General features: G+C 73.8%; 49 protein-coding genes, 1 tRNA gene and 2 pseudogenes (2 of these 52 only partly in view). 29 read left to right on the top strand and 23 right to left on the bottom strand.

Annotated elements, in window-relative coordinates:
• The 10 genes from ACVW07_RS17080 to rpmE form a co-directional block, all read right to left on the bottom strand.
• Nucleotides 1–71 carry the 5' end (the start) of a F0F1 ATP synthase subunit delta gene (locus tag ACVW07_RS17080; protein ID WP_456820407.1) on the bottom strand. 742 nt of this gene lie to the left of the window's left edge, so the window shows 71 of its 813 coding nt (coding positions 1–71); its start codon is at nt 69–71; its stop codon lies beyond the left edge, outside the window.
• Nucleotides 71–661, bottom strand: coding sequence for a F0F1 ATP synthase subunit B (locus ACVW07_RS17075; RefSeq protein ID WP_456820406.1), 591 nt, complete (start codon nt 659–661; stop codon nt 71–73). Before ACVW07_RS17075 ends, ACVW07_RS17080 begins: the two co-directional genes overlap by 1 nt.
• Complete coding sequence (gene atpE / locus ACVW07_RS17070) at nt 658–864, bottom strand: ATP synthase F0 subunit C (RefSeq protein ID WP_203756789.1); 207 nt, start codon at nt 862–864, stop codon at nt 658–660. The genes ACVW07_RS17075 and atpE overlap by 4 nt, the downstream gene beginning before the upstream one ends.
• Before the next feature lie 92 nt (nt 865–956).
• A complete protein-coding gene (gene atpB, locus ACVW07_RS17065; protein WP_456821110.1) occupies nt 957–1,703 on the bottom strand; it encodes a F0F1 ATP synthase subunit A in 747 nt (248 codons plus the stop codon).
• A gap of 160 nt (nt 1,704–1,863) precedes the next feature.
• On the bottom strand, nt 1,864–2,400 hold the full coding sequence (locus ACVW07_RS17060; RefSeq protein ID WP_456820405.1) for a hypothetical protein: 537 nt from the start codon (nt 2,398–2,400) through the stop codon (nt 1,864–1,866).
• Nucleotides 2,397–3,572, bottom strand: a complete 1,176-nt coding sequence (locus tag ACVW07_RS17055) for a glycosyltransferase family 4 protein (protein ID WP_456820404.1) — start codon at nt 3,570–3,572, stop codon at nt 2,397–2,399. The genes ACVW07_RS17060 and ACVW07_RS17055 overlap by 4 nt, the downstream gene beginning before the upstream one ends.
• Nucleotides 3,569–4,306 (bottom strand): L-threonylcarbamoyladenylate synthase, encoded by a 738-nt coding sequence (locus ACVW07_RS17050; RefSeq protein ID WP_456820403.1) that lies wholly within the window; start codon nt 4,304–4,306, stop codon nt 3,569–3,571. Before ACVW07_RS17050 ends, ACVW07_RS17055 begins: the two co-directional genes overlap by 4 nt.
• On the bottom strand, nt 4,303–5,274 hold the full coding sequence (gene prmC / locus ACVW07_RS17045) for a peptide chain release factor N(5)-glutamine methyltransferase (protein WP_456821109.1): 972 nt from the start codon (nt 5,272–5,274) through the stop codon (nt 4,303–4,305). The genes ACVW07_RS17050 and prmC overlap by 4 nt, the downstream gene beginning before the upstream one ends.
• A gap of 20 nt (nt 5,275–5,294) precedes the next feature.
• Nucleotides 5,295–6,383: a peptide chain release factor 1 gene (prfA, locus tag ACVW07_RS17040; protein WP_456820402.1), complete on the bottom strand. Its 1,089-nt coding sequence runs from the start codon at nt 6,381–6,383 to the stop codon at nt 5,295–5,297.
• A gap of 167 nt (nt 6,384–6,550) precedes the next feature.
• Nucleotides 6,551–6,766 (bottom strand): 50S ribosomal protein L31, encoded by a 216-nt coding sequence (gene rpmE, locus ACVW07_RS17035; protein ID WP_456820401.1) that lies wholly within the window; start codon nt 6,764–6,766, stop codon nt 6,551–6,553.
• Nucleotides 6,767–6,947: 181 nt separating this feature from the next.
• Between rpmE and ACVW07_RS17030 the strand changes: the two genes are divergently transcribed.
• Nucleotides 6,948–8,099, top strand: a complete 1,152-nt coding sequence (locus ACVW07_RS17030) for a glycosyltransferase family 4 protein (protein ID WP_456820400.1) — start codon at nt 6,948–6,950, stop codon at nt 8,097–8,099.
• 418 nt (nt 8,100–8,517) lie between these two features.
• On the opposite strand, the gene rho is transcribed toward ACVW07_RS17030, so the two are convergent.
• The 6 genes from rho to argS form a co-directional block, all read right to left on the bottom strand.
• Nucleotides 8,518–10,542 carry a transcription termination factor Rho gene (gene rho / locus ACVW07_RS17025; RefSeq protein WP_456820399.1) on the bottom strand — a complete coding sequence of 675 codons (2,025 nt, stop codon included), beginning with the start codon at nt 10,540–10,542 and terminating at the stop codon, nt 8,518–8,520.
• A 276-nt stretch (nt 10,543–10,818) separates the two neighbouring features.
• Nucleotides 10,819–11,802 (bottom strand): homoserine kinase, encoded by a 984-nt coding sequence (gene thrB, locus ACVW07_RS17020; RefSeq protein WP_456820398.1) that lies wholly within the window; start codon nt 11,800–11,802, stop codon nt 10,819–10,821.
• A 5-nt stretch (nt 11,803–11,807) separates the two neighbouring features.
• On the bottom strand, nt 11,808–12,899 hold the full coding sequence (gene thrC, locus ACVW07_RS17015) for a threonine synthase (protein WP_456820397.1): 1,092 nt from the start codon (nt 12,897–12,899) through the stop codon (nt 11,808–11,810).
• A complete protein-coding gene (locus tag ACVW07_RS17010; RefSeq protein WP_456820396.1) occupies nt 12,899–14,248 on the bottom strand; it encodes a homoserine dehydrogenase in 1,350 nt (449 codons plus the stop codon). Before ACVW07_RS17010 ends, thrC begins: the two co-directional genes overlap by 1 nt.
• 149 nt (nt 14,249–14,397) lie before the next feature.
• Nucleotides 14,398–15,759 (bottom strand): diaminopimelate decarboxylase, encoded by a 1,362-nt coding sequence (lysA, locus tag ACVW07_RS17005; protein ID WP_456820395.1) that lies wholly within the window; start codon nt 15,757–15,759, stop codon nt 14,398–14,400.
• On the bottom strand, nt 15,756–17,435 hold the full coding sequence (gene argS / locus ACVW07_RS17000) for an arginine--tRNA ligase (protein WP_456820394.1): 1,680 nt from the start codon (nt 17,433–17,435) through the stop codon (nt 15,756–15,758). Before argS ends, lysA begins: the two co-directional genes overlap by 4 nt.
• A gap of 287 nt (nt 17,436–17,722) precedes the next feature.
• Here argS and ACVW07_RS16995 point away from each other — a divergent pair, with 287 nt between their 5' ends.
• The 14 genes from ACVW07_RS16995 to ACVW07_RS16930 all read left to right on the top strand — a co-directional run bounded on the left by ACVW07_RS16995 (nt 17,723) and on the right by ACVW07_RS16930 (nt 33,187).
• Nucleotides 17,723–18,376 (top strand): FadR/GntR family transcriptional regulator, encoded by a 654-nt coding sequence (locus tag ACVW07_RS16995; RefSeq protein WP_456820393.1) that lies wholly within the window; start codon nt 17,723–17,725, stop codon nt 18,374–18,376.
• A gap of 57 nt (nt 18,377–18,433) precedes the next feature.
• A tRNA-Arg gene (locus tag ACVW07_RS16990) sits at nt 18,434–18,506 on the top strand.
• Between the two features lie 295 nt (nt 18,507–18,801).
• Nucleotides 18,802–19,899, top strand: a complete 1,098-nt coding sequence (locus ACVW07_RS16985; protein ID WP_456820392.1) for a hypothetical protein — start codon at nt 18,802–18,804, stop codon at nt 19,897–19,899.
• A 226-nt stretch (nt 19,900–20,125) separates the two neighbouring features.
• The gene (locus ACVW07_RS16980; RefSeq protein WP_456820391.1) at nt 20,126–20,575 is read left to right on the top strand and encodes an SRPBCC family protein; all 450 of its coding nucleotides are present in this window, start codon (nt 20,126–20,128) and stop codon (nt 20,573–20,575) included.
• Between the two features lie 214 nt (nt 20,576–20,789).
• Nucleotides 20,790–21,431, top strand: coding sequence for a fasciclin domain-containing protein (locus tag ACVW07_RS16975; protein WP_456820390.1), 642 nt, complete (start codon nt 20,790–20,792; stop codon nt 21,429–21,431).
• 213 nt (nt 21,432–21,644) lie between these two features.
• Nucleotides 21,645–22,469 carry a DUF4397 domain-containing protein gene (locus ACVW07_RS16970; protein ID WP_456820389.1) on the top strand — a complete coding sequence of 275 codons (825 nt, stop codon included), beginning with the start codon at nt 21,645–21,647 and terminating at the stop codon, nt 22,467–22,469.
• The gene (locus ACVW07_RS16965) at nt 22,469–23,191 is read left to right on the top strand and encodes a class F sortase (protein WP_456820388.1); all 723 of its coding nucleotides are present in this window, start codon (nt 22,469–22,471) and stop codon (nt 23,189–23,191) included. The genes ACVW07_RS16970 and ACVW07_RS16965 overlap by 1 nt, the downstream gene beginning before the upstream one ends.
• Before the next feature lie 59 nt (nt 23,192–23,250).
• Nucleotides 23,251–23,868, top strand: a complete 618-nt coding sequence (locus ACVW07_RS16960; RefSeq protein ID WP_456820387.1) for an RNA polymerase sigma factor — start codon at nt 23,251–23,253, stop codon at nt 23,866–23,868.
• Nucleotides 23,852–24,667 (top strand): anti-sigma factor, encoded by an 816-nt coding sequence (locus ACVW07_RS16955; protein WP_456820386.1) that lies wholly within the window; start codon nt 23,852–23,854, stop codon nt 24,665–24,667. The genes ACVW07_RS16960 and ACVW07_RS16955 overlap by 17 nt, the downstream gene beginning before the upstream one ends.
• Nucleotides 24,668–24,823: 156 nt before the next feature.
• Nucleotides 24,824–27,916, top strand: a complete 3,093-nt coding sequence (locus ACVW07_RS16950; RefSeq protein ID WP_456820385.1) for a hypothetical protein — start codon at nt 24,824–24,826, stop codon at nt 27,914–27,916.
• A 159-nt stretch (nt 27,917–28,075) separates the two neighbouring features.
• Nucleotides 28,076–30,844 (top strand): bifunctional acetaldehyde-CoA/alcohol dehydrogenase, encoded by a 2,769-nt coding sequence (gene adhE, locus ACVW07_RS16945; RefSeq protein ID WP_456820384.1) that lies wholly within the window; start codon nt 28,076–28,078, stop codon nt 30,842–30,844.
• A 191-nt stretch (nt 30,845–31,035) separates the two neighbouring features.
• Entirely contained in the window at nt 31,036–31,578 is a 543-nt protein-coding gene (locus ACVW07_RS16940; protein WP_456820383.1) for a hypothetical protein, read from the top strand.
• Between the two features lie 178 nt (nt 31,579–31,756).
• Nucleotides 31,757–31,882: a molybdopterin oxidoreductase gene (locus ACVW07_RS16935; protein ID WP_456820382.1), complete on the top strand. Its 126-nt coding sequence runs from the start codon at nt 31,757–31,759 to the stop codon at nt 31,880–31,882.
• A gap of 60 nt (nt 31,883–31,942) precedes the next feature.
• Complete coding sequence (locus tag ACVW07_RS16930) at nt 31,943–33,187, top strand: pyridoxal phosphate-dependent aminotransferase (protein WP_456820381.1); 1,245 nt, start codon at nt 31,943–31,945, stop codon at nt 33,185–33,187.
• A 33-nt stretch (nt 33,188–33,220) separates the two neighbouring features.
• Here the strand turns inward: ACVW07_RS16930 and ACVW07_RS16925 are convergent, their stop codons facing one another.
• Entirely contained in the window at nt 33,221–34,564 is a 1,344-nt protein-coding gene (locus ACVW07_RS16925) for a multidrug effflux MFS transporter (protein WP_456820380.1), read from the bottom strand.
• A 227-nt stretch (nt 34,565–34,791) separates the two neighbouring features.
• Nucleotides 34,792–36,294, bottom strand: a complete 1,503-nt coding sequence (gene pdxR, locus ACVW07_RS16920) for a MocR-like pyridoxine biosynthesis transcription factor PdxR (RefSeq protein WP_456820379.1) — start codon at nt 36,292–36,294, stop codon at nt 34,792–34,794.
• A gap of 89 nt (nt 36,295–36,383) precedes the next feature.
• On the opposite strand from pdxR, the gene ACVW07_RS16915 reads away from it, so the two are divergent.
• Both ACVW07_RS16915 and ACVW07_RS16910 read left to right on the top strand, forming a co-directional pair.
• Nucleotides 36,384–37,370, top strand: coding sequence for an aldo/keto reductase (locus tag ACVW07_RS16915; protein ID WP_456820378.1), 987 nt, complete (start codon nt 36,384–36,386; stop codon nt 37,368–37,370).
• Nucleotides 37,371–37,498: 128 nt separating this feature from the next.
• Nucleotides 37,499–38,200 (top strand): annotated as a pseudogene (locus tag ACVW07_RS16910) (SOS response-associated peptidase); the annotation flags it as partial.
• Nucleotides 38,201–38,321: 121 nt separating this feature from the next.
• Here the strand turns inward: ACVW07_RS16910 and ACVW07_RS16905 are convergent.
• Together ACVW07_RS16905 and ACVW07_RS16900 are read right to left on the bottom strand one after the other, a co-directional pair.
• A complete protein-coding gene (locus ACVW07_RS16905) occupies nt 38,322–39,461 on the bottom strand; it encodes an adenylate/guanylate cyclase domain-containing protein (protein ID WP_456820377.1) in 1,140 nt (379 codons plus the stop codon).
• A gap of 14 nt (nt 39,462–39,475) precedes the next feature.
• Entirely contained in the window at nt 39,476–40,345 is an 870-nt protein-coding gene (locus ACVW07_RS16900; protein ID WP_456820376.1) for a biotin--[acetyl-CoA-carboxylase] ligase, read from the bottom strand.
• A 141-nt stretch (nt 40,346–40,486) separates the two neighbouring features.
• On the opposite strand from ACVW07_RS16900, the gene ACVW07_RS16895 reads away from it, so the two are divergent.
• The 4 genes from ACVW07_RS16895 (at nt 40,487) to ACVW07_RS16880 (ending at nt 44,658) form a co-directional block, all read left to right on the top strand.
• The gene (locus ACVW07_RS16895; protein WP_456821108.1) at nt 40,487–42,106 is read left to right on the top strand and encodes an acyl-CoA carboxylase subunit beta; all 1,620 of its coding nucleotides are present in this window, start codon (nt 40,487–40,489) and stop codon (nt 42,104–42,106) included.
• 11 nt (nt 42,107–42,117) lie between these two features.
• Nucleotides 42,118–42,669: a hypothetical protein gene (locus ACVW07_RS16890; protein ID WP_456820375.1), complete on the top strand. Its 552-nt coding sequence runs from the start codon at nt 42,118–42,120 to the stop codon at nt 42,667–42,669.
• Nucleotides 42,666–42,884: an acyl-CoA carboxylase subunit epsilon gene (locus ACVW07_RS16885; RefSeq protein ID WP_456820374.1), complete on the top strand. Its 219-nt coding sequence runs from the start codon at nt 42,666–42,668 to the stop codon at nt 42,882–42,884. The genes ACVW07_RS16890 and ACVW07_RS16885 overlap by 4 nt, the downstream gene beginning before the upstream one ends.
• 61 nt (nt 42,885–42,945) lie before the next feature.
• Nucleotides 42,946–44,658: a DUF885 domain-containing protein gene (locus ACVW07_RS16880; RefSeq protein WP_456820373.1), complete on the top strand. Its 1,713-nt coding sequence runs from the start codon at nt 42,946–42,948 to the stop codon at nt 44,656–44,658.
• Between the two features lie 76 nt (nt 44,659–44,734).
• Here ACVW07_RS16880 and ACVW07_RS16875 read toward each other — a convergent pair whose 3' ends face one another.
• Nucleotides 44,735–45,454, bottom strand: a complete 720-nt coding sequence (locus ACVW07_RS16875) for a vitamin K epoxide reductase family protein (protein ID WP_456820372.1) — start codon at nt 45,452–45,454, stop codon at nt 44,735–44,737.
• Nucleotides 45,455–45,656: 202 nt separating this feature from the next.
• Here ACVW07_RS16875 and ACVW07_RS16870 point away from each other — a divergent pair, with 202 nt between their 5' ends.
• The 7 genes from ACVW07_RS16870 (at nt 45,657) to ACVW07_RS16840 (ending at nt 55,027) form a co-directional block, all read left to right on the top strand.
• Nucleotides 45,657–46,352 (top strand): Maf family protein, encoded by a 696-nt coding sequence (locus tag ACVW07_RS16870; RefSeq protein ID WP_456820371.1) that lies wholly within the window; start codon nt 45,657–45,659, stop codon nt 46,350–46,352.
• Between the two features lie 233 nt (nt 46,353–46,585).
• Nucleotides 46,586–48,403, top strand: coding sequence for an ATP-binding protein (locus tag ACVW07_RS16865; RefSeq protein WP_456820370.1), 1,818 nt, complete (start codon nt 46,586–46,588; stop codon nt 48,401–48,403).
• Nucleotides 48,404–48,535: 132 nt separating this feature from the next.
• The gene (locus tag ACVW07_RS16860; RefSeq protein ID WP_456820369.1) at nt 48,536–49,090 is read left to right on the top strand and encodes an NUDIX hydrolase; all 555 of its coding nucleotides are present in this window, start codon (nt 48,536–48,538) and stop codon (nt 49,088–49,090) included.
• 173 nt (nt 49,091–49,263) lie between these two features.
• A complete protein-coding gene (gene efeU, locus ACVW07_RS16855; RefSeq protein ID WP_456820368.1) occupies nt 49,264–50,133 on the top strand; it encodes an iron uptake transporter permease EfeU in 870 nt (289 codons plus the stop codon).
• Between the two features lie 118 nt (nt 50,134–50,251).
• The gene (gene efeO / locus ACVW07_RS16850; protein WP_456820367.1) at nt 50,252–51,454 is read left to right on the top strand and encodes an iron uptake system protein EfeO; all 1,203 of its coding nucleotides are present in this window, start codon (nt 50,252–50,254) and stop codon (nt 51,452–51,454) included.
• 118 nt (nt 51,455–51,572) lie between these two features.
• Nucleotides 51,573–52,919 carry an iron uptake transporter deferrochelatase/peroxidase subunit gene (gene efeB, locus ACVW07_RS16845; RefSeq protein ID WP_456821107.1) on the top strand — a complete coding sequence of 449 codons (1,347 nt, stop codon included), beginning with the start codon at nt 51,573–51,575 and terminating at the stop codon, nt 52,917–52,919.
• A 68-nt stretch (nt 52,920–52,987) separates the two neighbouring features.
• Complete coding sequence (locus ACVW07_RS16840; RefSeq protein WP_456820366.1) at nt 52,988–55,027, top strand: endonuclease/exonuclease/phosphatase family protein; 2,040 nt, start codon at nt 52,988–52,990, stop codon at nt 55,025–55,027.
• Between the two features lie 193 nt (nt 55,028–55,220).
• Here the strand turns inward: ACVW07_RS16840 and ACVW07_RS16835 are convergent, their stop codons facing one another.
• Together ACVW07_RS16835 and ACVW07_RS16830 are read right to left on the bottom strand one after the other, a co-directional pair.
• Entirely contained in the window at nt 55,221–56,975 is a 1,755-nt protein-coding gene (locus ACVW07_RS16835) for a peptidoglycan-binding protein (RefSeq protein ID WP_456820365.1), read from the bottom strand.
• 164 nt (nt 56,976–57,139) lie between these two features.
• Entirely contained in the window at nt 57,140–57,670 is a 531-nt protein-coding gene (locus ACVW07_RS16830; RefSeq protein WP_456820364.1) for a hypothetical protein, read from the bottom strand.
• Here ACVW07_RS16830 and ACVW07_RS16825 point away from each other — a divergent pair.
• A pseudogene (locus ACVW07_RS16825) lies at nt 57,623–57,671 on the top strand (TIM-barrel domain-containing protein); its annotated part runs 416 nt beyond the window's last position; the annotation flags it as partial. The gene ACVW07_RS16830 and the pseudogene ACVW07_RS16825 overlap by 48 nt on opposite strands.

Below are 57,671 nucleotides of genomic sequence, written 5' to 3'. Positions count from 1 at the left end.
CCTGCGGCGCTGACGACCGGCTCCCACCGCTCCTCGGCGGCGGCGAGCGACGCCCGACTCGTCCCGCGCATCAGTTCCCCTTACCTGCGTCCGTCGCGCCCGCCGTCGTCGCCTCGAGGTCGTCGAGGAAGCGGTCGACGACGCGCGAGCGCCGCGCCTCGTCCTGGAGCGACTCGCCGACGATCTTCGACGCGAGCTCGGTGGCCAGCGTGCCGACCTCGGCGCGCAGCGAGACGCTCGCCTGCTGGCGCTCCGCCTCGATCTGCCGCTGAGCGTTCTCCACGATGCGCGCGGCCTCGGCCTGCGCCCGCGTCCGGGACTCCGCGATGATCGCGGTGCCCTCGTTGCGCGCCTCCTCACGGATGCGCGCGCTCTCCGTGCGAGCGTCCTGGAGCTGCTGCTGGTACTCGGCGAGGGCAGCCTGCGCCTCCGCCTGCGCCGTCTCGGCGAGCGCGAGCCCGCCCTCGATCTTCTCGGTCCGCTCGTCGAGCACCGCCTGGATCTTCGGCAGCGCGTACTTGAGGAACACGAAGCCGAGGATCACGACGATGAACAGCGACCAGACGATGTCATATCTCTCCGGGAGGAGCGGGTTCGGCAGCTCCTCCTCGGCAGCGACCACCGCGCCGTGCGCGGCGGCGATCAGCTGCCCGGCGATCACGGGAAGATGAAGGGGGTGACGAGACCGAGCAGGCCGAACACCTCGATGAAGGCGAGGCCGATGAACATGGTGGAACGCAGCTGGCCGGACATCTCCGGCTGGCGGGCCATGCTCTCGATCGTCTTGCCGAACAGGATGCCGAGGCCGATGCCGGGGCCGATGGCGGCGAGGCCGTAGCCGATGACGGCGAGGTTGCCGGTCATGTTGTGGTTCCTTTCATCTGCGCGCCGCGCGGCGCGTCCGGGGTGGGGCGACGATCCGGGACCGTGTCCGTCGCCGTCGGGCGAGCGATTGCTCAGTGGTCGGGTTCCAGCACCATCTGCAGGTACACCGCGGTGAGGATGGCGAAGACGTACGCCTGCAGGGCGGCCACGAAGATCTCGAGCAGGAAGAACGCGAACCCGCCCGCGAGCGTCACGACGCCGAGGACCTTCATGCCGTTCGCAGCCTGGAAGAAGAAGAACGACGTCGCCGAGAAGCACAGGGCCAGCAGCAGGTGGCCGGCCATCATGTTCGCGAAGAGTCGGATGGTCAGCGTCGCCGGGCGCAGCAGGAAGACCTGCAGGAACTCGACGGGCGTCAGCAGGATGTACAGGCCCTTCGGGACGCCGGCCGGGAAGAGCGCACCCTTGAGGAAGCCGCCCGGGCCCAGCTTCTTGACCGCCGCGCCGATGTAGAGGAAGAACACCCACAGCGCGAAGATCAGCGGGAGCCCGATGACCGAGGTCCCCGCGACGTTGAGGAACGGAACGACGCCGGTGATGTTGAAGAAGAAGATCGTGAAGAAGATCGTCGTGATGATCGGCGCGTACTTGTTGCCGAGCTTCTCGCCGAGCGTCTCGATCGCGATCTGACGACGGCAGAAGTCGAGGACGAGCTCGATCACGACCTGGAACCTGCCCGGAACGAGCTTCGCGCGGCGCGCGGCGAGCACGATGAGGAGGATGGAGACCGCGGCCGCGATGAAGCGGACGATCATGATCCGGTTGATCTCGAACGGCGTGCCCTCGAACGCGACCGCGGGCGGGAAGAAGTCCGCCAGCGTCGGCGCATGGAAGCCGCTGTCGCTTTCTTCCGCGGCGAGCGGGAGGATCGTCGCAAGGCTGAACAGGGCGGTCTCCTGAGATCGAGGGTGGCGCCCACCCGCGGCTGCGCGGGCACGCTGGCGACACCTGGCCGTCGTGTATGCGGGGAAGCCTAACCTATGAGTCGGCTTGTCCCGACCGGTCGTTCACCCCACCGGACGGGCCGTCCGGTGACCCCGTCCCGGCGCTCTCGGAGGCCCCTGGTGCAGCGGCCGGCTCGACGTACGGGATGTGTCCCCGCTGCACCGCACGCAGGTCGAGGACGGCCGAGCCGAGGACCCCGGCGAAGAGCACGAGCCCCAGGACGACCCGGTCGTAGAAGTCGAACCTGCTGAGCACGGCCAGGGCCACGAAGACCACCACGACCTTGGCGAGCCAGGCCCCCATGATGACCGCCGACGTGCGGGCGGGCGAGCTGCGGACCGTCGCCAGCACCGACAGGACCGTGGTCCCCGAGAAGATCAGCGCGATCGCGACGCCGAGCAGCGCGCCCCACGCCCCCGGGGCACCGGCGACGAGCACGCCGATGCCCACGCCGAGCACGAGCAGGACGCCGAGCAGCACGAGCATGTCCCGGAACGCCTGGCGGACCACGGCCTCGACCGCCTGCTCGCTGAGTGGGGGGCGGGCGCCCGGTGCGGGGGCGTGCGTCATCGGACTTCCTCCGGGGTGGGGACGGGCAGCGGGGCCGACGGCACGGGGTCGGCAGACGGGTCGGGCGACCCGTCGGGCGTCGACCGGCCCCGCAGCGGGCCCAGGGTGAGCAGCGTGGCGACGACGACGCCGACGCCGAAGCAGATGAGCACCACGGTCGTCGACCACAGGACGAGCGCCGAGACGCCGAAGGCGAAGACGGCCGTCCAGATGTACATGATCGCCACGGCGCGCCGGTGCGAGTGGCCGAGCGCGAGCAGGCGGTGGTGCAGGTGCATGCGGTCCGGGTGGAACGGCGACTTGCCCGCTCCCACGCGACGGACCACGGCGAGCGCCATGTCCAGCAGCGGGAGCAGCAGGATCGCGAACGGGAGCAGGATCGGCAGGAACGCGGGGAACCGCTGCCTGTCGAGCACGGACTCCGTGTCGATCTGGCCGGTCACGACGATCGCGGCGGCCGAGATCACGAAGCCGAGCACCATCGCGCCCGAGTCCCCCATGAAGATGCGTGCCGGGTAGAAGTTGTGCGGCAGGAAGCCCAGGCACGCCCCGACCAGCGCGGCCAGCACGAGGGCAGCCAGGCTCGCATAGTCGCCGCCGCCCGCAGGCGTCCGGGTGAGCAGGTACGCGTAGAGGAAGAACGCGGTGCCGCCGATGGCCAGCACACCCGCCGCCAGGCCGTCGAGGCCGTCGACGAAGTTCACCGCGTTCATCGCGATGACGACGGTCAGCACCGTGAGGAAGGTCCACATCCGCGTGGAGCTGATGACGTTCACGTCACCGAACGGCAGCTGGTAGAGCTGGACGCCCTGCCAGGCGAGGAACCCTGCCGCGAGCAGCTGGCCCATCAGCTTGGTGAGCCAGTCGAGGTCCCAGATGTCGTCGGCCACGCCGAGCGCGCACACGAGCGCCGCTCCCCCGACGATCCCGACGAGCGGGCGGGGGTTCCCGTACAGGGCGTGCAGGAACGGCAGCCGGCTCGCCATCAGGATCGCGACCAGGAGGCCCGCGAACATGGCCATGCCGCCGAGACGCGGCGTGGGGATGGCGTGGACGTCGCGGTCGCGCACGGCGGTGATCGCACCCCAGCGCAGGGCGCACCACCGGGCGAGCGGCGTCACGAGGTAGGCGACGGCCGCGGCGATGAGCAGGACGAGGAGGTAGACCCTCATGCCGTCGAGCCCCCCGGGGCCACCGGTGCGTCGGCCTCCGCCGTCCCTGCCTCAGGGCGGTCGACCGGGCCCGATGCGGGCGCGCCGGAATCGGGTCCGTCCACCGCGGTGACCTCCCGGAGCCGCTCCAGCGGGAGCGCACCCGCGCGGACGAGCCGCAGGCGGTCGCCCGTCGCGTCGACGATGGTCGAGGCGACACCGCCCGGTGCCGTCCCGGCGTCGAGATACACCGTGACCGACTCGCCGAGCTGGTCGTAGGCGTCCTGCGCGGTCACGGCGGCGGGAGACCCCGTCCGGTTGGCGCTCGAGACCGCGAGGGGGCCGGTGCGCCGCAGGACCGCGAGCGCGGTGGCGTGGTCCGGCACGCGCAGCGCGACCGTGCCGCGCGTCTCGCCGAGGTCCCAGGCCAGGGACGGCTGTGCCGTCACGATGAGCGTGAGCCCTCCGGGCCAGAACGCCTCCGCCAGAGCGCGCGCGCCGGCAGGGACGCCGGTCGCGAGGCCGTCGAGGGTGCGGACGTCGGGGATCAGGACCGGCGGGGGCATCTGCCGGCCACGCCCCTTGGCGTCGAGGAGTGCCTGCACGGCGGGGGGCGTGAACGCGTCGGCGCCGATGCCGTACACGGTGTCGGTGGGCAGGACGACGAGCGCGCCACGGGCGACCGCGTTGACCGCCTCGTCGATCGCGGGTCCCCAGGTGCTCGGGTCGTCGGCTGCCGAGATCCGCTCGCTCACGCCTGCGATCCTCCCACGCTGCCGGGGGCCGGCTCGCCGGACGTGCCGGGGACGGCGCGGTCTGCCGTGGGCTCCGTCGCGGACGGCGCCCGACGCGCGACGAGCATCCGCGGGCGGCCCGTCAGGTCAGGCCGGGTGCCGACGTCGACGAACGCGCCGGTCGCGTCCGCGTCCCGGCGTGCGGCGGCGTCCTGGACCTCCGCGTGCTCCATCACGAGCAGCCCGCCCGGCACGAGCAGCCGGGCGGCAGCGGCGAGCACGGCCCGGGGGATCTCGAGCCCGTCGGCCCCGCCGCCGTACAGGGCGAGGTCGGGGTCGTGGTCGCGGACCTCGGGGTCGACGGGCACGGCGTCGGGCGGGATGTACGGCGGGTTCGAGACGACCACGTCGACCCGTCCGGCGAGGTCGGCGAGCAGCGCGGGGTCGCACACGTCGCCGACCTCCGCGCGCACGTCGGTCGCGCCGTGGGCGACCGCGTTGCGGCGGGTCAGCGCGACGGCAGCCGTCGAGGCGTCGACCGCGGTGACCTGCGCCGCCGGCACCTCGGTGGCGACGGCGACCGCGATCCCGCCCGCCCCGCAGCACAGGTCGACGACGAGCGGCGCGCGCCCCTCGGCGGCGACGCGGTCCGCCTCGTCGATCGCGACCTGGGCGACCTGCTCGGTCTCGGGCCGCGGGACGAACACCCCGGGCTCCACGTGCATCGTCAGGTACCGGAAGCCGGTCGAGCCGGTGATGTGCTGGAGCGGCTCACGCAGCCGACGACGCTCGACGAGGTCGGCGTACCGCTCCGCGAAGCCCGTCTGCACGGGCGGCGGGAGGACCAGCTCGAGCCGCTCCACACCGAGCGCGAACGCGGCGAGCACGGTCGCGTCGCTCCGCGGGGACGGGACGCCCGCGTCGTCGAGCACGCGCGCCGCGCCCTCCACGAGCGCCCGCAGGCCCGGCGCGGGCCGGCCGTCCCGCATCGGTGCCCCGCCCGGCACGCTCACGCCCCGGCTGCCGCAGCCAGGCGCGCCGCCTCGTCGGCGTCGACGGCCGACTGCACGACCGGACCCAGCTCACCGCCGAGCACGGTGTCGAGGTTGTACGCCTTGTACCCGGTGCGATGGTCGGCGATGCGGTTCTCGGGGTAGTTGTAGGTACGGATCCGCTCCGAGCGGTCCACCGTGCGGACCTGGCTGCGGCGCGCCTCGCTCGCCGCGGCGGCGGCCTCCTCCTGCCGGGCGGCCAGGAGTCGCGCGCGCAGGATCCGCATGGCCTGCTCGCGGTTCTGCAGCTGCGACTTCTCGTTCTGCATGGACACGACGATGCCGGTGGGCACGTGCGTGATCCGGACGGCGGAGTCCGTGGTGTTGACCGACTGGCCCCCCGGGCCCGACGAGCGGTAGACGTCGATCCGCAGGTCGTTCGGGTCGATCTCGACCTCTCCCTCGTCCTCGGCCTCCGGGAAGACGAGCACGCCGGCGGCCGACGTGTGGATGCGCCCCTGCGACTCGGTCACCGGGACGCGCTGGACGCGGTGCACGCCGCCCTCGTACTTGAGGTGCGCCCAGACGCCGTCCTCGGGAGCGACGACGCCGCGGGACTTCACCGCGAGCTGGACGTCCTTGAACCCGCCGAGGTCCGACTCGGTCGCCTCCAGCAGCTGCGTGGACCAGCCCATCTTCTCGGCGTAGCGCGTGTACATCCGCAGGAGGTCCCCGGCGAAGAGCGCGGACTCCTCACCGCCTTCCCCGGCCTTGATCTCGAGGATCACGTCCCGGGCGTCGTCCGGGTCGCGGGGGATCAAGACGTTGCGCAGGCGCGCGGACGCGGCGTCGGCGGCCTCCCGCAGCAACGGCAGCTCCGCAGCGAAGGCCTCGTCGACCTCGGCGAGCTCCGCGGCGGCGTCGGCGTCGTCCGCGGCGGAGCGCCAGACGCGGTACGCCTGCGCGACGCGGCCGAGCTCGGCGTACCGGCGGCCGAGCCGGCGGGCGTGCGCGGCGTCGGCGTGCACCCCGGGGTCGGCGAGCTGCACCTCGATCAGGGCGTGCTCGGCGAGCAGCGGCTCCGCAGCCGCGAACGCGTCGCTCATGGGATCTCCTCCGGTGCACCCGGCATGGCTGCCCGACCGTCGGGCGGTGACCGCGGAGCGGGCCGGTCGCCGGTCGGGACTTCCTGACAACGCCACAGCGCCGGTGCCCGCGCGGACACTGCCATGGAGGGCAGTCGTCCGCGCCGGGCACCGGCGCTGCGAGGGTGCTAGTTGGCCGGCTTCTTGCCGTACCGGGCCTCGAACCGGGCCACGCGGCCACCGGTGTCGAGGATCTTCTGCTTGCCCGTGTAGAACGGGTGGCAGGCGCTGCAGACGTCGGCGTGGATCTTGCCGCTCGTCACGGTCGAGCGGGTGGTGAACGTGTTGCCGCAGGTGCAGGTGACCTCGGTGACCACGTACTCCGGATGGATGTCAGACTTCACGGGAATCTCCTCGATGGTTTGTCCCCGGGTCCCGCACGCAGCGCGCGCAGGTGAACCGCGGACCAGCAGGACATTGTGCCAGAACGGTTCCCCAGCCCGAAATCTTCCCGGTGGACGCCCGACGTCGGTGCGGCCTCTCGGTCCTACGATGACCCGACAAGTCGTTGCCCCGGAGGACAGTTTGCCCAGGACGCTCGTCGTCACGAACGACTTCCCCACCCGCCGGGGCGGCATCGAGGCGTTCGTGGCCGCGCTGAGCGACTCGTTCCCGCCCGGCGAGGTCGTCGTCTACACCGCCTCCATGCCCGGGGACGCCGCCTACGACGCCGAGCTGCCCTACCCGGTGCTCCGCGACCGCGCGACGACGCTCCTGCCCAGCCGGCGCGTCCGCCGCGACGTGGTCGCCGCGTTCCACGAGCACGGCTGCGACCGGGTCCTGTTCGGCGCGTCCGCCCCGCTCGGCCTGCTCGCCCGCGCGTTGCGGGCCGCCGGTGCCGAGCGCGTCGTCGCGCTCACGCACGGGCATGAGGTGTGGTGGGCCCGGATGCCCGGCACCCGCCGGCTGCTGCGCCGCATCGGCGACGACGTCGACGACCTGACCTACATCTCCGACTGGTGCCGCGACGAGATCGGGCGCGCGCTGTCCCCCGCAGGCCGGGCGAAGCAGCGCCGCCTCGCGCCGGGTGTCGACTCCGACCGGTTCCGCCCCGGCTGTGGCGGGGCGGAGGTCCGCGAGCAGCTCGGCCTGTCGCCGTCCACGCCGCTCGTCGTCACGGCGTCCCGGCTCGTCGAGCGCAAGGGACAGGACGTGCTCGTCGAGGCGTGGCCCGCCGTCCGGGCGGCGGTCCCCGACGCCCGGCTCCTCGTCGTCGGCGACGGACCGCACCGCGCGACGCTCGAACGCCAGGTCCGGACCCTCGAGCTCGACGATGCCGTCACCTTCGTCGGCGCCCGCGCCTGGAAGGACATGCCGCCGTACTTCGACGCCGCGGACGTGTTCGCGATGCCGTCCCGGACGCGGCTGCACGGCCTCGAGCCCGAAGGGCTCGGCATCGTGTTCCTCGAGGCGGCGTCGTGCGCGAAGCCGGTCCTCGTCGGCCGCAGCGGCGGTGCGCCCGACGCCGTCGATGACGGCGTCACCGGGTACGTCGTGGACCCGACCGACCCGGCCGAGGTCGCCGCGCGGCTCTGCGACCTGCTGACCGACCCGGAACGCGCACGTGCCATGGGCGCCCTCGGACGTGCCCGGGTGGAACAGCACTGGCAGTGGGAGCAGGTCGGCGAGACGTGTCGGCAGTACCTCGGGGCGCAGCCCGTTCCCGACGTGGTCTGAGGGCCACCCTCGACGCGGTCAGGGTCGATCCCTCCAGCTGTCCGAGCGGGCACTCCGGGCTGGTGCTGACCGTGTCCGTCGTGCGGCTGCTCCTGGTCGCCCGGCTGCACCGGCGGTGGGTCCGGCGGGGTGGCCGCCGCCGTCGGCGGGGTGGCCGTCGCCGTCGGCGGGGTGGCCGTAGCCGTCACCGCGTCGCGGCTGGTGGCGGGCGAGCACTACCTGACCGCCGCCGCCGGCACGACGGTCGGGGTCCTGGGACTCCTGCTCGTCCTCGCCGTGCTCCTGCGGCTGTTCCCGGTCCCCGACACGGCGACGAGCGGCACCCCGTGGGACAGGGCCGGGCGCCGTGCCCGCCGGGCGGACCGACGCCGACGGGCCCGCTCCCTCAGGGAGGCGGGGCCGTCGGCCGTGCGGACCGTCAGTCGGTGCCGGGCGTCGTCTTCTGCACCTGGAGCAGGAACTCGACGTTGGACTTCGTGTCGCGCAGCTTGCCGAGCAGCAGCTCGATGGCCTGCTGCTGGTCGAGGGCGCCCATGACGCGACGGAGCTTGTAGATGATCTTCAGCTCGTCGTTCGCCATGAGGATCTCCTCGCGGCGGGTACCGGACGCGTTCACGTCGACCGCCGGGAAGATCCGCTTGTCCGCGAGCGAGCGGGAGAGCCGGAGCTCCATGTTCCCGGTGCCCTTGAACTCCTCGAAGATGACCTCGTCCATCTTGGAGCCGGTCTCGACGAGCGCGGACGCGAGGATGGTGAGCGAGCCACCGTTCTCGATGTTGCGGGCCGCGCCGAAGAACCGCTTGGGCGGGTACAGCGCCGAGGCGTCGACACCGCCCGACAGGATGCGCCCGGACGCCGGGGCCGCCAGGTTGTACGCCCGGGACAGTCGCGTGAGCGAGTCGAGCAGCACGACGACGTCCTGGCCCAGCTCGACGAGCCGCTTGGCCCGCTCGATGGCGAGCTCGGCGACGATCGTGTGGTCCGACGCCGGACGGTCGAAGGTCGAGGCGATGACCTCGCCCTTCACCGTGCGCTCCATGTCGGTGACCTCTTCGGGGCGCTCGTCGACGAGCACCACCATGAGGTGGACCTCGGGGTTGTTCGCCGTGATCGAGTTGGCGATCTGCTGCATGATGATCGTCTTGCCCGCCTTGGGGGGCGCGACGATGAGGCCGCGCTGGCCCTTGCCGATGGGGGCGACGATGTCGATCACGCGCGACGTGATGCGCGTGGGGTCGTACTCCAGCCGCAGCCGGTCCTGCGGGTAGAGCGGCGTGAGCTTGGTGAACTCCGGCCGGTTGCGGGCCTCCTCCGGGTCCATGCCGTTGACCGCGTCGAGGCGCACGAGCGCGTTGAACTTGTTGGGCCGGTTGCCCTGCTGGGGTGCCTGCTGCTCGCCCTCGCGCGGCTGGCGGACGGCGCCCGTGATCGCGTCGCCGCGGCGCAGGCCGGACTTCTTGACCTGACCGAGGGAGACGTACACGTCGTTCGGTCCGGGCAGGTAGCCGGTCGTGCGGACGAACGCGTAGCTGTCCAGCACGTCGAGGATGCCCGCGACGGGCAGCAGGACGTCGTCGTCGGTCACCTCGAGGTCGTCGAGGCCCGCGACGTCCGGCGCACCCGGTCGCCCGCGTCCGCGCTTGCGGTCACGGTCGCGGTAGCGGTCGCGTGACCTGCGGCGACGTCCGCCGCGCTCGTCGTCCTCGTACCCGGCCTGGTCGCCCCGCGGCTGGTTCGCGTTCTGCGCGCCCTGCTGGCGGGTGGCCTGCTGAGTGCCCTGCTGCGCGGGCTGCTGAGCGGGCTGCTGGCCGCCCTGCTGCTGGTCACGCTGCTGGTCGGAGCGCGGCTGTTCCGAGCGCGGCTGGCGCTGCTGGCTCTCCTGCTGACCCGCCGGCTGTCCCGTCTGCGGGCGACCGTCGGTCTCGTCCTGGGGCGAACCCTGGCCCCGGCCGGCGCGACGTGAGCGGCGTTCGCCGGTGACCGTGCCGACGGCGTCGGCGGCACGGTTCGCACGGTCGTCACGCTGTTCGCCGGGCGCCAGGCGCGCGTCGAGGGCGGCCTCGAGGCCGGCGAGGGCGTCGGCGCGCGGCGCCCGCTCGGTCGTGGTCTCGCTGCGGGTCGCGGTCCGGACCTGCGGCTCTGCGTCCTGGCCCTCGGCCGGTGCCGCTTCGACCCGGGTCGCGGAGCGCCCCCGACGAGCCCGGACCGGCGGCTCGGCGACGGCGACGGTCTCCGTACGGCGCGGCTCCAACGCCTGGGGCCGGGAACCGGTGCGGGCCGCAGTGATGGCCTCCACGAGGTCGCCCTTGCGCATCTTGGAGGTGCCCTTGACGCCGAGCTCGGACGCGAGCGCCTGGAGCTCGGGCAGGCGCAACGCGGACACGGAGGCGCTGCGGGCTGATCCGCCGGTGGGGCTCACGGCGGGATCGATGGTGTCTGTCACGAAGGACCCTTCCCCTCGTCGATAGGCCGAAGCCCCGGGGGGACGGGGGTTCGGCCAGCGCCCGGTCTCTCTGACCGGAACGAGCTGGCACGCGCGGCGTTCGACGACGTCTGCGACATCTGCGCGCGTGGGCTGGAATGCTCCCGGATCGTCGACTCTCGCTGGACACCCGGGCGATGGACGGCGCGGGCGACCCGGAGGACGAAATCCGGGGAACGCGTCGATGCTACCACTGTCGGTCGCTCGTCCTGGGTGCCTGACGACCCGACGACGCTTTCACCCGATGGGCTGTTGCCTCGTCGCAGAGACCTTCTCCCCGAGCGCACCGACGGTGTCCACAGCCAGCGGGAGGATCCGCCAGCCACCCATCGCGCCACCGAAGGCCGCGTCGAGCGCGGCGTCCGCGTCGGTGTGCGCAACACCGCTCTCCGCGGGTGCACCACCCGTCCGGCGGGCCAGGACCAGGACCGTCGGACCGGCACCGGAGACGACAGCAGCGACGCCCCGGGAGCGCAGCATGTCGACGAGCGCCATGGAGTCGGGCATGACCGACCGGCGGTACTCCTGGTGGAGCCGGTCCTCGGTGGCGCCGAGGAGCAGCGCGGGGTCGGACCCGAGGGCGTGCACGAGCAGGGCCGCACGGCCCGCCTGGAAGGCGGCGTCGACGTGCGGGACGGTCCGGGGCAGGACACCTCGGGCCGCCTTCGTGGCCAGCTGCGACGCCGGGACGACCGCCACCGGCACGACCTGTGGGTGCACGGCGATCCTGGTTGCCTCGACCGCGCCGGTGGTGGAGTCCGTCCACGCGATGGTGGCGCCGCCGAGGATCGCCGGAGCGGCGTTGTCGGGGTGGCCCTCCATCGCGGTGGCGAGGGCGAGCAGCGTCTCGTCGGGCAGCGCGTCCGGCTCGGCGACGAGCTCGCGGGCGGCGACCAGGCCCGCGACCACCGCCGCGGCCGAGGAACCGAGACCGCGGCCGTGCGGGATGCGGTTGTGGCAGACGAGGTGCAGGCCGGTCTGCGGGGCGCCGACATGGTCGAGCGCGACGCGCAGGGCCCGGACCACGAGGTGCGTCTCGTCGTCGGGGACCGCACCGGCACCCTCACCCGTCACCTCGACCGTGACGCCGGCCGAACCCAGGGCCCGGACCTCCAGCTCGTCGTGCAGCGCCAGGGCGACGCCCACCGCGTCGAAGCCCGGGCCCAGGTTGGCGCTCGTCGCCGGGACGCGCACGCGGACCCGGTCCGTCCCCAGGCGCACGGCGGTCAGTCCAGGCCGAGCGCGGACGCGATGGACATGACGTCCGCCGACACCCGGACGGGCTGCACGTCGCTGCCGTCCGCCGTGCGCAGCGCCCACTGCGGGTCCTTGAGGCCGTGGCCGGTGACGGAGATGACGATGCGTGCACCCTGCGGCACGCGGCCGGCCTCGGCGAGCGCGAGCACTCCGGCGACGCCCGAGGCCGAGGCGGGCTCGACGAAGACGCCGACCTCCGCCGACAGGATGCGGTGCGCCGCGAGGATCTGCTCGTCCGTGACGGCCTCGATGAGACCGCCCGACGAGTCCCGTGCGTCCTCGGCCTGGGCCCACGAGGCCGGGTTGCCGATGCGGATCGCGGTCGCGATCGTCTCCGGGTCGTCGATGGGGTGGCCGGCGACGATCGGTGCGGCGCCGGCGGCCTGGAACCCCCACACGACGGGCGTCCGGGTCGCGACGGCGGTGTGCGCGGCGCCCGCGTCGAGGCCCGCGTACTCGCGGTAGCCCTTCCAGTACGCGGTGATGTTGCCGGCGTTGCCGACGGGCAGGACGTGGATGTCGGGTGCGTCGCCGAGCGCGTCGACGATCTCGAACGACGCCGTCTTCTGGCCCTCGATGCGGTCGGGGTTCACCGAGTTCACCAGCTCGACGGGGAACGCCTCGGCGAGCTTGCGCGCCGCGATCAGGCACGCGTCGAAGTTGCCGTCCACCTGCAGGAGACGGGCACCGTGCGCGATCGCCTGGCTGAGCTTGCCCATCGCGATCTTGCCGTCCGGCACGAGCACCGCGCAGACCATCCCGGCGCGCGTCGCGTACGCGGCGGCCGACGCGGACGTGTTGCCCGTCGAGGCGCAGACGACGGCCTTCGCGCCGCGTCCGGCGGCGGCCGAGATCGCCGTGGTCATGCCGCGGTCCTTGAACGAGCCGGTCGGGTTCATGCCCTCGACCTTGACGAACACCTCGGCGCCCGTGCGGTCCGACAGCACCGGCGCCGGGACGAGCGGCGTGCCGCCCTCCCCGAGCGTCACGATCGTCTCCTGGACGTGCGCGGGCAGGCGGTCGGCGTACTCGGCGATGACGCCGCGCCACTGGTGGGCCATCAGGCTCCTTCGACTCTCAGGACGGACACGACCCGGCGGACCACGTCGAGCGCCTCGATGGCCTCGACCGTGCTGCGCAGCGCGTGCTCGGTGGCGGTGTGGGTGGTGATGACGAGCATGGCGAGGTCGGTGAGGACCCGGCCGTCGCCCTTCGGCGTCTGGCGGACCGACTCGATCGAGACCTCGTGCCCAGCGAGCACGGCGGCGACCTGCGCGAGGACCCCCGGACGGTCGGCGACCTCGAGCCGCATCTGGTACCGCGTCCGGGCAGCCGACGCGGGCAGCACCGGCAGCGCCGCGTACGACGACTCGACCGGCCCTCGCCCGCCGAGCACCCGGTGCCGGGACACCGAGACGACGTCGCCGAGCACGGCCGACGCCGTGGGCTGGCCGCCCGCCCCGCGCCCGTAGAACATGAGCTCGCCCGCCGCGTCCGCCTCCACGAACACCGCGTTGAACGCGCCGCGCACGCCCGCGAGCGGGTGGTCGGCCGGGACCAGCGCGGGGTGAACACGGACCTGGATGCCGGCGACGGCGGTCCCGTCCGGCGCGGCGCTCTCGCCGCGCTCGGCGATGGCGAGGAGCTTGATGACGTACCCGGTGCGCTCGGCCCACGCGACGTCGTCGGCGGTGAGCGCCGTGATGCCCTCGCGCTCGACGTCGTCCATGGACACCCTGGTGTGGAAGGCGAGCGACGCGAGGATGGCCGCCTTGGCCGCCGCGTCGTAGCCCTCGACGTCCGCCGTCGGGTCCGCCTCCGCGTACCCCAGGGCCTGGGCCTCCTTGACCGCCTGCTCGAGGTCGAGGCCCTCGGTCGCCATGCGGTCGAGCACGTAGTTGGTGGTGCCGTTGACGATCCCGAGCACTCGTCGCACGTGGTCGCCCGCGAGCGACTCGCGGACCGGGCGGACGATCGGGATGGCCCCGGCCACCGCAGCCTCGAAGTACAGGTCCACGCCTGCGGCGTCGGCGGCCGCGTAGAGGACCGGACCGTCCTGCGCGAGCAGCGCCTTGTTCGCGGTGACGACCGAGGCGCCGTGCTCGATGGCCCGCAGCAGCAGGCGCTTGGCGGGCTGCAGGCCGCCCATCAGCTCGACGACGACGTCGGCCTTCTCGACGAGGCCGTCGGCGTCGGCGGTGAGCAGCGACCGGTCGACCACCGGGTCCCGCTCCGCGTCGACGTCGCGGACCGCCACGCCCACGAGCTCGAGCCGCGCGCCGACCCGCGACGCCAGGTCGTCGGCCTGCGTGGTGAGCAGCCGGACCACCTCCGTGCCGACGACGCCGCAGCCCAGGACGGCGACGCGCAGGACCGGGCGGGTGTCGCCGGGCGACGAGGGCGCAGACACGGGTGGCTGCCTCCAGACGGGGTAGGGCACCGTCCCCGACGATCCCGGGGCGGGCGCCCCCAGGATAGGGGTGCGGTCCACCACGTGGGCCGCGAGGTCCGCCCTGTGGGAGCACCACCGTGCGGGCCGTGCCGTGCAGCGCTCGGCCGTCAGCCCTCGTCGAGCGCGAGCAGGTCCTCCACGGTCTCGCGACGGACCAGCACGCGCGACGACCCGTCACCGACCGCGACCACCGGCGGGCGGGTCAGGAGGTTGTAGTTGGACGCCATCGACCGGCCGTAGGCACCCGTCGCCGGGACCGCCAGCAGGTCACCGGCGCGCACGTCGCCCGGGAGCTGCACCTCGTGGACCACGATGTCACCGCTCTCGCAGTGCTTGCCGACCACCCTGGCGAGCACCGGCTCCGCCGTCGAGAGCCGGCCGACGACCTCCGCGTGGTACTGCGCGCCGTACAGGGCCGGGCGGATGTTGTCGCTCATCCCGCCGTCGACCGAGACGTACGTCCGGGTCCGGCCGTCGTCGAGCCGGACGGGCTTGACCGTGCCGACCCTGTACAGCGTGAGGCCGGCAGGGCCGACGATCGCACGGCCGGGCTCGATCGAGAACCTCGGGAGGGCCGTGCCGAGCTCCGCGGCGGTGGCGGCCACCGACGCGGCGACGTCCTTCGCGATGCGGTCGGGGTCCAGGGCCACCTCACCGGGCAGGTAGGCGATGCCGTAGCCGCCGCCCAGGTCGACCTCCCCGACGAGCACGCCCGTGCGCTCGGCGAGGTGGGCGCGCAGCGAGAGGACGGCTCGCGCGGCGACCTCGAACCCGGAGGGGTCGAGGATCTGCGACCCGATGTGCGAGTGGATGCCCAGCAGGTGCAGCTCGGGCCTGGCCAGGACGGCCAGCAGCGCGGTGACCGCGGGGCTGTCGGCGCCCTGGTCTGCCGCCAGGGACAGGCCGAACTTCTGGTCCTCGTGCGCGGTCGAGATGTACTCGTGGCCGCCCGCGTGCACGCCGGTGGTCACGCGGACCATCACGGGTGCCGGGTCTCCCCCGCGCTGCTTCACGAGGTCGGCGAGACGGTCGATCTCCACGAGGGAGTCGACGATGATCCGGCCCACGCCCGCGTCGAGCGCCGCCGCGAGCTCGTCGTCCGACTTGTTGTTGCCGTGCAGGCCGACGTGCGCGCCGGGGACGCCCGCCCGCAGGGCGACCGCGAGCTCGCCGCCGGACGCGGTGTCGACGCGCAGCCCCTCCTCGTGGACCCAGCGGGCGACCGCGACGGAGAGGAACGCCTTGCCGGCGTAGTAGACGTCGACGCCCGTGCCGATCTCGGCGAACGCCGTCTCGAACGCGCGGCGGTAGCCCCGGGCCCGTTCGCGCAGGTCCTGCTCGTCGATCACGTAGGCGGGCGTGCCGTAGGTGGCCGCGAGCGCGTGCACGTCGACGCCGCCGACGCTCACCGTGCCGTCGTCGGACCGTGCGACGCCCCGGGACCAGGGCTCGCCGGGGATGGCGCTCACATGCGCTCCGGGGCGCTCACGCCGAGCAGGGCCAGGCCGTTGGCGAGCACCTGGCGGGTGGCGTCGTTGAGCCACAGGCGGGTGCGGTGCACGTCCGACACCTCCTCGTCGCCGAACGGCGTGACCCGGCGCTGGTCGTACCACTTGTGGTACGCCCCGGCGAGCTCCTCGAGGTAACGGGCGACCCGGTGCGGCTCGCGCAGGTCGGCGGCCTGCGCGACGACGCGCGGGAGCTCGGCGATCTGGCCGAGCAGCACTGCCTCGGACTCGTGGTCGAGCAGCGACGCGTCGAACCCGTCCTCCGTGCGGACACCTGCGTCCGTCGCGTTCCGGGCCACGTTCACCGTGCGGGCGTGCGCGTACTGCACGTAGAAGACCGGGTTCTCGTTCTTCGCGCTCGCCAGCAGGTCGAGGTCCAGGTCGATCGAGGAGTCCGCCGACGAGCGGGCCAGGGCGTACCGGGCGGCGTCGACGCCCACGGCATCGACCAGGTCGTCCATGGTGAGGACGGTGCCGGCGCGCTTCGACATCCGCACGGGCGCGCCGTCCTTGACAAGGTTGACCATCTGCCCGATGAGGATCTCGAGGTTGACGTGCGGGGTGTCGCCGAACGCCGCGCAGACGGCCATCATCCGGCCGATGTACCCGTGGTGGTCGGCGCCGAGCATGATGACGACCCGGTCGAAGCCGCGCTCCCGCTTGTCGAGGTAGTAGGCGATGTCGCCCGCGATGTACGCGGCCTCGCCGTCCGACTTGATGATGACGCGGTCCTTGTCGTCACCGAAGTCGGTGGTGCGCAGCCACACGGCGCCGTCGGCCTCGAACACGTGGCCACCCTGGCGGAGCCGCTCCACCGCGTGCTCGACGGCGCCGGACTCGTGCAGCGAGTCCTCGTGGAAGTACATGTCGAAGTCGACGCCGAAGTCGTGCAGCGACTGCTTGATCTCGCCGAACATCAGCTCGACGCCGCGCGCGCGGAACGCCTCGGTGGCCTCGGGCCGCGGCAGCTCACGGGGGTCCGGCTCGCCGGCGGCGAGAGCGTCCGCGACGACCTGCTCCGCGATCTCGGTGATGTAGGAGCCGCCGTAGCCGTCCTCGGGGGCGTCCTCGCCGAGCGCCCGGGCGACGAGCGAGCGCGCGAACCGGTCGATCTGCGCACCGTGGTCGTTGAAGTAGTACTCGCGGGCCACCTCGGCGCCGGACGCCTGGAGCACGCGCGCCAGGCTGTCGCCGACCGCGGCCCAGCGCACGCCGCCGATGTGCAGGGGGCCGGTCGGGTTCGCGGAGACGAACTCGAGGTTGACCTTGACGCCGGCGAGAGTCTCGTTCTGCCCGTACGCCGTGCCCTGCCCGACGACCGTGCGGGCGAGCTCGCCCGCGGCGGCGGTGTCGAGCCGGATGTTGAGGAAGCCCGGCCCGGCGACCTCGACCGACGCGATGCCGTCGACGTGCGCCAGGCGGTTCGCCAGCTCCGTGGCGAAGGCCCGCGGGTTGGTGCCGGCCTTCTTGCCCAGCTGCATCGCGACGTTCGTCGCCCAGTCGCCGTGGTCGCGCTGGCGGGGTCGCTCGAGGTGCACGGTCGCGGGGACGTCCGCGACGTCGAGGTCGAACGTGCCGTCGTCGACGGCGTGCACCAGGGCGGCCCTCAGGGCCTCGGAGAGCTGTGCGGGAGTCACGCGTCAAGGGTAGGGGACCCCGCCGAGGCCTTGAGCCCGCTGGAGCTGCGGCCGCTCGTCGGCGGTACGGCCCTGCGTGGGGGCGCCGAGCGTGCCCGGCCGGCACGCCCGCCAGGCCGTGCCGAGCTGGACGACCAGCAGACCCGGGCGTCCCGCGGACGGCGCCGCCGCGCCCCCGCTCCACCCCCGGCCTCGCCGCCACGGCGTGTCCCCTGGTCGGAGGTCTGGCGGAGGCGGGTCCGCCCGGTGTTGACTGCACGGCATGCCTGGACTGGGAGTCTGACCCGATGGCGCGTCGCACCGGTCTGATCGACACCGCCGTCGACGAGCTGCGCAGCCGTATCACTGCGGGCGACTGGCCGGTCGGGGCACGGATCCCTCCGGAGCCCGCGCTCGTCGACCTCCTCGGCGTCGGCCGGAACACCGTCCGGGAGGCCGTCCAGTCGCTCGTCCACGCCGGGCTGCTCGAGCGCCGTCAGGGCTCGGGCACGTACGTGCTGTCCACGTCCGAGCTCGCCGTGTCGATGGGGCGGCACATCGCCGACGCCCGCCAGCGGGACGTCATCGAGGTGCGCCGGGCGCTGGAGGTCGAGGCCGCGCGCCTCGCCGCACGCCGGCGGACCGCCACCGACGCGTCCGGCCTGCTGGAACGTCGCGACGAGCGCGCCGCCGCCTACCTGTCCGGCGACCTCGACCGCATGGTGGTCACCGACCTGGACCTGCACCGGGCGATCGTCCGCACCGCCGGAAACCCGGTGCTTGTCACGCTGTACGAGAACCTCCTCGACGCGATCGGCGAGAACATCCGGTTCAACTTCGTCGCCGACACCCACGGGCACGACGCGCACGACGGGCTCGTCGAGGCCATCGTGGCGGGCGACGACAAGGGGGCGGTGGACGAGACCAGCCAGTACCTGTCCGCGCTGCTGGGTGAACGCTGAGGGGCTGGTAGTGTCGTGCACCGCGCGAGGCGACTCGCGCAGCGCACGACACGGCACGCCCGCGTAGCTCAGTGGATAGAGCGTCTGCCTCCGGAGCAGAAGGTCGAAGGTTCGAGTCCTTTCGCGGGCACACATCAGTGCAGGTCACGGTCCGCCGCGTGACGACGGCGCAGTGAGCATCGGTTGCGCCTCGATGCACGCGTCGGCCGGTTCGCGAGCCTCGTCGCGGCCTCGCCGTCGAGCGCGGCGAGCGCGGCGCGGCGGCGAGCGCGGCGCGGCGGAGGACTTCGAGCATCGCGACCTCCGTCGAGAGCAGGCCGCGCCGCCGGTGCGTCAGCGAACCTCCGTACGCTGCCGTCATGGCTCGAGCGAACGGAGCACCACCCCGGCCGATCGCCCCCGGAGACGTCGTCACCGGTTGGTCCGTGGACCTCGGAGAGTGGACGGCCGTGCAGGTCACCCCGGGCTCGCCTGGGGAGCACGGGTATGTCGGCGTACTTGCGCTGGGCTGGTCTGGCACGCGTCCGGCGACCATGGCGGACCTGGACCAGGTGGCGCCGGTGCGCCTGAGCTCCGGTCAGTTCGACAGCTCGCTGGCGCATCACAACGCACCCTGGCTGCTGCCCCGGAGTGCGCAGGTCATCGGTGCACTTCCTCTCCTCGCGACCCGGCGGTCGTGCACCTTCGGTGCCGACTGGCACATGGGCGCTGACCTCGCATGGCAGCGGCTCCATGAGGCCGGTGTCGAGGATGCGGACTGCCGACCCTGGGCCGCTCGCCTGAAGGGTGACGACACCATGGCGCGGCCGGCGGGCACATCGGACGGCGTGCGCGAGGTACTGGTGACCGAAGCCGACGAGCTCGACTGTGCATGGCTCGTCGATACCTTCCCAGCGGCCCAGCGGCTGTTCCTCTACGCGCGCAACCTGGGGACGCTTCGCCACGCCCGCCGCCTCAACGAGCTGAGCGACCTCCGCGAGATCTCCATCTTCAACTTCTTCGAGATGGATGCCGAGGACGTGCTTCAACCTGCTGCGGTCCCGCGACTGGAGATCCTGACCCTCGTGGGCATCCCCCGGGACTACGCGACCGCCACCCGTGCCCGGTGGCGCCGCGAGGTCCGGAACGGCACGGCGCTCGAGGTGCGAGGCGCGCGGACGCCGGAGTGGATCGTCGAGAACAGGGCGAACCCGCTCCGCGACTGGGACCAGCGCGAACACATCACTGCTGGGGAGTACCGCCGCTCGCTGGAGGAGTACCGCCGCGCCCGCGCCGCGATCTGCGAGGCCTTCACGAGCTTGCCTGCAGCGGAGCTGCCGGTGGCGATGGAGCGGATCGGTGTGCGGTTCGCCGAAGCGATCAACGCTGCCTGCGCCCGGACGGCATTCGTCGAGACCGAGGAGCGCGACGACCTGCTCGATGCACTGGCCGCAGCGGTGGAGACCGCGGGCGGACCCGGGGCGGCCGAAGGGCCGATCGGCCATGCACTCCTCCACGCGGTGAACGCCCACCGGGAGTGGTGATCCATGTGCTCCGCACCAGGATCGCGCGGCGTCGCAAGCGGCCGGAGGAGCGGGGCCCGCGGGCACCGTCCGACGTGCGACGTCCTCGCCGACCCTCTGCGCGCGCCGACATGGCCGTAGCCCGCGGTCACCCGTCCGGGTGGTCAGCCGCTCCCGCCGTGCGCCTTCTCCGACCTCTTCGTAGCGTGGGCGACCGCATCCCCACCCCACGAAGGAGGAGACCGGCATGGCAACCATCGAGCAGACCGTCGAGGTGCGCGCCCCGATCCGCACCGTCTACGACCAGTGGACGCAGTTCGAGGAGTTCCCGCGCTTCATGGGCGGGGTCGACGAGGTCACGCAGCTCGACGACCGTCTGACGCACTGGCGGACGTCCGTCGGCGGCGTCACGCGCGAGTTCGACGCGGAGATCGTCGACCAGCACCCCGACCAGCGCGTCGCGTGGCGCAGCGTCGACGGCACGACCCACGCAGGTGCGGTGACGTTCGAGAAGCTGGACGAGGGCCGCACGCGGGTGGCGGCCCGGATCGACTGGGAGCCCGAGTCGGCCGTGGAGAAGGTCGGCGCGGCGGTCGGTCTGGACGACCGGCAGGTGCGGGTCGACCTCGAGCGGTTCCGGAAGTTCGTCGAGGACCGGGGCGTCGAGACGGGCGCCTGGCGCGGCACGGTCGACTGAGGTCGTCACGACGCCGGCGCGGGGACAGTCGTCCCCTCGCCGGCGTCGTCGCGCGTGGGCCCGTTGTCGCCCCACGACGCGCGGCCCGGACTCCCCGACGACCGTTGCATCTCGGCGGAGGCCTCAGGGCGAAGGAGTGGCAGGGCGCCGTCCGGCGTCCGCGCGGCGTGGCGCCCGAGGCGTCGGCCGCGACCGTCGTCCGCAGGAGCACACCATGACGAACCGCCGCGCGCTCTCCGTCCTCGTCGTCGCCGCCCTCACCGCCGGGGCGGGCGTCGCGCTCGCGCCCGCCGCTGCCGCAGCCCCGACCGGCACGTCCAGCCTCGCCGCCCTGCTCGCGTCGGACGGCGACACGTTCGACCGCAGCTGGCGGGACTTCGACGTCCTCGACCAGGCCGTCGGTGCCGTCCTCGCCGCGAAGCCGTCGAGCCCGGTCGCGGTGCTCGCCGACGGCTCGGTCCCGCTGACCGCCTTCCTGCCGACCGACCGCGCGTTCCAGGTCCTGGCGAAGGACCTGACGCACCGGTGGTACCCCACCGAGGAGCAGGTGTTCACCGCGCTCGCGGGGGCCGTCGGCATCGACGCGCTCGAGCAGGTCCTCCTCTACCACGTGGTCCCGGGAGTCACGATCGACTCCGCGACCGCGCTGGCCAGCGACGGCGCCGCGCTCACGACCGCGCAGGGCGGGACGTTCACGGTGGACGTGCTCGCCCCGCGGTGGGCCGTGGTGCAGCTGCGCGACCAGGACCGCAACGACCTGAACCCGTTCCTCGTCCCCGGTCGGCTCGACCTCAACGCGGGCAACGTGCAGATCGCGCACACCATCACGTTCGTGCTGCGTCCCACCGACCTCTGAGCCGTCACTGACGCGTCCCCGCGCCGGTGCCCGACCGGCTCCCCCGCGAACGGACGCCGGGCCTGCCCGTCCGCCGGCCCGGCGTCCGTTCCCGTACCCGCGCAGATCCGGTTCCGGCGGGTGCATCCGCAGGGCGCGCGACGGCGGAAGAGGTGGTGTCAGCACATCGGCCGCCCGGCGCTCCGCACCGGGCCAGTCCTCGAAGGACGCACCATGCGCGCACGACCTCTTGCCGGCCTCGCCGCCGGAACGCTCGCCCTCGTCACGCTCGCGGCGGTCCCCGCCTCGGCCGCCGACACCGCCCAGCTGTCGGTGTTCCACGGCGTGCCGGGGCTCACCGTCGACGTGTGGGTCAACGGCGAGCGCACGCTCGACGACTTCACGCCCGGGTCGATGGCCGGACCGCTGGACCTCCCCGCCGGCACCTACACGGTGGCCATCACCGCCGCGGACGCCGCGGACGCGAGCTCGCCGGCCATCGGCCCGGTCGACCTGGCGCTCGCGGCCGGCAAGAACTACACCGCCGCCGCGCACCTGGACGCGGCGGGCGCCCCGACCGCGACGCTGTTCACGAACGACATCTCCACGACCGCCGCCGGGCAGGGGCGTCTGACGGTCCGGCACGTCGCCGCGGCCCCCGCGGTCGACGTCGTCGCCGGTGGTGCCGCGGTGGTCAGAAACCTCACCAACCCGAAGGAGCAGGTGCTGAACCTGCCGGCAGGGACGGTGTCCGCGAGCGTGACCGCGGCCGGGACGACGACGCCTGCGCTGCTCGGCCCCGCCGACGTGCCGGTCACCGAGGGCACGAACACCATCGTGTACGCGTGGGGCAGCGCCACCGCCTCGCCCGCGACGCTCGCGCTCGCCACGCAGACCATCAGCGGCCTGCACGGCAACCCGTCCGGCGTGAACGCCGGCCAGGTCGGCCTCGCCGCCGACGGCGGCACCCCGGTCTGGCCGTTCGCGGTCGCCGCCCTGGCCGTCGCAGGTCTTGCCGGCCTCAGCATCGCCCGTCGGCCCGTGCCCGAGCGGGGCTGATGCTGCCGACCCGCACGTCGAGGCCCGGGGAGCGCGGCACGCCTCCCCGGGCCTCGGCCCGCGCACCGCGAGGGCGCCGGCTCGCGGTCGTGGTCGCCCTGGCGGCGGCGCTCGGTCTCCTCACGGCCTGCAGCACGCCGGCAGGCCCGGTCGGACCCGCCCCTGCGCGGCCGTCGTCCGCGCCCCCGGGGCCGTCAGCGGCGTCGCCCCCGGTGCCGTCGGTCCCGGTGCACGACGCCGCCCTGGGCGCGCAGACCGCACCCGCCGCCCCACCGCCCCCTGCGCGGCTCGTGGTGCCGGAGGTGTCGATCGACATGGCCGTCGACGCCGTCGGCGTCCTGGACGACGGCGAGATGGAGATCCCCGAGGATGCCGACCGGGCGGGCTGGTACCGCTTCGGGCCAGCGCCCGGCGACGCCGCGGGAGCGACGGTCCTGGCGGCCCACGTCGACAGCAGGCGCACCGGGATCGGCCCGATGGCGCGGCTGCGGGAGGTCGAGGTGGGCACGACGCTCACGGTCACGACCGCCGACGGTCACGAGCACGGCTACCGCGTCGTCGACGTGGCGAAGGTCTCGAAGGAGGGGGCACCGGTGGACCAGTGGTTCGACCGCGCAGGGCCGCCGCGGCTCGTGCTCGTGACCTGCGGCGGCACGTTCCGCCGCGACATCGGGCACTATACGGACAACGTGGTCGTCACCGCCGAGCCGCTGGGTGGGTAGCCGTGACGATCGTCGAGCGGACGCCGGCCGGACGGGGGCCGACGAGTGAGGAGCTGCCGGTGAGCGCAGCCGGGTCCCCGGACCCGTCCCGCGCGCCCACGGGCCGGCGGTCGGACCCCGACGGCGAGGGCGTCGAGGAGCTCGGCGCGGCGTTCCTCGCGGGGGACGAGACGGCCGTCGCGGAGGCGTACCGGCGATGGTCGGCGCTGGTCCACACCGTGGCGCTGCGGTCGCTCGGCAGCGTGTCCGACGCGGAGGACGTCACGCAGCAGGTGTTCGTCGAGGCCTGGCGCAGCCGGCTCCGGTTCGACCCGGAGAAGTCCCGACTGCCCGCCTGGCTGCTGGGCATCACGCGCCACGTGGTCGCCGACGCCCACGAGCGGCGCGCGCGGGAGCGCCGGCTGCGGGACAGGACCGGGGCGTCGACGCACGGCGACCCGGTGACCGCCGTCGACGAGGTGGACGGCCGGGTCGTCGACCGGGTGCTCGTCTCCGACGAGTTGGACCGCCTCGGCGACCCGCAGCGCACGATCCTGCGGCTGGCGTTCTACGAGGACCTCACGCACGACCAGATCGCGACCCGGCTCGACCTGCCGCTCGGCACCGTGAAGAGCCACGTGCGGCGTAGCCTCGCCCGGTTGCGGACCCGATGGGAGGTGGATGGTGCCGTTCGATGAGTCGCACGTGGACGACGACGTGCTCGCGCTCCTCGCCCTCGGGGAGAGCACCGGGTCGGCGTCGGACGTCGCGCACGTCCAGGAGTGCGAGCGGTGCGCCGACGAGCTCGCCGCGCTGCGGGACGTCGTGGCGCTCGCCCGGTCCGGGGGCGCGTCGGCGCCGCTCGTGGCGCCCGACCCGGCGGTGTGGCACCGGGTCGCGGACGAGCTGAACCTGCGGCCCGAGGTCCGTGCGCTGGTCGCGTCGCCGGCCGCCGAGCCGCCCGTCGCGCAGCCCCACGAGCCGTCAGGGCCGGTGGAGCGGGACCCGGTAGGACAGGCGGGGCCGGGTGCGGCGGTCGTCGCCCTCGACTCGCGACGTGTCCGCCCGTGGGCGGGGCGCTGGGTCGCCGGTGCAGCCGCTGCGGGCCTGGTCGTGGGCGGTGTCGGTGCCTGGTGGCTCGCGCACCGCGAGCAGCCCGCCACGGTGCTGGCCACCGCGACCCTGGAGCCGTTGCCCGGCTGGGACGCCGCCGGGTCCGCAGTGGTCGAGACGTCCGCCGACGGTGCCCGCGTGCTCGTCGTCGACCTCACGAAGAGCGGCACGGGCGACGACGGGTTCCGTGAGGTGTGGCTGCTCAAGCCCGATGTGAGCGGGCTCGTCAGCCTGGGCACCCTCGACGGGTCGACCGGTCGGTTCGACGTGCCGGCCGGCCTGGACCTGCACGAGTACTCGGTCGTCGACGTCTCCGAGGAGCAGTTCGACGGCGACCCGGCACACTCGGGCGACTCGATCGTGCGGGGTCCCCTGCAGGCATGAGGTCGCGCCGGCGTGCTCGGCCGCCCGGTCGACGGGTGAAGAACGGTCGCCGGCAACGCCGCTCCGTCCCGGTTCGCCCCGCTTCTCCGGCCCCTGGCCCCGGTGTGGCTGTGACTCCTGACACAGGTGCCCAGGTGGCGTTCCTACACTGCGCCGATGCCCCGCTCCCCCCGACCCTGGCCGTCGCTCGTCGCGGCGCTCGTCGTGCTCGCGCTCGGCGTCGGCGTCGCCCTGGGGGTCGGGCAGGCGCTCGGCCTCAGCTTCGAGCCTGCCGACACCCCGGAAGCGGCGCAGGCGGGAGGTGCGGCGACGGCCGTCGTCGCACCTCCCCCGATCGCGCGCATCACCGTCCCGCCCGGTGAACGGGTCGCCCTCGCGGCGACCGCCGTCGCGGACGCCCTGGCGGGTCGCGGGCTGCCCGCGCCGACCGTCACCTCGGGGACCGCCGACGCCGACCTCAGAGTCCGCGTCGTGCCCGCGTTCGACGACTCGCCCGAGGCGTACCGGGTGCAGGAGACCGACCCCGGGCGGTACGCGCTGGAGGCCGCCGGACCCGCAGGGGCCGCCGCGGGGCTGTACGCGGTCGCGGACCGGATCCGCTCCGGCGCGCCCGTGGTCCCGGCCGGCACCGGTGGCACCACGCAGTCACCGCGCCTCGGGCTGCGGCTCACCGACTCCGGCTCCGTGGGCCGGGAGGCCGACGAGGACGCGTTCGCCGCCGGTGACGACTACTCGCTCAACACCGACGTCGTCGCCGGGGCCGTCCTCCCCGCCGCGCCGTGGGTGGACGCGCAGGCCGTCGCGCGGATCGACGGGCAGTTCCGCCAGCTCGTCCAGCACGCGCTGCGGGAGGGGTACAACGGCGTCGTCGTGCCGGGCTTCCTCGAGTACGTGTCGTTCAGCGGCGTCGGCGACGGGCACGACGTGTACCCGGCGGGCGACCCGCACGTGGAGCGGGCCGCCGCGATGGTGAAGGCGTTCGGGCCCGTGTTCCGGTACGCGCACGACATGGGCATGCACGTGTACCTGCTGACGGACATGCTCGCCGTGTCGCCGCCGCTCGAGGAGTACCTGGACCGCGCGGTGGGCGGGCTCGACGTCGAGGACCCGGCACTGTGGTCCGTGTACCAGGCAGGGCTGTCCGAGCTGTTCGACGGCATGCCGTTCGTGGACGGGCTCATGGTGCGGATCGGCGAGGGCGGCGGCGTGTACCAGGCCGGCTGGGACTACTCGTCGCGGCTCGCGGTCACCTCGCCCGCGGCGGTCCGGACGATGCTGCGGGCCCTGCTCGAGACCGCCGGTGCGCACGACAAGGACCTGATCTTCCGGTCGTGGACGGTCGGCGTCGGCGCCGTGGGCGACCTGCACACCAACCCCGCGTCCTACGACGCCGTGCTCGGTGGTCTCGACGACCCGCACCTCGTCGTCTCGACGAAGTACACGATGGGCGACTTCTACAGCCACCTGCCGCTCAACCCGACGCTGTCGGTCGGCTCGCAGCGGCGCATCGTCGAGCTCCAGGCCCGCCGGGAGTTCGAGGGGTTCGGCGCGCTGCCCAACGACCTCGTCGCCGAGCAGGGGCAGGCGCTGCGGCACTTCCTCGCGGCGAACCCGCACGTCGAGGGGATCTGGAACTGGACGCAGGACGGCGGCCCGCTGCGCGCCGGGCCCATGACGCTGTACCTGCGGACCGGGTTCTGGCAGATGTACGACCTCAACACCTACGGCGCCGCCAGGCTCGCGTGGGACCCGTCCCTGTCCGCCGCGCAGGTCACGGCCGACTGGGTACGGCAGAACCTGTCGGAGGACCCGGCCACGGCCGACGCGGTGGCGGCCGCCTTCGCGACGTCCCGGGAGGCGATCACCCGCGGCCTCTACATCGGCCCGTTCGCGGACCAGAGCGTCAAGGCGCTGGGTCTCGAGCCGCCGCCCATGATGTGGATCTTCGAGTGGGACGTGGTCACCGGCGACTCCGCCGCACTCGACAGCATCTACGCGGTGAGCCGCGACGACCTCGACGGCGCCATCGCCGACGGGACCCGGGCGGCCGAGCTCGCCGCGGGCATGCGCGACCAGGTGGCACGGACCGACCCGTCGACGTGGCGCTCCCCCGACCTCTACCGGTCCTTCGTCGACGCGCTCGACTACGAGACGAACCTGCTGGGGACGCTCGCCGCCTACCGCACCACCGTGCTGCGGCACGCGCAGTGGCTCGACACCGGCAGCGCGACCGCCCACGACCAGTGGCGGCAGGCCGCCCTGCAGTACGAGACCGCACGGGCCGAGCACGTGTCCCGCTACTCCGGCGACCTGGCCCTGCCCGCGTACAGCTTCACCGCCGCCGACCTCGGCAGCGCGCGCGCCGTCCGCGACCCTGCGATGGCGTGGCTCGCCCGCGCGCTGCTCGGCATGACCGTCGTCGTGCTGCTGCTCGGCTCCGGGGCGGTGCAGGGCCGGCTCCGGCTGTCCCGCGCGCCGGGCGCCGCGGCGCTCCGGGCGCTGCTCGTGGCGGTCACCCGGCCGTGGCGGATCGGGCAGGTCGCGGCGCCGGCGGGGCGCACGGACCGGCTGCTCGTCTGGGCGCTGCCCGCGGCGGTGCTCGTCGCGAGCAGGGCCGTCTACACCTGGTTCGCCGCGCCGGCGCACCTGCTCGTGACACTCGGCGCCTGGGTGCTGCTCGCCGCGCTCCTGCGCGTCGTGGTCGGGCGGCGTGACCCGTTCCACCTCTGGGCCGCTCTCGGCGGCGTGGTGCTGCTGCGGACCGTCGTGCTGCTCGTCGCCCTCGCGCTGCGGGGCCCCGGGCACTACTGGTTCGCCTTCTGGACCGCGCCGGGGTCGCGGACCGTCTACGTCACGGTCGCGTTCGCCGCCTTCTGCTGGCTGTTCGTGGTCGTGGCGCTCGTGCTGCGGCACGCGTACGGGATGGCGTCCGTCCGTTCGGCCGGCACCACGGCGGCCGTCGGCGGGCTCGTGCTCGCCCTCGTCGCCGGGAGCATCGCCGCGATCGGGCTCGAACGTGCCCTCACCGTGTGGAACGACCAGATGGCGCTGCTCCCCTGGGGGCTGTCGCGGATCCTCGGCATCACCGTGTACCTCGGCATCCCCACGTCGCTGCCCGGTGCGCTCACCGTCGTCGGCCTCACCGTCGCGGTCGGGGGTGCCGGGCTGGCCCTGCTCGGCCGTCGTGGCGCCCGTCCGGACGCCGCCCGAACCGGATCCCGCGGACCTGCCGTGCCGGCACGCGTCTGACCAGGGCGAACGTCACCGCACACCCGACGACGGGCAGGTCGGGACCTTCGCCCCATCAAACGGCGCCCCTGGGTCAATAGCGTCGTGGTTGTCGCATTCCACGATCTCCAGCGTCGGAGCGACACCCACCACCCGTTGCCAGCTCAAGGGGAGCCCACGGTGACCGTCACCGAGTCCAGCACGTCGCGCACGTCCAAGGGCCGCAAGGCCGACACCGCCACCGCAGCCGTCGGCGCCGCGGTCACGCCAGCGAGCGCCGCTGCACCGGTCCCCACCGAGGCCGAGATCGCCGGCGCCATCGACGAGCTCGTCGCGAACGCCACCAAGGCGCTCGCGGAGTACGCACGGTTCACGCAGGAGGACGTCGACCGGCTCGTCAAGAAGGGGTCCGTCGCGGCGCTCGACCAGCACGGCCAGCTCGCCAAGCTCGCCGTCGAGGAGACGGGCCGCGGCGTGTTCGAGGACAAGGCCGTGAAGAACATCTTCGCGTGCGAGCACGTGACCAACTCGATGGCCGACCTCAAGACGGTCGGCGTGATCAGCCGCGACGACCTGCGAGGCATCACGGAGATCGCCGAGCCCGTCGGCGTCATCTGCGGCGTCACGCCGGTGACCAACCCGACGTCGACCGCGATCTTCAAGTCGCTCATCGCGCTCAAGACGCGCAACCCGATCATCTTCGCGTTCCACCCGAGCGCCCAGAAGTCCTCGATCGCCGCCGCGAAGGTCGTCCGCGACGCCGCTGTCGCCGCGGGTGCGCCGGAGCACTGCATCCAGTGGGTCGAGACCCCGTCGATCGGCGCCACCAACGCCCTGATGAACCACCCGGGCGTCTCCACGATCCTCGCCACCGGTGGCAACGCGATGGTCCGTGCGGCCTACTCGTGCGGCAAGCCCGCGCTGGGCGTCGGGGCCGGCAACGTCCCCGCCTACATCGAGAAGACGGCCAAGCTGAAGCGCGCGGTCAACGACGTGGTGCTGTCCAAGGCCTTCGACAACGGCATGATCTGCGCGTCGGAGCAGGCCGTGATCCTGGACGACGTCATCTACGACGAGGCGATGCGCGAGTTCGCCGTCCTGCACGCCTACCGAGCCACCCCCGCCGAGAAGGCCCAGCTCGAGCAGTTCATCTTCGGCGTCGACGCCGAGGGGTCGAACTGCGCGGAGGCCAAGCTCAACCCGACGGTCGTGGGGCAGTCGCCCCAGTGGATCGCCGAGAAGGCCGGGTTCAGCGTGCCGGCCGACACGTCGATCATCCTCGCCGAGGTGTCGAGTGTCGGGCCGCAGGAGCCGCTGACACGCGAGAAGCTCGCGCCGGTGCTCGCGGTGCTGCGCGCGACCTCGACCGAGCACGGCATCAGCCTGGCCGAGCAGATGGTCGAGTTCGACGGGCTGGGCCACTCCGCGGCCATCCACACCCGGGACGACGCCCTCACCGAGGAGTTCGGCAGCCGGGTCAAGGCCGTCCGGGTCATCGCCAACGCCCCGAGCTCGCTCGGAGGCATCGGCGACATCTACAACGCGTTCATCCCGTCGCTCACGCTGGGCTGCGGGTCGTACGGGCACAACTCCGTGTCCAACAACGTCTCGGCGGTGAACCTCATCAACGTCAAGCGGGTCGGTCGGCGCAACAACAACCTGCAGTGGTTCAAGGTCCCGGCGAAGACGTACTTCGAGCCGAACGCCATCCGGTACCTGTCCGACATGGCCGACGTCGAGCGCGTCACCATCGTCACGGACGCCACGATGACCACGCTCGGCTTCGTCGACAAGATCATCGACGTGCTGAACCGCCGGCCCAACAAGGTCGCGCTGCAGATCATCGACCAGGTGGAGCCCGAGCCCTCCGTGCGGACCGTCCAGTCCGGGGCGGCGCAGATGCGCCACTTCCGGCCGGACACGATCATCGCGCTCGGTGGCGGCTCGCCGATGGACGCCGCGAAGGTCATGTGGCTGCTGTACGAGCACCCGGAGATCGACTTCTCCGACCTCAAGCAGAAGTTCTTCGACGTCCGCAAGCGGGCGTTCAAGTTCCCGGTCCTGGGCGAGCTGGCCCAGCTCGTCTGCATCCCGACCACGTCGGGGACCGGCGCCGAGGTCACGCCGTTCGCGGTGATCTCCGACCCGGACGCCGGCAAGAAGTACCCGCTCGCCGACTACGCGCTGACCCCGTCGGTCGCGATCATCGACCCGGTGCTGACGTCGAAGATGCCCGCGTCGCTCGCCGCCGACTCCGGCTTCGACGCCCTCACGCACGCCACCGAGGCGTTCGTCAGCGTCTACGCGAACGACTTCACCGACGGCATGTCGTTGCAGGCCATCCGCCTGATCTTCGACAACCTCGCGATGTCGGTGAACGGCGACCCCGCCGACCCGGCGACCAAGGACGCCCGGGAGAAGATGCACAACGCCGGAACCATCGCGGGCATGAGCTTCGGCAACGCGTTCCTCGGCATCGTGCACGCCATGGCCCACGTGGTCGGTTCCACGTACCACCTGGTGCACGGCCGGACCAACGCGACGCTGCTCCCCCACGTCATCCGCTACAACGGCACGGTGCCGACCAAGCTCACGAGCTGGCCGAAGTACGAGCACTACGTCGCACCGGAGCGGTTCCAGCAGATCGCGGCGATGCTCGGACTGCCCGCATCGACGCCGGACGAGGGCGTGGAGTCGTACGCGCTCGCCGTCGAGGCGCTCCGTTCCAAGGTCGGCATCCCGTCGTCCTTCCAGGCGCAGGGCGTCGACGAGCGGGAGTTCGTCGCCCGGCTGGACGAGGTCGCCATGGGTGCGTACGAGGACCAGTGCGCCCCGGCCAACCCGCGGATGCCGATGATCGACGACATGAAGGACCTGATGACCGCGGCCTACTACGGAACGTCGCTGGAGGACGTCCGTACGCGCCGCAGCGAGCAGCAGGAGGCCTGACCCTCCGGCGAACGCCCCGGCTCCCCCTCTGCCGGGGCGTTCGCACTGCTCGCCCCTGATGCCTCGCCCGGCCGACCACACCCGCCGGGCGAGGCATCGCCGGGCCGACCACACCCGCCGGGCGAGGCATCGCCGGGCGAAGCCGGCGACGGGCAGGCAGACTGTGCGGACCCGACCCCCAGGAGGACCCCGTGCCCCCGCTCGGCCCCCATGCCACGCGCACGACGCGCACCCGCACGATCGCCCGCCTCGCAGCCCTGACGCTCGGCGTCGGAGCGCTCACCGGCCTCACGGCCTGTTCCGACTCGGACATCGACGACGCCGCCCAGCAGGCCAAGGAGGCGGCGAGCAGCGCCCGCAGCGCCGTCGACGAGGCGCGCCGGTCCATCGACGACGCGCGCAGCCAGGCGCAGGAGGCGAAGGACGAGATCGACGCCGCCAAGGAGAAGCTGGGCTCGCTCGACGCGAACGCCCGGGCGCAGGCCGACGAGGCGGTCGCTGAGTCCCAGCAGGCCGTGACCGACGCGCAGGCGGCGCTCGACGCCGCGCAGGCGGACGGCACGCAGCAGAGCAAGCAGGCCATCGCCGACGCCCAGGCGGAGGTCGACGCGGCCCGGCAGAAGCTCGACGCCGCCAAGGCGGACGCGGGCGGGGACGCGGCCGACGCGCTCGACGACCTCTCCCAGGAGCTGGCGACGCTCGGCGACGACCTCAGGACCGCGTCGTCCAGCTGAGCACCACGCCTCGGGCGGGGGTGGCGCGGGCGGTCGACGCCTGCGCCACCCCCGGTCGGCGGCCACCCGGGTGACGGACGCGCCGTTTCGTCGTGAATGCCCCCGCGCACCTGGGTGATTCCGGGGCTTCGCGGCGCGGGACGTTGTTCCGGCCGTCGCGGGTGCCGATGGTGGAGGTATGGCTGACAGACATCCGGTGCGCGTCCCGCGCAGGCACCACGTGGAGTGGTGGGTGCTGAGCGCCTGGGCATCGATCGCGATGCTGGTCGTCGTCGGCGTGATGGCGGCGGCGGGCATCGTCTGAGGTCGTGACCAGGAGGCGCCGCGACCACGAGGCGCACCTGCACCGGCCTATCCTCGCCGGGTGAGCATCCCCACCGCCCTGCACCCGCGCTGGCGGGACGTGGCCCGTGCGACGGGCCTCCTGACGCCGACGGGTGACGTCCGCGCGACCGTGTTCGCGGAGATGTCGGCGCTGGCCGCCCGCACGGGCGCACTCAACCTCGGGCAGGGGTTCCCGGACGTCGACGGGCCCGCGTCCGTCGCGCAGGCGGCCGCGGACGCCATCGCCCGCGGCGACAACCAGTACCCGCCCGGGCCGGGCATCCTCGCTCTGCGCGAGGCGGTCGCGGAGCACCAGCAGGCGCACTACGGTCTGCGGTTCGACGTGGACCGGGAGGTGCTCGTCACGGCCGGCGCCACGGAGGCCCTGGCGGCCACGGTGCTCGCGCTCGCCGGGCCCGGCGACGAGGTGCTCACGCTGGAGCCGTTCTACGACGCCTACGCGGCCGTGGTGGCACTCGCCGGCGCCACGCACACCACCGTGCCGCTGCGCCCTACGCCCGACGGCTTCCGCCTCGACGAGGAGGCGCTCGCGGCCGCATTCACGGACCGGACCCGTCTGGTGCTGCTCAACACGCCGCACAACCCGACAGGCACGGTCCTCACGCGCGACGAGCTCGCCGCCGTCGCCCGGCTCGCGGTCGCGCACGACGTGGTCGTCCTCACCGACGAGGTGTACGAGCACCTGCTGCTCGGTGACCGGCGGACGCGCCCGCAGCACGTCCCGATCGCCACGCTCCCGGGGATGGCGGAGCGGACCCTGACCGTCTCGTCCGCGGGCAAGACGTTCTCGTTCACCGGCTGGAAGATCGGCTGGGTCACCGGTCCCGAGCACCTGGTCACGGCCGTGCGGACGGTCAAGCAGTTCCTCACGTACGTCTCCGGGGCGCCGTTCCAGCCCGCGGTGGCGTTCGCGCTGCGGGACCCGGCCGTGGCGGCCTGGGTCGACGGGCTCGCCGACTCGTTGACCAGCCGGCGGGACCGCCTGTGCGCGGGGCTCGTCGACGCCGGGTTCCGGGTGGTCCGGCCCGACGGCACCTACTTCGTGCTCGCCGACGCCGGGCCGCTCGGGTTCGACGACGGCGAGGCCCTGTGCCACGCCCTGCCTGAGCTCGCCGGCGTGGTCGGCGTCCCGGTCTCCGCCTTCACGCACGCCGGGTCGGAGGCGGACCGCGCGCTGCGATCCTGGGTGCGCTTCACCTTCGTCAAGCGGGACGACGTGCTCGACGAGGCGGTCCGCCGGCTGCAGGCGCTCCGGACGCGCTGAGCCCGACGGGCACGGACCCGGCGGGCGGTCGGGTCAGGCCGCCCAGGCACCGCCGCGGCGGTAGGCGGGTGTGGCCACGGCGAGCACGAGCAGCGCCGCGACCGCGGCACCCACCATGACACCGGCCATCGCGGTGGCGTCGCCCCCGAGCAGCCCGGACAGCGGGCTGATCACGGCCGACACCCCGATGCCGACCGCACCGATGAGGGCGGCCGCAGTGCCGGCGATCTCGCCGTGCCGGCTGAGCGCGAGCGCCGAGGCGTTCGGTGGCGCGAGGTTCACCAGGGCTAGCACGAGCCAGAGGGCGACGAGCAGGCCGACGAGACCTCCCCATCCGGTGATCGCGACCGCGAGCAGCCCGAGGGTGCACGCCACGGAGAGCGGCAGTGCCACCCGGATGATGCGGATCGGCGCGACGCGGCGCACGAGCGCGGCATTGACCTGTGCACCACCGACGAGCCCCAGCCCGTTCACGGCGAACAGCAGCGAGAACTCGTGCGCGGAGAGCCCGTACCCCTCCTGGAGGACGAAGGGGGAACCGACGACGTAGCTCATGAGCACCGCGTTGCCGAGCCCCGGCATGAGGGCCAGCGCGACGAAGTGCCGGTCGCGGAGCAGGCGCAGGTAGCCGGACATCGCGGTGCGCATGCCGCTGCCGCGCCGCCGCTCGGGCGGCAGCGTCTCGGGCAGTCGGCGCCACACGACCAGCCACAGGGCCACGCCGAAGAGCCCGAGCGCGCCGAACACGCCGCGCCAGCCGACCTCGCCGGCGATGAGCCCGCCGACCGACGGCGCGAACAGCGGCGCGACCCCGATGACGAGCATGAGGCGGGAGATCAGCCGTGAGGCGTCCGACCCGACGAACCGGTCGCGGATCACCGCCATCGCCACGACCGTCGCCGCGGCGTTGAAGAAGCCCTGGGCGGCCCGGATCCCGATGAGCGGCACGATCGCCGGGGCCAGCGCGCACAGCACCGACGTGACGACGTGCAGCGCGACCCCGATGAGCACGGGTCGACGCCGGCCGAACCGGTCCGACAGGGGCCCGATCACCAGCTGGCCGACCGCGCCGCCGACCATCATCGCCGTCATCGTCAGCTGGGCGGCCGTGGCGGACGTGCCCAGGTCCCGCGCGACGTCCGGGAGCGACGGCAGGTAGATGTCGTTCGAGATCGCCGGGAGCGCGCACATCATGCCGAGCAGCAGGACGTACCTCGCGTCGGGCCGGAACGCCGGGGCGGCGGCGGTGTCCGAGCCGCCGTCGAGCGCTGGACCGGCGCCGTCGAGCCGGCCGGTGGCCGCAGCGGCGTCGTCGAGGTCCGGGCGGGACGGGTTCGGGACCGCGGGCTGACGGAGGGGACTCAGGTGCGTGGTCATCGGCTGCTCGGCGAGGGTCGGTGGCGGGTGGGTCGGGGGACGGTTCGAACACTCATCGTGATCCAGTCTCACACCGCCGCCCCCTCCGACGCGAATCGATTCGACCCAGACGGACCAGAGGTGTTGCGCACGTCACGCCGTGGTCGACGACGCGGTCGCCGGGACGTCATGCGCCGGTCAGGCGCCCGTCAGGACGACGTCACGCGCCGGTCACGACGTCGACGAGGTCACGACGCCCGGACCGCCTCGGCCAGCCGGGCGACCGCCTCGGGCAGCAGCGCGTCCACCAGGTTCCCGTATCCCAGGACGAGCGCCGCAGGTCGACCGTCGGGCACGACGCGGTACCGCCCGGCAGGGACGACGTGCACGTGCCGCCGACCGGCAAGCCGCACCACCCGGCCCTCCTCGACCCCGTCCGGCAGCGCGAGCACCGCGTGCAGACCGGCCGCGACACCGGTCACGGGGAGCGCGGGCAGGTGAGCCGCGAGCGCCTCGAGCAGCGCCGCGCGGCGCCGGCGGTACCGGGTGCGGGCGGCGCGAAGGTGGCGGTCGTAGGAACCGTCCCCGACGAGCGACGCGAACGCCAGCTGGTGCAGGACGGACGGCGGGCTCACCGACGGGTCGAGGCCCGGGCCGCCATGGCGCGTGCTGGAGCCAGCTGCACCCGCGGGGGGCGAGCTGTTCAGGAGCCAGCGAGGGCCGACGAGCCAGCCGATGCCGAAGGCGGGCGCGAGGGTCTTGCTCACCGATCCGATGAGCACGACCCGGTCGGGAGCGAGGCCCTGGAGGGCGGCGACCGGCCTGCGGTCGTAGCGGAACTCGGCGTCGTAGTCGTCCTCGAGGACCACGCCGTCGACGCTGCGCGCCCAGCGCACGAGGGCCTCCCGCCGGGCGGGTGCCAGGACGCTGCCTGTCGGGAACTGGTGTGCCGGGGTGACGAGCACCGCCCGCGCACCCGAACGCGCCGCGGCCACGGCCAGCGCGTCGGTGTCGATCCCGTCGGTGTCCACCGGCACCGGGACCGGCGTGAGGCCGACGTGCTCGGCCACGTGACGCAGCACCGGCCACCCCGGGTCCTCGACGAGGATCGCGCGATGGCCGTCGGCGACGAGCGCGCGTGCGACCCGCGCGAAGCCGTCACTCGACCCGTGCGTCACCACGACGGCGTGCAGATCCGCCACGACCGCCCGCGACGTCGCCAGCCGCGCCGCGAGGACGGCGCGGACCTCGGGTGCGCCGAACGGGTCGGTCGTGAGCAGGTCCGACGCCGGCGCCGTCATGACGGCGTCCCGCGCCGCTCGCGCCCAGGCCGCGCGCGGGACGTGGCGCAGGTCCGGGACGCCCGGTGCGAGGTCGTAGCGCGGACGCGCCGACGGTCGTGGAGCCACGGCACGCGACCCGCTGCCCACGTCCCGCGGCCCGCCCGACCACCGGCCGGCCGCCGGCGGCTCGAGCCATGCCGCCGCGCCGACCCGGGTCGCGGAGCCGGTGCGCGCCTCGAGCACCCCGTCGGACACGAGCTCCGCGTACGCCTGCGTGACCACCCACCGCGACACACCGAGGCTCTCGGCGAGGGTCCGGCTGGCCGGGAGCGTGGAGCCGGTCGCGAGCCGACCGTCTCGGATCGCCGTCCGCACGGCGCGCGTGAGCTGGTCCCGCAGCGGGCCGGTCCCGTCCAGCGCGATCAACGGGTCACCGCCGGCGGCCGAAGCGGTCTGGCTTAGTGGCATGGATGTGGACCGTAGCACCGAGCCGCTTCCCTCGTACGGTGGACGGGCCGCACCGAGGAAGGGCGGCGGCGCAACCACGAGGAGTCCCCATGGAGTACCGCACGATCGGCACCGGCAGCGCTGCCGTCGAGGTCAGCGCCCTGTGCCTGGGTGCCATGAACTTCGGCACGAGCACCCCCGAGGCCACCGCCTTCGCGATCCTCGACCGCTTCGTCGAGGCCGGCGGCACGTTCGTCGACACCGCGAACAACTACAACGCGTGGATCCCGGGCGGCCACGGCCGCGAGAGCGAGGACGTGCTGGGCCGGTGGATCCGCTCGCGAAGGGCCCACGACCTCGTCCGGGTGGCGACCAAGTGCGGCGCCGGCAAGAAGGACCCCACCCTGCCCTTGTCCGGGGTCCCCCCGACCAACTTCGAGGGCCTGGGCGCCGACGTGGTGAAGCGCGAGGCGTTCGAGAGCATGCACCACCTGGGCGTCGACCGGCTCGACGTGCTGTACGGGCACGTCGATGACCGCGCGACCTCGCTGGACGAGACGGTCGGCGCGTTCGGCGAGCTCGTCTCCGACGGAGTGGTGAGGGTCCCGGGCATCTCGAACGTCACGGTGTGGCGGGTCGTCGAGGCACGCGCAGCAGCCGAGCGGCTCGGGGTCGCGCCGTACGCCGTCGTGCAGCAGCAGGGCGGCTACCTGACCCCGTCCCCGCACCCCTTCCGGTCCAACTGGATCACCGGCGACCTCCTCGACTACGCGGCGTCGACCGGCACCGAGGGCCGCCCCCCGCTCACCGTCGTCGCCTACTCGCCGGTGCTCAAGGGGGCGCTGTCCCGGGACGACAGACCGTTGTCAGGAGGCACCGACCACGTCGGTGGCCGGCACCGCCGCCAGGTGCTCCGCCAGGTCGCGCACGAGCTGGGCGTGAGCCCGGAGCGGCTCGCGCTGGCGTGGCTGATGGGCGGTGACGTGCCGGTGGTGCCGCTCGTCGGACCCAGCACCGTCGAGCAGCTCGACGACGCGCTCGCCGCCGTCGGCCTGGTGCTCGACGACGAGGTCCGGGCCCGGCTCGAGGAGGCCTGAACCCGCCGCCCGCGCCGGTGCGGACCGCGGCCGACGGGTCCGGAGGCGATGGTCGCGTGCGCTGCGTGGGTGGCGCCTGGGAGCCTGGTGCCATGTGCGGGCGATAGGCGTCCTTCCGCGAGGACCAGACCCTGGCCGACGAGTTCGCCGTCGCGACCGTCGCCGACGACGTACGGCTGCTCGGGCCGTCGTGGAACGTGGCACCGACGGACGGCGTCCGGATGGTCGTCGAGCGGGCCGACAAGCAGACCGGCGAGGTGACGCGGCAGCTGCGGGTCGCCCGATGGGGACTGGTGCCCTCGTGGGCCAAGGACCCGTCGGTCGGCAGCAGGATGATCAACGCCCGCGTCGAGTCGGTCACGGACAAGCCGGCGTTCGCGCGGCCGTTCGCGACCCGACGCGCCCTGCTCCCGGCCGACGGGTACTACGAGTGGAAGAAGCCGGGCCCGGGCGCGACGACGAAGCGCAAGCAGCCCTTCTACCTGCACCCCGAGGATGGCGGGGTCGCCGCGCTGGCGGGCCTGTACGAGTTCTGGAAGGACCCGTCCCGGTCCGACGAGGACCCCGACCGCTGGGTCGTGAGCACCACCGTCATCACCCGGCCCGCCACGGACGAGCTGGCTCACATCCACGACCGGCAGCCCCTGATGCTCCGCCCGGAGGCGTGGGACGCCTGGCTGAGCCCTGCCACGGGCGCCGACGAGGCGGCCGCGCTGCTCGACGCCGAGCCCCCGCGCATCGTCGTCACGCCGGTGTCCACGCAGGTCAACGCGGTGGCGAACAACGGGCCCGAGCTCGTCCACCCGGTCGAGCCCGATCCCGAGGTCTGATCCCGGCACCGTCCCCGCTCGTCGAGACGTCGTCCGGTGCGGGGCCGCCCGAGCCGTGCGCACACCCGGGCGCGCTCCGCCGGCGCCGCCCGGTCGCTGCGGTCAGGGCCCGCCGGGCAGGTCAGTCCGCTGCGGCCGTGAGCCGGACCGGCGTGACGCTCCCGATGCCCGCCAGGTCCCGCGGGGCCAGCTCCTCGACCACGAACCTCCTGTCGCCCGCGAGCGCCTGGGCGGTGCCGAGGTCGGTGAGGACGGTGCTGGGGTCGGCGATGTCGGTGAGCCGGGCCGCCAGGTTCACGTGCGGCCCGAACACGTCGCCGAACCGCGACAGCACGCGCCCCCAGACGAAACCCACCCGGACGGGGGTGACGCCCCGCGCCCCGTCGGCGAGGCCCGAGATCTGCTGCGCCACCCCCACGTCGAGCCCGCGGCCGAGCTCGTCGGCGAGGCCGAGCGCGACGCGGGCGCCCGTCGCGGCGTCGTCGGCGACGAACAGGACCGCGTCGCCGATGGTCTTGACGACGCGGCCGCCCGCCGCGGTCACGACGTCCCGCGCGGCGGCCTCGAAGCGCTGCACGAACTGCGACAGGTCGGTGGAGCCGAGGCCGGCCGTGCGCCGGGTGAAGGAGACCATGTCGGCGAACCCGACGGCGCGGGCCAGCGGCAGCACGGTCCGGTCGGGGTCACCCGTGCGCAGGTGCCCGAACTCGGCGGCGTACCGTCCGGCGATCGCCGACAGCTGCCGCCGGTACGAGTGCACGAGCTGGGCCTCGAGCACCGGGACGAGGTCGGCGAGCCGGTCGAGCACCAGCAGCCGGGCGGTGGTGTCGTCGAGCTCGTACCGGTCGGCCATGTCCTCGACGAGGGCCTCGACCTGCCAGAGCGCGAGCCGGTCGGACGTGTGGCCGAGGGCGCGCGTGACCGTCATGACGGTCTTCAGGTCGAGCCCGTGCTCCCGGACGAGCGCGGCCGCCCGGTCCACGGCCTCGGCGTCGCTCTCGGTGTAGACGGCATCGTCGGCGGCGGCATGGGGAAGACCCATCGTGCTCCAGAAGCTGCGCACCACGTCGAGGTCGACGTCGGCGCGCGCGGCGAGGTCGCGCACGCTCAGGGTCCGGGGACCGCCGAGCAGCTCCGCGTCGAGCTCGCCCACGGTCGACTCCACGACCTCGAGGTCGAACCGGTCGGGAACCTCGTCCCTGACGGCGTCCGGCACGTCGGGACGTGGGTCGGTGCGGCCGCTGGGAGGGTCGTCGGGCACGCGTCGAGGGTAGTTCACCCGGCGTCGCGGACGTGGCGGACGTCACCCGCGAGGACGTGGTGGGTGCCGCCCTCGTCGTCCACGACCACGAGCGCCCCGTCGTCGTCGAGCGCCCGGACCACGCCCGTGGTGAACCCTCCGCCGGGCTCCTCGACGCGGACCCTGCTGTCGATCGTGCCGCACACGGCCGCCACCTCGTCGGCCAGGCCCGACGCGCGCGCGTCGCCGCGCACGGCGCCCCACCGGCTCACGACCGCGTCGAGCGCGGTGACGAGGGCGACGACGAGCCCGAGGCGGTCGACGTGCCGGGCACCGGCGAGCGCCAGGGAGGAGGCGGACTCGACGGGCAGCTCGCCGGCCGACTGCGAGACGTTCAGCCCGATCCCGATGACGACGGCCGGGTCGTGCCCCGGTGACGCGGGGACGACCTCGGTCAGGATGCCCCCGACCTTCCGGTAGGCGCCCCAGCCCTCGACGACGGTGTCGGCAGGGACCAGCACGTCGTTCGGCCACTTCAGGAGCGCGGGTACGCCGGTGGTCGCGCGGACGGCGGTGACGGCGGCCAGCCCGGCGAGCAGCGGCAGCCAGCCCCACCGGTCGGCGGGTGCCTGCGGGCGCACGACGAAGGAGCAGGTCACGGCGGTCCCGGCGGGCGTCTCCCATGTCCGTCCAGCCCGTCCGCGACCACCGGTCTGGTGGTGCGCGACGAGCAGGCCACGGTCGGGCCACGCCTCGGGATCGGCGCGGAGCGCGGCCACCACGTCGGTGTTCGTCGACGCGGTGTGCTCGACCACCTCGACGCGGGCGAGCGGACCGGCCGGGGCCAGCAGGAGGCGGCCGAGCTCGTCGGGGTCGAAGGGCGCGCGGGCGTCGTCGGAGGGCATGGCGCCCATGATGACGTGCGGCCGTCCACCACGAGAAGGCGCGCACATTGTGGGATGTCGACGACCGTGGCCCCGCAACACCGTGATCGACCTGCACGCGCACGGCCGGGTTCCACAACTAGCCTCGGTCGGGTGACCCAGATCGACGACGCCGCCACCCGGTCCCCGGCCGCCGGACCCGGACCCGGACCGGGAGACGGCACCGCCGCGAGGCTGGCCGACCTCGCCGAGCGGCACCACGCCGGAGACGTCGCCGAGCAGGCCGCCGTCGACAAGCAGCACGCGCGCGGCAAGAAGACCGCCCGCGAGCGCATCGACGCGCTGCTGGACGAGGGCTCGTTCACGGAGCTCGACGCGTTCGTGCGGCACCGCTCGACGAACTTCGGCCTCGACAAGAAGCGGATCCCGGGCGACGGCGTCGTCGTGGGGCACGGCACCGTGGACGGCCGGCCCGTGTGCGTCTACTCGCAGGACTTCACGGTGTTCGGCGGCAGCCTCGGCGAGGTGCACGGCCAGAAGATCACCAAGGTGATGGACCTCGCGCTGCGCACGGGTGTCCCGCTCGTCGGCATCAGCGACGGCGGCGGCGCGCGCATCCAGGAGGGCGTCGCGGGCCTCACGCAGTTCGCGGAGATCTTCCGGCGGAACGTCGCGGCCTCCGGGGTGATCCCGCAGATCAGCCTCATCCTGGGCCCGTCGGCGGGCGGCGCGGTGTACTCCCCCGCCCTGACGGACTTCATCGTGATGGCGGACGGCACGTCGAACATGTTCATCACCGGGCCGGACGTGATCCGCGCGGTGACCGGTGAGGACGTGGGCTTCGAGGAGCTCGGCGGCGCGACGACGCACAACACGCGCTCCGGTGTCGCGCACTACATGGCGACGGACGAGGACGACGCGATCGACTACGCGCGCTCGCTCCTCGCGTACCTGCCGGCGAACAACCTCACGGACCCGCCGGCCTACCCGCACGAGGCGGACCTGTCGGTCACGGCGGAGGACGAGGAGCTCGACGCCCTGGTGCCGAACTCGGACAGCCAGCCGTACGACATGCGCACCGTGGTCGAGCACGTGCTCGACGACGGGATGATGCTCGAGGTCCAGCCGCTGTACGCGCAGAACGTCCTCATCGGGTTCGGCCACGTCGAGGGGCACCCCGTGGGGGTGGTCGCCAACCAGCCGATGGCGATGGCCGGCACGCTCGACATCAACGCCGCCGAGAAGGCCGCCCGCTTCGTGCGCACGTGCGACGCGTTCAACGTCCCGGTCCTGACGTTCGTCGACGTCCCGGGCTTCCTGCCGGGCACCGACCAGGAGTGGAACGGCATCATCCGGCGCGGCGCGAAGCTCATCTACGCGTACGCCGAGGCGACCGTCCCCCTCGTCACCGTCATCACCCGCAAGGCGTACGGTGGCGCGTACATCGTGATGGGCTCGAAGCAGCTCGGCGCGGACGTCAACCTCGCGTGGCCCACCGCGCAGATCGCCGTGATGGGTGCGGGTGGCGCGGTGAACATCCTGCAGCGCGGGGCCCTGGCCGCCGTCGCGAAGGACGGCGGGGACGTCGAGGCCGAGCGCCGCCGCCTCACCGCGGAGTACGAGGAGGCGATCGTCAACCCCTGGGACGCTGCCGACCGCGGCTACGTCGACGCGGTCATCGAGCCGTCGCGGACCCGCACGGAGATCGTCAAGGCGCTGCGGCTGCTGCGTACCAAGCGCGCGAGCCTGCCGCCGAAGAAGCACGGCAACATCCCGCTCTGAGAGGAACCCTGTTGAACGACGAGCAGCACGACCACGACGACCACGAGCACTCCCACAGCACGGAGCCGCTGTCGGGCGTCGACGCCGCGGAGCTGCACGCCGCCGTCGAGCAGCTGAGCGCCGTGCTGCACGGGTACGTCGACACCGCGGTCGGCGTGCGGGCCGAGTTCGGCGCGCACGAGGCCGACGAGGACCCGCGCGTGCTGTCGCTCGAGGGCGAGATCGGTGCGCTGAACGCCCAGCTCTACGACCTGCTGCACGACCGGCTCGGCATGCACGCGGACCTCACCGGGATGTCGTGGGGGGACGAGGACGAGACCGACGCCGACGCACCGCCGGCACCCGACGCGGTGGACACGTTCCACCTCGGTTTCGTCGTCGGACCGCAGGCCACGACGTCGGACATGTCGCTCGACTCCGTCCTCGACCTCATCGACGGTGGCGGTGCGGACATCGCGCAGCACCTCGTCGACGCCGGCTTCGCGGTGTCGGAGTGGGGCGTCTCGCGCGGCGCGCCGGTCGTGTTCGAGGAGGACGAGGACGACGAGGGCGACCGCCCGTGAGCGACGCGCACGTCCAGGTGGTCCGCGGCACCCCGGACGACGTCGAGCTCGCCGCGCTCGTCGCGGGGCTCATCGCCGCCGGGTCGGAGGAGGACGTCCGTGTGGACGCCACGCCGACGGTCCTGTCGGCGTGGAACGACCGGGGCCGTGCCGTGCGCGGCGGCGACGCCACCCGGCCCGGTCCGGACGCGTGGCGCTGGAGCCTGCGCGGCTGAGCCGTGCGGGCGTCGCAGATCCCCTTCAGCGCGTCCCGTACCGCCCAGTAGGGTCGGCGGGGTGACGACGACGCACTCCACCCGTGAGCCCTCCGCCATCGACGCCGTGGCCGAGGCCTACCTCGGCACCTATGCCACGCTCGACCCGTTCGCGGCGACCAGCCTCGGCATCGCCGGCCACGACCACGAGTCGACCGACTACTCGCCCGAGGGCCATGCCTCGCGGGCCGAGGCGGCCCGCTCGACGCTGCAGGCGCTGGACGGGCTGTCCCCGGCCGACGACGTCGACGACATCACGCTTGCCGCGATGCGCGAGCGCCTCGGCCTGTTCGTCGAGCTCGACGCCGCCGGCGAGGCGCTGCGGGACCTGAACAACATCGCGTCGCCCGTGCAGGGCATGCGCGAGGTGTTCGACCTCATGCCGACGGGCACCGTGGAGGGGTGGGAGAACATCGCCGCCCGCCTCAACGCGCTCCCGGGCACCGTCGACGGGTACGTCCGGTCGCTGCGTGCCGCCGCGGCCGCAGGGAACGTCTCGGCGGTGCGACAGGTCGTCGAGGCACTCCGGCAGGCCGAGGAGCTCGCCGACCCCGCGCAGTCCTTCTTCACGTCGTTCGTCTCCGGCGCGGAGGCCGCGGCCGTGCTCGACGACTCCGCCTCCTGCTCGCTGGTGCGCGCCGAGCTCGAGCGCGGCGCGACGGCCGCCCGCGGTGCCTACGCGACGCTCGCCGCCTTCCTGCGCGACGAGCTCGCGCCGCAGGCCCCGGACGTGGACGCCGCCGGGAGGGACCGCTACGCACTGTGGTCGCGCACCTTCCTCGGTGCCACGGTGGACCTCGAGGAGACCTACGCCTGGGGCGTCGAGGAGCTCGAGCGTGTCATCGCCGAGCAGCAGACGGTCGCCGCGCAGGTCGCCGGACCGGGCGCGACCATCGAGGAGGCGGTCGCCCTGCTCGACGCCGACCAGGGCCGGGTGCTGCAGGGCACCGAGGCGTTGCGGGCGTGGATGCAGGAGACGTCCGACGCGGCCATCGAGGCGCTCGACGGCCGCCACTTCGAGATCCCGGCGCCGATGCGCACCCTGGAGTGCCGGATCGCCCCGACGACGCACGGCGGCATCTACTACACGGGCCCCAGCGACGACTTCAGCCGACCGGGCCGCATGTGGTGGTCGGTGCCGCCCGAGGTCACGACGTTCAACACGTGGCGCGAGAAGACGACCGTCTACCACGAGGGGGTCCCCGGCCATCACCTGCAGATCGGCCAGGCGGTGTACCAGCGCGCGACGCTCAACGGCTGGCGCCGGCTGATGTGCTTCACGTCGGGGCACGCGGAGGGCTGGGCGCTGTACGCCGAGCGGCTCATGGCGAGCCTGGGCTTCCTGGACGACCCGGGCGACCGGCTGGGCATGCTCGACGCCCAGCGGCTGAGGTCCGCCCGGGTGGTGTTCGACATCGGCGTGCACCTGGGTCTGGAGGCGCCCGAGCGCTGGGGTGGCGGCACGTGGGACGCGGACAAGGGCTGGGAGTTCCTGCGCGCCAACGTCAACATGCCCGAGCCGTTCGTGCGCTTCGAGTGGAACCGCTACCTGGGCTGGCCGGGCCAGGCGCCCTCCTACAAGATCGGCCAGCGCCTGTGGGAGCAGACGCGCGACGAGGCGGCCGCGGCGGCCTCCAAGCGTGGGGAGGAGCTCGACCTGCGGGCGTTCCACGCCCGGGCGCTCGGCATGGGGTCGCTCCCGCTCGACGTCCTCAAGGCGGCGTTCGCCCGCTGACGGCGCCACCGGTCGGCCCGGTGCGAGAGGGTGCGAGCACGCACCCCCTCGCACCGTCCGGCGCCGGAGGCGGACGTCAGAGCAGTGAGCTCCCGTACTTGGCGACCACGAGGATCGCGATGACGACGAGGAACGCGATGGTGACGAACCAGTCGTTGCCCGACGCCACGAACCGGCGCAGCGGCGCCCCGCGTGGACCGGGCAGCAGATGCCCGTCCCGGATGCAGATGCGTGTCAGCCCCGCCCACACGACGGTCGTCGTCAGCGTGATCAGCAGGCACCACGGGCACAGCGCACCGATCTCCGCCCACGCCTCGTAGAACAGCCAGATCGCGAACACGAAGCCCGCGGTGTAGATGGCCTCGGCCGCGAGCATGAACCAGCGCGGGAACGTCACGCCGCCGATCATCGCGATGGCCACGGTGATCACGACGGCCTCCGCCGCGATGCCGAGGAACGCGTTCGGGAACCCGAAGAGCGACGCCTGAGGGCTCTTCGCGACCGTGGCACAGCTGATGACCTCGTTGAGGTCGCAGCCGAGCACGGCGTCCGCGTCGCCCGCGAGCGTGATGGCCTCGATGGACAGGACGAACGACGTGTACAGACCGATCGCACCGGAGACGGCCATCTCGGTCGCCGTCCGCCGACGCCAGGCCAGGGACGCGGGCCGCAGCAGGTCGGGGTCGTCGTCGACCAGGTCGAGGTCGTCCTCGTCGTACCCGTCGTCGTGCAGGTCCGAGTCCAGGGCGTCGAGGCCGGGGTCGCTCCCCCGGGCCGGCGTGGCCGCGTCAGTCACAGCGTCTCCTTCGTTGCCGTCCGCGACCCGGTCCGTGCCGCGTCGTCGCTCACCAGCCGCCCATTCTGCCCCGCTGACCTGTGCGGCGGGGCGAGACCGAGGTCCTGGTCCGCGGGACGTGCGAGTCCGGGTCGTCGGCACGACGTGGGGACCTCCGGGCCGCGCCTGCCGCGCCACGACCGGTTCGTTAGGCTCGCGGTTCGTGACCCGCCTGCTGCTCGCCTCCGCCTCCCCCGCCCGCCGCGCCACCCTCCTCGCTGCCGGCATCGACCCGCTCGTGGCCGTCTCCGGTGTCGACGAGCTCGCCGTGCTCGACGCCGCCCGCGCCCGGTTCGGGGAGCTCGACCCGGCCGACGCGGTGCTGGTGCTCGCGCAGGCCAAGGTCGACGACGTGGCCCGCTCGCTCGCGGAGGGCGAGCTGACGGAGCGCCTGGGGCTCGACGCGGACGACGCGGACGACGAGCTGGTGCTGCTGGGCTGCGACTCCATGCTGGAGCTGGACGGCGAGATCCTCGGCAAGCCGCTGGACGCGGACGACGCGGTGCTGCGCTGGCGGGCCATGCGCGGCCGCACGGGGACGCTGCACACCGGGCACTGGCTCGTCGACGAGCGCACCACCGGCGACGGCGGGGCGGGCACGGGCGGCACGCTGGGCGCGACGTCGTCGACCGTGGTCCACTTCGCCGACCTCTCCGACGACGAGGTCGCGGCGTACGTCCGCACGGGTGAACCGCTCGCCGTCGCCGGGGCGTTCACCATCGACGGGCTGGGCGGCCCCTTCGTCGAGCGCATCGAGGGCGACCACCACGGGGTCGTGGGTCTGAGCCTGCCGCTGCTGCGCGAGCTGCTCGGCGAGATCGGCGTGACGATCCCGAGCCTCTGGCGCGACCACGCCTGAGCCGCTCGTCCGACGCGCTCCCGAGGGCCCGTCCCGGACCGAGGCAAGACGCTCGTCGAGGTCTCGGCGGTTGTGGCGAACGGACAACCGCAGACCCGCACAGAGCGGCTCGCCCAGGTGTCCTCGTCTGGTTCCTACAAATCGCTCCGGGGCCAGGTTGGGCGGTTCCCCAATCTTGCAGAGGCGGCGACCGTCGGCCGCGGTCGGGCACCCGGTGCAGGTTACGGTGAGCCGTGCCCGTGATCTCGAAGGTCCTCATCGCCAACCGCGGTGAGATCGCCGTCCGCATCGCCCGTGCCTGCCGGGACGCAGGCATCGCCTCCGTCGCCGTCTATGCCGACACCGACCGGGAGGCCCTGCACGTCCGGACCTCCGACGAGGCGTTCGCGCTCGGCGGTGCGCGCGCGGCCGAGACGTACCTCGACATCGCCAAGCTGCTCGACGTGGCGCGCCGCGCCGGCGCCGACGCCGTCCACCCGGGCTACGGGTTCCTCGCCGAGAACGCCGAGTTCGCGAAGGCCGTCATCGGCGCAGGGCTCACATGGATCGGCCCCCCGCCGTCGGCGATCGAGTCGCTGGGCGACAAGGTGAGCGCGCGGCACATCGCCCAGCGTGCGGGTGCCCCCCTGGTCCCGGGCACCTCCGACCCCGTCGCCGGGCCGCACGAGGTCCACGCGTTCGTCGCGGAGCACGGGCTGCCGGTCGCGATCAAGGCGGCGTTCGGCGGCGGCGGCCGCGGGCTCAAGGTGGCCCGCACGGTCGACGAGATCGACGAGCTGTTCGAGTCCGCCGTCCGTGAGGCCACGGCCGCGTTCGGTCGGGGCGAGTGCTTCGTCGAGCGGTACCTCGACAAGCCGCGGCACGTCGAGACGCAGTGCCTGGCCGACGAGCACGGCACGGTCGTCGTCGTCTCGACGCGCGACTGCTCGCTGCAGCGCCGCCACCAGAAGCTCGTCGAGGAAGCCCCCGCGCCGTTCCTCTCCGACACGCAGCGCAAGCAGCTCGTCGAGTCCAGCATCGCGATCCTGCGCGAGGCGGGCTACGTCGGCGCCGGGACGTGCGAGTTCCTCGTCGGGCTCGACGGCACCATCTCGTTCCTCGAGGTGAACACACGGCTCCAGGTCGAGCACCCGGTCACGGAGGAGATCAGCGGTATCGACCTGGTCCGCGAGCAGCTGCGCGTCGCGGCAGGGGAACCGCTCGGCTACGACCGCGTGGAGACGCGCGGCCACTCCATCGAGTTCCGCATCAACGGCGAGGACCCCGGCGCCGGCTTCCTGCCCGCGCCCGGACGGATCAGCACGCTGCGCTTCCCCGCCGGACCGGGGGTCAGGGTGGACTCCGGCGTGGTCGAGGGCGACAGCGTGTCCGGCATGTTCGACTCGATGATCGCCAAGCTGGTCGTCACCGGAGCCGACCGCACGCAGGCCCTCGCCCGGGCGCGGCGGGCCCTCGCGGAGCTGGAGGTCGTCGGCATCCCCACGGTCGTGCCGTTCCACCGGGCCGTGCTGGACGCCCCGGAGTTCGCCCCGGCGGACCCCGACCAGCCGTTCGGCGTGCACACCCGCTGGATCGAGACGGAGTTCGCCGACCGACTCGCACAGCTGGCTGCCGCCCCCGCGGCGACCCCGGCGGAGGACGAGGAGGAGCCCGCGACGTTCGAGCGGGTGGTCGTGGAGGTGGGCGGCAAGCGGCTGGAGGTCGTCCTGCCCGCTGCGCTCGCCCTGGGCCGCGGCCCTGGCGGGTCCGGGCGACCGGGAGCCTTCGGCGCCCGCGGGGCCGCCGCGCGGCGGCCTGCAGCCCGCCGCGGTCCCGCGAAGGCGGCGTCCGGCAACGGCACCACGCTCGCGTCCCCGATGCAGGGCACGATCGTCAAGGTCGCGGTCGAGGAGGGCGCGCAGGTGGCCGAGGGCGATCTCGTCGTCGTGCTGGAGGCGATGAAGATGGAGCAGCCGCTCGTCGCGCACCGCGCCGGGACGGTCACGGGTCTCGCCGCGGGTGTCGGGTCGAGCGTCAGCGCCGGGACCTCGATCTGCGAGATCGTCGGCTGATCCCGGGTGGAGGACCGCACGTCGGCCGCTGCGCGGTCGGGCGCGTCACCGGACGGCGACACGCCCGGTCGGCTCCCGCCCGGAGGCGGTCCTCCCGGCAGCGGCCCGTCCGGGAGCGGACCGCCGCCCGGCGTGCAGCACCACCGCCAGCCCGGTGACGGGTGGGTCGAGTGCGCCTGCGGCCGCCGCCACTGGGGCCTGCACGGCGCCGCCGGGCTGCTGCTGGTCCGTCGCGACGCACGCGGCCGGCCGGTCGCTGTCGTGCTGCAGCACCGCGCTCCGTGGAGCGACCAGGGCGGCACGTGGGGGCTGCCGGGCGGCGCGCGGACCCCGGACGAGTCCGCGGTGGAGGCGGCGCTGCGTGAGTCGGCGGAGGAGGCCGGGGTCGACCCGGCCTGCGTACGGGTGCGCGGCACCAGCGTGCTGACGCACGCCGACTGGTCGTACACGACGGTGCTCGCCGACGAGCTCGTGCCGGTGGTGCCGGTGGCGACCGACGCGGAGAGCGTCGAGGTGCGCTGGGTCCCCGTGGCGGAGGTCGCGGCCCTGCCGCTGCTGTCCGCGTTCGCCGATGCGTGGCCCGACCTGCGGCGACGGCTCTCGACCGGCAGCGAGGTGCCGGACGGCGTGGCCGACGACGCCGGCGACGACGTCACGGACGTGCCCGGCGTGGGCCCGACGGCGTGACCGGATTCACGTCCCCGTCCTCGGACGACCGTCGCGCAGCGGCGTCAGCGGGGAGTATGGTCACCGCACAGTGAGGTAAGCCTGTCCTCACCGTCGTGCACGAACCGCCCCGGCGGTCGCCGTCGCCGCGGACCTCCGCCCGGCACGGCGCCGCCCCTTCGACGGAAGCATCCATGGTCGCCAACTACCTGATCGGACTGCGCGAGGGCCTCGAGGCCGCGCTGGTCGTGTCGATCCTCGTCGCCTACCTCGTCAAGACGGGGCGCCGTGACCTGCTCGCCGCGCTCTGGGCAGGGGTCGGCGTCGCCGTCGCCGCGTCGCTCGCGTTCGGCGCGCTCCTCACGTTCGGCCCGTCGGGGCTGTCGTTCGAGGCGCAGGAGGCGATCGGCGGCACGCTGTCGATCCTCGCCGTCGGGCTCATCACGTGGATGATCTTCTGGATGGCCCGCACCGCGCGCCACCTCAAGGGGAACCTGCAGCACAAGCTCGACGACGCGGTCGCCGCCGGCCGCCGGGCCGTGGTCGTCATGGCGCTGCTCGCCGTCGGCCGGGAGGGCCTCGAGACGGCGCTGTTCCTCTGGGCCGGCGCGCAGGCCACCGGGGGCGACGCCGGCACCGCCGGTCCGATCGTCGGCGCAGCGGTGGGACTGGCCTCCGCGGTCGCGCTCGCCTGGCTGCTGTACCGGGGCGCGGTCAAGCTGGACCTCCGGGTCTTCTTCGGCTGGACGGGCATGTTCCTCGTGCTCGTCGCCGCGGGCGTCCTGTCGTACGGCATCCACGACCTGCAGGAGGCGGGCATCCTGCCCGGCCTGCACAACCTCGCCTTCGACGTCTCGACCACCGTCCCGCCCACGAGCTGGTACGGCACGCTGCTCAAGGGCGTCTTCAACTTCACGCCGGAGACCACCTGGCTGCAGGCGGTCGCATGGGTGCTCTACGTGGTGCCGACCATGGTCTTCTTCGTCCGCATCGCGTGGGCCAAGCCGCCCGCCCGCCCGGCGCGAGCCGCTGCCCCGGCCGGCCTGCCGGTCGCCGCCGCCTGAGCCGTCCGGCCGCGGACCGGCCCCACCTCAGCATCTCTGCACCCTCCGACCGTCGCGTGTGCACGCCCCGCGCAGCCGTCACCTCAGCCGTACCTGACTCGTCACCCCGAGGAGCTCGATGTCCCGCCGTACCGCCACCGCTCTGGCCCTGGCCGCGCTCGTCGTGCCCGTGACGACCGCCTGCGTGCCGAACGACACCGCCGGCGCCGGCGCGAGCAGCTCCGCCACCGGTCCCCTCACCGTGACCTCGACCGCCGACGGGTGCGAGGTGTCCGCCGCCACGGTGCCGGCCGGTCCCGTGACGTTCTCGGTGTCGAACGCCGGCGACGACGTCACCGAGTTCTACCTGCTCGGCGAGGACGGTCTCCGCGTCGTCGCCGAGGTCGAGAACATCGGCCCCGGCCTCAGCCGTGACCTCGTCGCACAGGTGCGGCCGGGGAAGTACTACACCGCGTGCAAGCCGGGCATGGTGGGCGACGGCATCCGCGCCGAGTTCACCGTCACCGACTCGGGCACGACGGTCACGCCCCCGGGCGACGCCGCCGAGCAGCTCGGCGCTGCCGAGAGCCAGTACGTCGCGTACGTCAAGGACCAGGTCGGGGCCCTCGTCGCGGCCACACAGGAGTTCGCCGACGCGTACGCCGGGGGCGACGACGCGAGGGCCAAGGAGCTCTACGCCTCGACCCGTGTGCACTGGGAGCGCGTCGAGCCCGTCGCCGAGTCGTTCGGCGACCTCGACCCGCTGCTCGACCTGCGCGAGGCCGACGTCGAGGAGGGTGACACCTGGACGGGCTGGCACCTCGTCGAGAAGGACCTGTGGCAGCCCGCCCCGGAGGCCAACGGCGGCGTCGCGTACACCCCGCTGACTCCCGAGCAGCGCACGGCCGCCGCCGCCGACATCGTCGCGAACACCGCGAAGCTGCAGGACCAGGTGTCCGACCCGGCGTTCACGTTCGAGGCGTTCCAGATCGCCAACGGCGCCAAGGAGCTCCTCGACGAGGTCGCCACCGGCAAGGTCACGGGCGAGGAGGAGATCTGGTCGCACACGGACCTGTGGGACTTCCAGGCGAACGTCGACGGAGCACGGGTGGCGTTCGAGGTCCTCGAGGACGTCGTCGCCGAGAACGACCCCGACCTGGCCGAGCAGCTGACACAACGGTTCGCCGCGCTGCAGACGCTCCTCACGGCGCACGGCACGACGGAGTCCGGCTTCACCGCGTACACCGACCTCACCGACGCGCAGGTCAAGGACCTCGCCGCTGCCGTCGACGCCCTGTCCGAGCCGCTGTCGCAGCTCACCGCCGCCGTCACCGTCGCCTGAGCCCACACCACACCACCCGGAGCCGCCCGTGTCCGCCTCCACGGACCCGCACGACGACCCCACGTCGGGCCACGACCTCACGTCCGGCCAGGACGCCGCGACGACCCCCGGCCCGGGGATGTCCCGGCGCGCCCTGCTGGGGCTCGGCGGTGGCATCGCCGCGGGCGTCGCCGCCGGCTTCGGCCTCGCCCGCGCCACGGGCGTCGCCCAGGCCACGACAGCCGCAGCTCCCCCGTCGGCCCGCCCCGGCACCTTCCCGTTCACGGGGACGCACCAGGCCGGGATCGTCACCCCGGCGCAGGACCGTCTCTACCTCGCGGCGTTCGACGTCACGACGACGTCCCGTGACGAGCTCGTCGCGCTCCTGCGCCGGTGGACGACGATCGCCGCCCGGCTCACCCAGGGACTGTCCGCCGGGCCGTACGGTCCGGCCTCCGGTCCGTACGACGCACCGCCGGACGACACCGGTGAGGCCGCCGACCTGCCGCCCGCGGGCCTGACGATCACGTTCGGCTTCGGGCGCTCGCTGTTCACCGGCCCGCGCGGCGACGACGGCACCCCCGGGACCGACCGCTTCGGGATCGCCGGCCGGCTGCCCGGCGGGCTGGTGGAGCTGCCGCACTTCGCGGCCGACAACCTCGACCCCGCGCGCAGCGACGGTGACCTCGTGGTGCAGGCGTGCGCCGACGACCCGCAGGTGGCCGTGCACGCCATCCGCAACCTGTCGCGGGCCGCGTTCGGCGCGGCGACGATCCGCTGGACGCAGCTCGGGTACGGCCGCACGTCCTCGACCAGCACCAGCCAGCGCACCCCACGGAACCTGTTCGGCTTCAAGGACGGCACCGCGAACGTCAAGGCCGAGGAGACGGACGCGCTGGCCGCGCACGTGTGGGTGCCCGCCGGGGCCGCGGCCGCGGACGCCACGGACTCTGCGTGGCTCACGGGCGGGAGCTATCTGGTCGCCCGGCGCATCCGGATGCGGATAGAGACGTGGGACCGGACGTCGCTGCGTGAGCAGGAAGGTCTGGTCGGCCGCACCAAGGGCGAAGGGGCACCGCTGTCGGGCGGCACGGAGCACACGGAGCCCGACTTCTCCCGCACGGGTCGCGGCGGCGCCCCGCTCATCGCGGTCGACTCGCACGTCCGGCTGGCCCACCCGGACCAGAACGAGGGCGTGCGGATGCTGCGCCGGGGGTACAACTTCACCGACGGCAACGACGCCCTGGGCCGCCTCGACGCCGGGCTGTTCTTCCTGGCGTTCGTGCGGGACCCGCGGACGCACTACATCCCGATGCAGACACAGCTCTCGAGCCAGGACGGGCTCATGGAGTACCTGGAGCACACCGGCTCGGGCCTCTTCGCGGTGCCGCCGGGGGTCCCTGACGGGTCGCTCCCGCTCGGTCCCGACGGCACGCCGGTGACGACCGAGGACGGCCCGTACGTCGGTCAGGAGCTGTTCGCCTGAGGCGACGGCCCGCCCGTCGGGACAGCCGTCGACCTCGTCGGGCGGACCGGCGGGAGTAGCGTGCGGCCGTGACGACGCCGCATCCTGCTCCCCGCCCGGCCGACGGCGACGCGGCGGCGGTGCACGGCGCCGGTGCGCCGCGCTCACCACGGCAGACCCGCAGCACTCCCCCGGACGCGGGCACGCCCACGAGGGTCTGGCTCGTCGCGTCCCTCACGGTGCTCGGTGTGGAGCTCCTCCGTGCCAGTGGCCCGCTGCTGGACCGCTGGTTCGCCGTCGGCACCGCCTCGGCCGCCGTGGCCGCCATCGGCACGTACGCGGGTGCGGGCGTCGTCGCAGCGGTGCTCCTGCTGGTCACCGGCAGGACGTCCGGGGTGCCCGGCGGACGGACCCTGCTCGTCGGCGTCTCGGTGCTCGCCGCCGCGCGGCTGGCCCTCCAGGCTCTCGACGGGCTCGCGCTCGACGTCGCCGGGCTGCTGACGGTCGCGCTCGCGGTGGGGGTGCTCACGCTCGCCGTGGCCTTCGTGGCGGGGCGCCCAGCGGGTGGCCGGCAGGCAGCGGTCGGGCTGGTCGTCGGCACGGGGCTGTCCGTGGGTCTGCAGCTGGTGCTGGGCACGTGGGACGCCGTGTGGCGGTCCGGCGGCGTCGGCTGGCTGGTCGCCGCCCTCGTCGCGCTCGCGCCGCTGGGGGCGGCCCGCGCGCTCGTCGGCCTGCACCAAGGACCCGCGCTCCTGGCCGACATCGAGGCGACGGGGCGTCCCCGACGGCTGTGGGCGCTCGGTCCGTACCTGGCGCTCGTGGCGATGATCCTCGCCAACCCGGCGTTCGCCGCGTCCCAGTCGGGCGTCGCGCTCGGGGTCGCCGGGCTCGTGCTCGTGGTCGCCGGGACGGTGGGTGCCTGGCTCCTCCTGCGCCCGGACCCGTGGCCGGCCGCCGTCCGCGTCACGTCGGCCGTCGTGCTCGTCGCCGGCACGGCCGTCGCCCTGCTCGCCACCGGTCCGGCCGCGCTCGTCGCGGTCGCCGTGGTGGAGGTCGTCGTGGGCATCGTGCTCACCGGCACGCTCAGCGCGCACCGACCCGCGCCCCGGGGGATCGCCCGCACCGCCGGCGCCGTCGCACTCACCGGCCTCGGGGTGATCGGCCCGCTCCTGCTGTACATGCTCGACTACGACGTGCCGCTCCGGGTCGACAACGCGTGGGTCATGGTCGCCGCCGCCCTCGTGCTCGCGCTGACGGGGCTCCGCCGCCGCACCCCCGGCGCACCGAGGACCCCGCACGAGCGGATGCCCGCGCGGGTCAGCTCCGTGCGGCTGCTCCTGCTCCCCGCGGTCGTGCTCGCGCTCCTGGGGCTCGTGCCGTCGACGACGAGCACCACCGGGTCGTCCGTGCCGGAGCGTGCCGCCGGCGACAGCCTCGCCCTCGTCGACTGGAACCTGCACTACGGCGTCTCGCCCCTCACCGCCGTGGACCTCGAGGCTGTCGCCCGGACCATCGAGGCGCAGCATCCGGACGTGGTGACCCTGCAGGAGGTCGAGCGGGGCTGGATCCTGGGCGGCGGCGCGGACGTCGCGACGTGGCTCTCGCACCGGCTCGGCATGACGATCAGGTTCGCCCCCGCGGCCGACCACCAGTTCGGCAACGCCGTGCTCGCCCGTTCCGGACTGACCGACGTCGTGGTCCATCCCCTCCCCTACGGCGCGGGTCCGCAGGACCGGTCGGCGCTGTCGACGACGATCACGACCGCCACCGGGCACCCCGTCCGCGTCACGTCGGTGCACCTGCAGCACCGCGCCGAGAACACCGCCACCCGGCTGGAACAGCTCGAGACCCTGCTCGCCGCCGAGCCGGTCACCGGGCCATCCGTCCTGGCGGGCGACCTCAACGCCGTGCCCGGCTCGCCCGAGACCACGCTCCTCGAGGACGCCGGCTGGGTCAGCGCGATCGACTCCGTCGGCGACCCCGACGCCCTCACCCAGCCCAGCACCGGGCCGACCGAGCGCATCGACTGGGTGTTCGGGCAGGGCGTGTCGTTCGCGTCGGCGGCCGTGCTCACCGACCCGCGCGAGTCCGACCACCTGCCGCTCGTCGTCGTCCTCTCCGTGCCCTGAGCCGGCGGGCGGCCCCGGGTGGGCCGTGAGCCGCACCGACGGGGCCTCAGCGGCTCTCAGCGGGCTCGGCGGGCGTCCGTGGCCCCTCGGTGACGCGTTCCCCGGACGCCGCAGGGGCGCACCTCCCGGCGGATGCCGAGGGGTACGCCCCTGCGTCGTGCACGTCGGTCCCCGGGGGGAGGGGACCGACGGGTCAGCGCGGGGCCATCACGGCCCACGTCAGACGACCCACGACGCCGTCGGCGACGAGGCCGTGCGCCCGCTGGTACGCCTGCACCGCAGCACGCGTCCTCGGGCCGAAGATGCCGTCGGAGTTCGCTCCGACGATCCGCTGGACGATCCTGACCGGCTCGCCGCGGGCACCGGAGGAGATGCCCCGGTTGATGACCGACTGCGGGATCGACGCCGCGGACACCGGCGCCACCGCGGTGCGGCCGTTGGCCGCGTCCACGAGCGCGGCCCACGTGAGCCGGCCGACGACGCCGTCCGCGACCAGGCCGTGGGCACGCTGGAACGCGCGGACCGCGGCGGCGGTCTGCCGGCCGAAGATCCCGTCAGGCGTGACGCCGACGACGTTCTGGATGATCGCGACGTACGGGCCGGTGGCGCCCACCGAGATGCCGTGACGGATCACGTCGGCCGGGATCGCGTCGATGCTCAGCACGGGCGTGGCCGGCGGGGCCGGTGCGGCCGACACGACGTCCCACTCGTAGTCGAGCCGCTCGGAGCGCGCCCCGTCACGGACCGCCGAGACCATGATCTTGTGGTGGCCGAGGGCGAGGTCGGTCAGCGTGAACTCCAGGCCGTCCACCGACACCACGTCGGCGTACTGGGCGCCCTCGGGCAGGTCCAGGACGTACTCGACCGTCGAGCCCTCCGACGCGGCGAACGCGAAGCGGGCGCTCGTGGACGTCGTCGACGCGTCCGGACGCGCCACCCATGCCACCGACGGCACCGGTGCCTCGGACGGCACGGGGGTCGGCACGGGGGTCGGCTCCTGGGTCGGCTCCGGGGTCGGCTCGGGCTCCGGCACCGGCTCGTACACGACCTCGAAGTCCACGACGAACGGGTCGGACGGGTTGCCTGCCTCGTCGGTGGCGACCACGACGAGCTCGTGGCTGCCGACCTCGAGGTCGTGGACCGTCACCTGCGCGTCGTCGCCGCCGACCGGCACGCCGTCGAAGGAGTACGACCAGGTCGCGCCGGCCTCCGACGCGAAGCCGAACGTGGGCGACTGGCCGTAGAGCACGTCGTCCGAGCCGTCCGGGCCGGAGACCTGCTCGACGGACGGGCCCTCGAGGTCGACGGTGAGCGTCCGGGTGACCTCCGTCTCGTTCCCTGCCTCGTCCACGGACCGCACGACGACGGTGTGGTCGCCGGCCGCGAGCTCGCCGACGGTGAGGTCGCTGCCGTCGACCGTGACGGGGGCGCCGCCGTCGACCCGGTAGGTGACGCCGGCGCCGATCTGGGAGAGCACGACGTACGACGGGGTCGTGTCGTTGGTCCGGGCACCGTCCGGCAGGCCCAGCACGTCCAGCGTCGGCGCCGTGGTGTCGACGGTGACGTCGAGCATCGCCATGAGGGAGCCCTCGACGTCGTTGCCGACGATCTGGATGTTGTGGGCGCCGTCCGACAGGTCCAGCGTCAGGGTGTCCACCCCGTCCGCCCACATCGGCGTGACCTGCACGCCGTCGACCCACACGTCGCGTCCGGTCCGGCCCGGCAGGCTCAGCGTGGGTGTGCTGTCGCGCGTGAGGATCGCGCTCGGGAACGAGGCGACGTCGATGACGAGCTCGTCGACCGGGGCGGCGAGCGCCGGGGTCATCGCGCCGGCGGTCAGCGCCACGACGATGACCGCGCTGGCGGCGGCCGCAGCACCACGCGAGGCGCGCAGCGGCGCCTTGCCCGTCGGCTTCGCGTGGTGGGTGCGGGTGGTGCGTGCAGACATGGAGACGCCTTCCGGTGGGGGGCGGGCCGGAGGGCCCGCACTGCGTCCATCGACCGGCGTCGCTGAGTTACGAGGACTCGGTCGTGTGACGCAGCGCGCACGGGTGGTGGCCGCCGCCGGCCGCGCGGATGCTCGGGTCCATGGACTCCCGGTACCGCCTGCCGTCACGGCCGATCGCCGACCCTCGTGCGGTGGTCCAGGGCGACGGGTTCCGGGTCACGGTCCTCACCGACGGCCTGCTGCGGCTGGAACACTCCCCGGACGGCGGCTTCGAGGACCGGGCGTCGACGTTCGCCCTGAACCGCGACCTGCCGGTCCCCGAGTTCCGCGTCGTCACCACCGAGCGGCACCTGGAGGTCGTGACGGACCGGCTGCACCTGGTGTACGACCGGGGCGCGTTCAGCACGAGCGGCCTGTCGGTCGCAGTCCGTGGCGGGGTGAGCTCGTACCACTCGGTGTGGCGGTTCGGCGAGGACGGCGGCTCGCTGGGCGGCACGGTCCGCACACTCGACGGCGTGGACGGCGCGGTCGGCCTGGAGCCCGGCATCGTGTCCCGCGTCGGCTACGCCGTCCTCGACGACTCCCGGTCCTTCGTCTTCGACGACGGGTGGGTCGCGCCCCGTGACGGGTCCCGCACCGACCTGTACGTGTTCGCGTACGGCCTGGACCACCGCGCCGCCGTCGACGCGTTCCACG

It is taken from the genome of Cellulomonas sp. URHB0016 (assembly GCF_054057935.1).
The sequence above is the reverse complement of the archived record's forward strand: the minus strand, read 5'-3'. Positions and strand labels throughout refer to the sequence as shown.

Bases quoted from the DNA above. Each gene is read 5' to 3' on its own strand.
- atpE (WP_203756789.1), bottom strand. From the start codon at position 864: ATGACCGGCAACCTCGCCGTCATCGGCTACGGCCTCGCCGCCATCGGC.
- ACVW07_RS17060 (WP_456820405.1), bottom strand. From the start codon at position 2,400: ATGACGCACGCCCCCGCACCGGGCGCCCGCCCCCCACTCAGCGAGCAG.
- ACVW07_RS17055 (WP_456820404.1), bottom strand. From the start codon at position 3,572: ATGAGGGTCTACCTCCTCGTCCTGCTCATCGCCGCGGCCGTCGCCTAC.
- prmC (WP_456821109.1), bottom strand. From the start codon at position 5,274: ATGCGGGACGGCCGGCCCGCGCCGGGCCTGCGGGCGCTCGTGGAGGGC.
- prfA (WP_456820402.1), bottom strand. From the start codon at position 6,383: ATGAGCGACGCGTTCGCGGCTGCGGAGCCGCTGCTCGCCGAGCACGCC.
- thrC (WP_456820397.1), bottom strand. From the start codon at position 12,899: ATGGCCCACCAGTGGCGCGGCGTCATCGCCGAGTACGCCGACCGCCTG.
- ACVW07_RS16995 (WP_456820393.1), top strand. From the start codon at position 17,723: ATGGCGCGTCGCACCGGTCTGATCGACACCGCCGTCGACGAGCTGCGC.
- ACVW07_RS16980 (WP_456820391.1), top strand. From the start codon at position 20,126: ATGGCAACCATCGAGCAGACCGTCGAGGTGCGCGCCCCGATCCGCACC.
- ACVW07_RS16975 (WP_456820390.1), top strand. From the start codon at position 20,790: ATGACGAACCGCCGCGCGCTCTCCGTCCTCGTCGTCGCCGCCCTCACC.
- ACVW07_RS16970 (WP_456820389.1), top strand. From the start codon at position 21,645: ATGCGCGCACGACCTCTTGCCGGCCTCGCCGCCGGAACGCTCGCCCTC.
- ACVW07_RS16965 (WP_456820388.1), top strand. From the start codon at position 22,469: ATGCTGCCGACCCGCACGTCGAGGCCCGGGGAGCGCGGCACGCCTCCC.
- ACVW07_RS16955 (WP_456820386.1), top strand. From the start codon at position 23,852: ATGGTGCCGTTCGATGAGTCGCACGTGGACGACGACGTGCTCGCGCTC.
- ACVW07_RS16950 (WP_456820385.1), top strand. From the start codon at position 24,824: ATGCCCCGCTCCCCCCGACCCTGGCCGTCGCTCGTCGCGGCGCTCGTC.
- ACVW07_RS16935 (WP_456820382.1), top strand. From the start codon at position 31,757: ATGGCTGACAGACATCCGGTGCGCGTCCCGCGCAGGCACCACGTGGAG.
- ACVW07_RS16925 (WP_456820380.1), bottom strand. From the start codon at position 34,564: ATGACCACGCACCTGAGTCCCCTCCGTCAGCCCGCGGTCCCGAACCCG.
- pdxR (WP_456820379.1), bottom strand. From the start codon at position 36,294: ATGCCACTAAGCCAGACCGCTTCGGCCGCCGGCGGTGACCCGTTGATC.
- ACVW07_RS16915 (WP_456820378.1), top strand. From the start codon at position 36,384: ATGGAGTACCGCACGATCGGCACCGGCAGCGCTGCCGTCGAGGTCAGC.
- ACVW07_RS16900 (WP_456820376.1), bottom strand. From the start codon at position 40,345: ATGCCCTCCGACGACGCCCGCGCGCCCTTCGACCCCGACGAGCTCGGC.
- efeU (WP_456820368.1), top strand. From the start codon at position 49,264: ATGGTCGCCAACTACCTGATCGGACTGCGCGAGGGCCTCGAGGCCGCG.
- efeO (WP_456820367.1), top strand. From the start codon at position 50,252: ATGTCCCGCCGTACCGCCACCGCTCTGGCCCTGGCCGCGCTCGTCGTG.
- efeB (WP_456821107.1), top strand. From the start codon at position 51,573: ATGTCCCGGCGCGCCCTGCTGGGGCTCGGCGGTGGCATCGCCGCGGGC.
- ACVW07_RS16835 (WP_456820365.1), bottom strand. From the start codon at position 56,975: ATGTCTGCACGCACCACCCGCACCCACCACGCGAAGCCGACGGGCAAG.